The organism is Pseudaquabacterium pictum (genome assembly GCF_005403045.1).
GTDB classification, from domain to species: Bacteria; Pseudomonadota; Gammaproteobacteria; order Burkholderiales; family Burkholderiaceae_C; genus Pseudaquabacterium; species Pseudaquabacterium pictum.
The window spans coordinates 1-54,621 of the sequence record NZ_BJCL01000002.1 but is presented as its reverse complement, the minus strand read 5'-3'; the positions used below and the strand labels follow the sequence as shown (position 1 = coordinate 54,621).

The window sequence follows — 54,621 nt, the reverse complement described above, 5'->3', positions numbered from 1 at the left end:
GATCACCTTCCTGCAGCGCCGAGGCATGTCGACTCATGTCTGCATTGTCGGCCAGCCCCAGGCGCCCCCGCACGCCAGCTGGGTGCCACCCGGGTTTACGCCAGATCAAATAGTTCCAGGCTGGTTATATCTTTGCCGCTTCCGCCAGTGAATAGGCGGAAAGTCAATTCCACACTGGAGGCAACATGAAGCATCTCACCTGGCAGCTCACGGCGGGTCTCGCGGCCGTGATGCTGGCCGCCTGCGGCGGCAGCGACGACGAGGCTGACCTGCCCAGGCTGAGCGCGGCCAAACCCGGCACGCTGTCGGCCTGCGCGGCCCTGGCCACCAGCTTCAACTTCGCCAACACCGTGGTCGACAGTGCGGCCGACGTCGCCGCCGGCACGTTGAGCGTGGCCGGCACGGCGGTGCCGGCGCACTGCCGGGTGACAGGCCGCATGTACCCGCGCACTGGCAGCGACAGTCAAAGCTATGCCATCGGCTTCGAGATGCGCCTGCCGCAGGCCTGGAACGGCCGCTACTACTACCAGGCCAACGGCGGCGCCGATGGCAACGTGGTCACGGCCACCGGCGCCGGCACGGGCGGCGGCGCGCTCACCAGCGCCCTGCTGCAGGGCTTTGCCGTGATCAGCTCCGACGCCGGCCACACCGCCGCGCAGACCGCCACCTTCGGCTTCGAGCCGCAAGCCCGGCTGGACTACGGCTACCAGGCCGCCCAGAAGCTCACGCCGATGGCCAAGGCGTTGATCACCGCCGGCTACGGCCGCGGCCCGGACCGGTCGTACTTCGGCGGCTGTTCCAACGGCGGGCGCCATGCCCTGGTGGCCACTGCCCGGCTGGCGCAGGAGTACGACGGCTTCCTCGCCGGTGCGCCCGGCTACAACCTGCCCAAGGCCGCGGTGGCGCAGATCTGGGGCGCCCAGCAGTACGCCCGGTTGGCCACGCCCGGGGCCACCACCCCGGCACCGTTCGGTGGCACCGTCCCCGATCTCGGCACCGGCTTCACCGCGGCCGAGCGCCGGCTGGTGGCCGACCGTGTGCTGGCCAAGTGCGACGCGCTCGACGGCGCCACCGACGGCATCGTGGCCGACACCGCGCGCTGCCAGACCAGCTTCAGCCTGGCCACCGATGTGCCCACCTGCAGCGGCGCGCGCGATGGCACCTGCCTCACCGCCGACCAGAAGAGCGTGGTCGCCAGCATCTTTGCCGGCGCCAAGACCAGCACCGGCGCGGCCATCTACAACAGCTTCCCGTTCGATCCGGGCATGGTGGGCAACGACTGGGCCGGCTGGGAGTTCGTGATCTCGCAGGCGCTCGATCCCCTGGCTGCAGGGGTCATCTTCGGCGTGCCGCCGGGCTTCATCGCCAACCCGCTCACCGTCTCGATCGACAGCCTGAACGCCGGCATCACCGCCACCAACGCCACCTACACCGAGTCGGCCATGGCCTTCATGACGCCGCCCAACCCGGCCCAGCTGGGCGCGCTGAAGAACCGTGGCGCCAAGGTCATGGTCTACCACGGCGTGTCGGACGCGGTGTTCAGCTACGACGACTCGGTCACCTGGTACAAGAACCTGGCCACGGCCAACGGCGGCGATGCCGGCAACTTCGCGCGGCTGTACGGCGTGCCGGGCATGAACCACTGCGCCGGCGGCCCCGCCACCGACCAGTTCGACATGCTCACGCCGCTGGTGCAATGGGTGGAACAGGGCGTCGCGCCCGACCGCGTGGTCGCCAGCGCCCGCGGTGCCGGCAACGCCGGTGGTGCCAACGCCGAGCTGCCCGCCGGCTGGTCGGCCACCCGCAGCCGCCCGCTGTGCCCCTTCCCCAAGGTGGCCACCTACAACGGCTCGGGCAACCTGGAGTCGGCGGACAGCTTCCGCTGCCAGTGATGATGGCGTCCGCGTCGGTGGCCGCGGTGTCCCCGCCGTCGGGGAAGACGCCCACCCAGCGCGCCCTGTCACCCCCTCGCGCGTGGGTCAGCGGCCGGCGTCAGCACTGCAGCCAGGCCGGCCCGCCCAGGATCGGGCAGACCACGGCGCGGGTCTCGCCGGCGGTCGGCAGCCGGATGTCAGGCACCGCCATGGCGGCCGGCACGGCCCGTGCATCGGCGGCCACGCGCTCCATGCTGGCGCGCCAGTCGGTCTTCAGCCGCTGCACCACCTGCGCCACGGTGGGCAGGCGGGTGGCACAGAAATCGGCGCGCTCTTCGCCCTGGTTCAGCAGCTTCAGCAGGTCGTTGATCTCCGCCATCGTCTGGCAGGCATCGTGGATGTCCAGCGCCGTCACGCTGAGCGTGACGCCGATGCCCACATAGGGCACCGACTCGGCCGGGATCGCCGCCGTGTTGCGTGCGACGCCCTTTGCGAGCCGCCTGTTCACCGATGCGGCGATGACCTTGGCGCGTGTGGCTGGCCTGGGCATGCCGCCGGGCCAGGCCGTCATGGGCGGTCTGCAGGCGCTGGCCTCTGGCCGCGAGCTGCCGGTTGTCGTTGGCCAGCGTCAGCGCGGCCACGTTGGTGGCCAACAGGCCGGCCAGCGACTGGCCGACCAGCCAGGCCTTCATGCGCAGCCAGCGTTTCTGTCGGCTCGGCGCCCGGCATGGTGTCGCAGCTGCTGTCGACAGGGAATGGCCACGCAGGCCGGCTGAGCGGGCGTCTGGCCGGCTGGCGCAGCCGGTAGGCCGGCGTGGCCGGGTGGGGCAGCGTCTTGCGCGCCTGGTTCAGCGTGGCCAGGGTGATGCGCGCCGCGTCGGGCGCCGGGGGCTGGTTGGGCCAACCGTTCAGGTGGAGCAGGGCGGCCATGCAGGCGGCGAGTGGATGGGCCATGGTCGGGTGGGCGTTGCGCCTGGAGTCGTCGGATGACGGCATCCTCCCTGGCCGCTGGCTCAGGAACTGAGCCATCCGGACTTCTGCCGGTTTCTGGTCAACACCGAACCCGCGCCCAAAGAAAAAGGGCTTGGCGCGTGCCAAGCCCTTGAAATCAGATCAGATGTCGGTGGTGGAGATGAGGAGGATCGAACTCCTGACCTTCGCATTGCGAACGCGACGCTCTCCCAGCTGAGCTACACCCCCACACGAACCGGAGAATTCTAGCAGCAGGAAATCGCGTCAGCCGCGCGCCGCAGTCGCGGTACAACCTCGGCTTCCACGACACCCGGACCGATTCCATGGCTCTCCACGACGCGGCTTGGCACGATGCCCAATACAACAACCGCGCCCGCGTGCCCGAAGCTGCCACCGTGCTGCTGCCGCGCTGGGCCCAGGCCTCGGCGCTGTCGCGCGAGCGCATGACCTGCGTGCTCGATGAGCCCTACGGCACCGATCCCGGCGAAACGCTGGATGTGTTCCCTGCCCGCGCCGATGGCGCGCCGGTGCTGGTGTTCATCCACGGCGGCTGGTGGCGGGCGCTGGACAAGGCCGACCACAGCTTCATCGCCCCGGCCTTCGTGCAGGCCGGCGCGATGGTGGTGGTGCCCAACTACACCCTGTGCCCGGCCGCCAGCATCGAGCAGATCGCGCTGCAGACCACCCGCGCCCTGGCCTGGGCCTGGCGCCATGCTGCGCGCTATGGCGGCAACCGCAACCGCATCGTGGTGGCGGGTCACTCGGCCGGCGGCCACCTGGCGGCGATGCTGCTGGCCTGCCGCTGGAAGACCGTGGCCGAGGACCTGCCGCCGCGGCTGGTGCACGGCGCCATGGCCATCTCCGGCGTGTTCGACCTCGAGCCGATCCGCCAGACGCCGTTCCTCGCGGCCGATCTGCAGCTCACGCCGGCGGCGGTGCGCCGGCTCAGCCCGGCCTTCTTCCCGCGGCCGCGCGGCCCGCTGGCCGCCCTGGTGGGCGGCCTGGAGAGTGACGAGTTCCTGCGCCAGAACCAGCTGATCCGCGACCAGTGGGGCCCCAGCACCGTGCCGGTGTGCGAGGCGCTGCCCGGCCTGAACCACTTCACCGTGCTGCACGACCTGGTCGATCCGGTCGGCCGGGCCCACCAGCATGCGCTGCGCCTGCTGGGCCTGGCCGCCTGACAGGACGCCGGGCCCTGGTGCACACTGGCTGCCAGGCGCCGTACCGGCCTCCCATCCACCGTTGACCAGGAGCATCCCATGGGCCTCAAGGGAACCCGGACCGAGCAGAACCTGAAAGATGCCTTCGCCGTCGAGGCGCAGGCCAACCGCCGCTACCTGTACTTCGCCAACAAGGCCGACATCGAGGGCCAGAACGACGTGGCCGCGCTGTTCCGCTCTACCGCCGAGGGCGAGACCGGCCATGCCAATGGCCACCTGGAATTCCTGGAAGGCGGCTCGGGCGATCCGGCCACCGGCCTGCCCATCGGCACCAGCCGCCAGAACCTGGCCGCCGCCATGGCCAGCGAGACGCACGAGTCGTCCGACATGTACGCCGACATGGCCCGCACCGCCCGCGCCGAAGGCTTCACCGACATCGCCGACTGGTTCGAGACCCTGGCCAAGGCCGAGCGCTCGCACGCCAGCCGCTTCCGCAAGGCGCTGGATTCGCTGCAGGACTGAGCCGGCGGCTCAGGCGGCGGCCAGCCGTGCCCGCCGCAGCATCCGCCAGCTCTCGGCGCTGTAGAGCGCCAGCGCCGCCCAGATCAGCAGGAAACCGATGCCGCGGCCGGTGCTGAACGGCTCCTGGTACAGGAACACACCCAGCAGGAACTGGATCGACGGGCTGACGTACTGCAGCAGCCCCAGCGTGGCCAGCGACACCTGGCGTGCGCCCCAGGCGAACAGCAGCAGCGGCACCGCGGTGAACGGCCCGGCCAGCACCAACCAGGCGCTGTCGCCCCATGGGGGCTGGCCGAAGTGGCCCTGGCCGTGCGCGGCCAGCCACAGCAACCCGCCCACGGCCAGCGGCGCCAGCAGCAGGGTCTCCAGCGCCAGGCCTTCCACCGCCCCCAGCGTGGCGGTCTTGCGCAGCAGGCCGTACAGCCCGAAGCTGGCTGCCAGCACCAGGCTCACCCAGGGCACATGGCCCACGCCCACCGCCAGCCACACCACGCCGCCGGCCGCCAGCGCCACCGCTGCCCACTGCAGCGGCCGCGGCCGCTCCTTCAGCACCACGTACCCCAGCAGCACATTGACCAGCGGGTTGATGAAGTAGCCCAGGCTGGCATCCAGCACGCGGTCGCTGTTGACCGACCACACGTAGAGCAGCCAGTTGCCGCCCAGCAGCAGCGCGCTCAGGCCGAACAGCGCCAGCGTGCGCGGTTGCCGCAGCGCCGGCACCAGCCAGGCAAAGCGCCGCAGCACCACCAGCAGGCCCAGCACGAACACCAGCGACCAGGCCGAGCGGTGCAGCACGATCTCCAGCGCCGGGATGTGGGCGATCGGCTTGATGTAGAGCGGGAACAGGCCCCACAGGATGTAGGCAAGGGCGGCGGCAAGGGGTCCGGCAGGCATCGCGGGATTGTCGCGGCCCGGCCGCCCCGCGCCTGCGTCAGTGCCCGGCCGCCAGCGGCGCTGCGCCCAGGCGCTGCCATTCAGGCCCGGGTGGGGCCTGCAGTGGCAGCCGGGTCCCGGTGGCAGGGTGGGTGATCGCCAGCGTCTGGGCATGCAGCCACAGCCGTGCCAGGCCCAGGTGGGCGGCCACCGCCCGGTTCAGCGGCCCCTTGCCGTGGGTGGCATCGCCCACCAGCGGATGGGCCAGGGCCTTGAAGTGGCGGCGGATCTGGTGGCGGCGGCCGCTCAGCGGCTGCACATCCACCAGGGCCAGCCGGGTGTCGGCATGCTGCGGATGGGTGGCGATGGGCAGCACCAGGCGCTGCAGCACCTGCCAGCGGGTGCGGGCGGGCAGCAACGGCTGGCCGGTGGATGGCAGCTCGGGGTCGCGCGCCAGCGGCGCGTCGGTCTCGCCGGCATCGGCCGGCCAGCCGCGCACCAGGGCCAGGTAATGCTTGTCCACCCGGCCGGCGGCAAAGTCCGCACCCAAGGCGCGGGCGCTGTCCACATCGCGGGCCAGCAGCAGCACGCCCGAGGTGCCCTTGTCCAGCCGGTGCACCGGCCACACCGGCGCGCCCAGCGCGGTCTGCAGCCGGGTCACCACGTCGTCGTCGGCTTGCGCATCCAGCGCCGTGCGGTGCACCAGCAGGCCGGCGGGCTTGTGCACCGCCAGCAGCCAGGCATCGGCATGCAGCAGGTCCAGCCCGCCGGCCGTGCCTGCTGCCATCACGCTGTCATCGCTGGCCGGCACCATCGCGTCCATTGCCCCACCGCCCCGTCCAGGAACACGCCGCCATGATGCAGATCGTCCCCGTCGGATCACAGGCCCGCCGCGCTGCGGCAGTGGCCAGGCTGCTGGCGCCGCTGGCGCAGCTGCCACGGCTGGTCGGTGCCTCGCTGGTGGCCGTCAGCGAGGCCCTGGGCCTGCTGCGCCGCGCCACCCGGGCCTGATCCACCGTCTGCATCCGGCCGGTCACGGCTGGATGGTGCCGTCGAGGTAGAGCCAGCGGCCGTCCTCGCGCACGAAGCGGCTGGTCTCGGCCAGCACCTGGGCACGGCCCGCCAGCTTGCTGCGCGCCACGAAGGCGACGGTGGCACGGTCGGCATCCTGCATCTGGTGGGCCAGCACCTGCAGGCCCAGCCAGCGCTGACCGGGTTCGAAGTCCAGCGCCGGCGGCCGGGTGCGGGGATGCCAGGTGGCCAGCAGGTAGTCGGCCAGGCGCAGCACGAAGGCGCTGTAGCGCGAGCGCATCAGCGCCGCCGCATCGGGCGCCTGCAGGTGCAGCGGCCCGGCATGCCAGCGGCCGCAGCAGGCGGACAGGCGGGCGGGCAGGCCGCAGGGGCAGGGTGGATCGGCGGGCATGGCGCGCATGATGCCGCGTCCCGGGCCGGGCGGGCGTCCGCACCCCCGCCGCTACACTGCCGCGGCGCCTTGTGAGGCGCCCATGCCCCGCAGGAGACGCCCGATGCTCGACCCCCAGGCCAAGGCCCTGATCGACCTGATCGCCGAACGCGGCATTCCGCCCACCCATCTGCTGACGCCGGCCGACGCCCGCGCCTTCTACCGCGAGCGCCGCAGCTTCAGCCAGCCCGCGCCGCGCCCCATGGCCGAGGTGCGGGACCTGTCCGCCCCCGGACCGCTGGGCCCCATCCCGCTGCGGTTGTACCGGCCGGCCGGCGTGGCCAGCCCGGCGCCCACGCTGGTGTACTTTCATGGCGGCGGCTGGGTGATCGGCGATCTGGACACCCATGACGTGCTGTGCCGCCAGCTGGCCGACGAGGCCGGCTGCGTGGTGGTGGCGGTGGACTACCGCATGGGCCCGGAGCACCGCTTTCCCGCCGCGCCCGACGACTGCCTGGCCGCCACCCGCTGGCTGCAGGCCCAGGCCGGCGCGCTGGGGCTGGATGCCAGCCGCTTCGCCGTGGGCGGCGACAGCGCCGGTGGCAACCTGGCCGCGGTGGTCTGCCTGGCCTGGCGCGATGCCGGCGAAGCCGTGCCGCTGAAGTTCCAGCTGCTGATCTACCCGGCCACCGACATGCGCGCCACCGCGCCCAGCCACACCAGCAACGGCCAGGGCTATGTGCTGACCAGCGACACCATCGCCTATTTCCAGCGCCACTACCTTGGCCCTGACCAGTTGACCGACTGGCGCGCCTCGCCGCTGCTGCATGCCAGCCTGGCCGGGCTGCCGCCGGCCTTGGTGCTGACGGCCGGCTTCGACCCGCTGCGCGACGAGGGCCGGCAGTACGCTGACGCACTGTCGGCCGCCGGCAGCACGGCGCAGTATGTGTGCTTCGAGCGCCAGATCCACGGTTTCATCACCATGGGCCGGGTGATCGACGAGGCCAACACCGCCGTGGGCCTGTGCGCGCTGGCCTTGCGCCGCGCCCTGGCCTGACACGGCGTGGAACCTCTGCCGCCGCCGGTGACTCCACCCCCGCAACCGATGCTGAATCCCCGCCGCCGTTTCCTTGCCACCCTGGCTGCCAGCAGCCTGGCCACACCGATCGCCCAGGCCCAGTTCCGGGTGGAGATCGCCGGTGTCGGCGCCACCCAGCTGCCGCTGGCGCTGACCCGCTTCCGCGATGAAGACCGCAGCGGCGTCGCCCTGTCGGCGGTGCTGCGGGCCGACCTGGAGCGCAGCGGGCTGTTCCGCATCGTCGAATCCAGCGGCGCGCTGGATGAGCGCAGCCAGCCGCAGTGGAGCGACTGGCGCAGCCGTGGCGCCGACAGCCTGGTGGCCGGCTCGGTCACCCGGCTGGCCGACGGCCGCTTCGACGTGCGCTTCAAGCTGTGGGATGTGGTCAAGGCCGAGGAGCGCGCCGGCCAGAGCCTGGTGGTGGCCGCGGCCGACCTGCGCCTGGCCGCCCACCGCATCGCCGACCTGGTGCAGGAATCGCTGACCGGCGAGCGCGGTGTCAACGCCACCCGCATCGCCTACGTCACCCGCGCCGCCAACCGCTATACCCTGCGCATCACCGATGCCGACGGCGAGGGCGGCCAGGTGGCGCTGGCCAGCCCGCAACCCATCATCAGCCCGGCCTGGTCGCCCGACGGCCGCAGGCTGGCCTATGTGTCGTTCTACACCGGCAAGGCCGTGGTGATGGTGCAGGACGTGAGCAGCGGCGAGTACCGTGCGGTGGCCAGCTTCAAGGGCAGCAACAGCGCGCCGGCCTGGTCGCCCGACGGCCGCAAGCTGGCGGTGACGCTGTCGCGCGACGGGCCGTCGCAGCTGTACCTGCTGGACCTGCAGGGCGACAGCCTGCGCCGGCTGACCCAGAGCAGCGCCATCGACACCGAGGCCACCTTCGCGCCCGATGGGCAGAGCCTGTACTTCGTCAGCGACCGCGGCGGCGGCCCGCAGGTCTACCGCATGCCGGTCGACGGCGGCGGGCCGGCCACCAGCGCCGAGCGCATCACCTTCAACGGTGCCTACAACATCAGCCCGGCCATCAGCCCCGATGGCCGCCACCTGGCCTACGTGGCCCGCGGCACCGGCTTCCGGGTGATGGTGCAGCCGCTGGACGGCAGCGGCCCCGCCGTGGCCGTCACCGACACCAACGACGACGAGAGCCCCAGCTTCGCGCCCAACAGCCGGCTGCTGATCTACGCCACCCGCAGCCAGGGCCGCGATGTGCTGATGACCACCACGCTGGACGGCCGCATCCGCACCCGGCTGCTGTCGTCGGGGCTGGATGTGCGGGAACCTGCGTGGGGGCCGTTCGGTCGATGACATCGGCGATCAGCCGGCCCGCGGACATGGGCGATGATCGCGTGTGCGGCCGCCGGCCTGCGGGCTGGTGGTCGTGGTGCTTGCCGGCCGCTGGCCGGCGTTCGGGTGGCCTGGGCCACCGCTGACCTTGGAGAGATCATGATGATGCGTATGCGCGTGGGTGGCCTGGCCACCGTGGCCGCCTTGCTGCTGGCGGGCTGCGGCTCGACGGTCAAGCTCGACGAGACCCCGGTCGAATCCCGGACGCCCACGGCCGTCAGCGGCCAGGCCGGCGCCACTGGCAATGCCGCCACCGCCAGCGGCGGCACCGGCACGCCGGCGCCTCAGTCGCAGGTGGCCACCGTCAGCCTGCCGGGCGCGGTGGGCGCGGGCAATGCCGCGGCCGCGGGCGCCACGCTGGGCCGGGTGGTGTACTTCGATTTCGACAGCTTCGTCGTCCGGGATGAGTTCCGCGGCCTGATCGACGGCCACGCCAAGCAGCTGGCCGCCCAGCGCGGCAAGCGCCTGGTGATCGAAGGCCACACCGATGACCGCGGCGGCCGCGAATACAACCTGGCCCTGGGCCAGAAGCGGGCCGAGGCGGTGGCCAGGTCGCTGGCGCTGCTGGGCGTGCAGGAATCGCAGCTGGAAGCGGTGAGCTTCGGCAAGGAGCGCCCGGCCGTCGAAGGCCAGGACGAAGCTGCCTGGGCGCGCAACCGGCGTGCCGAGCTGAAGGACCGGTGACCGTGGCCCCCCCCCCCCGAAGCGCCTTCGGCGCTCCCCCCCAGGGGGGCGCCGCCAGCGGCCCGGCGAAGCCGGTTCCGCGGCGGCTGCTGGGCCGCTGGCGGCCCCAGGCCGCCGCGGTCGTGATGGCCTGCGCGGCCGCTGGCGCACACGCTGGCTTGTTCGACGACGAAGAGGCGCGCAAGGCCATCCTCGATCTGCGGGCGCGCATCCAGGCCAGTGACGAGAACGCCCAGGCCAAGCTGGCGGACCAGGCGCGGGCCCAGGCGGCGCTGCTGGAGCAGGTGGGCGCGCTGCGCCGCAGCCTGCTGGAGCTCAATGCCCAGCTGGAGGCGCAGCGCGCCGACAACGCCAGGCTGCGTGGCACGCAGGAGCAGCTGGCGCGCGACCTGGCCGATCTGCAGAAGCTGACCCGCGACATGGCCAAGAGCCTCGACGACCGGCTGCGCAACCTGGAGCCGCAGAAGGTCACGCTCGACGGCAAGGAGTTCAGCGCCGAGCCCGACGAGCGGCGTGCCCACGACGCCGCGATGGCGGCGCTGCGCGGTGGCGACTTCGACAAGGCCGCCGGCGCGCTGGGTGCCTTCGTGCAGCGCTATCCCAACAGCGGCTACAACGACTCGGTGCGCTTCTGGCTGGGCAATGCGCTGTACGGGCAGAAGAACTACAAGGAGGCGATCAGCGTCTTCCGCGCGATGGTCACGGCCGCGCCCAACCATCCGCGCACGCCCGAGGCCCTGCTGGCGGTGGCCAACTGCCAGATCGAGATGAAGGACACGCGCGGCGCCCGCAAGACGCTCGACGACCTGATCAAGGCCCACCCGGCCAGCGAGGCGGCCGCCGCGGGCAAGGAACGCCTGGGCACGCTGAAGGGCTGATGGTGCTGCTGGCCAGCACCGCCACGGCCGACATCACCGAAGACGCCGATCTCGAGCGCCGCTTCGGCGGCCTGCGTCGCCTGTACGGCGCTGCCGGCTACCAGGCGGTGCGCAGCGCGCGCATCGCGGTGGTCGGCCTGGGTGGCGTCGGCAGCTGGGCGGTGGAGGCGCTGGCGCGCAGTGGTGTGGCCCGGCTGGTGCTGGTCGACCTGGACCATGTGGCCGAGTCCAACATCAACCGCCAGGTGCAGGCCGTGGGCAGCACGCTGGGCATGGCCAAGGCCGAGGCGCTGCGCCAGCGCATCGCCGACATCCACCCCGGCTGCGCCGTGCTGTGCGTGGAGGAGTTCGCCACCGCCGACAACTGGCCGGCGCTGCTGCCGGCAGCCGTGGACCTGGTGATCGACGCCTGCGACCAGAGCGCCGCCAAGCTGGCCCTGGCCGCCTGGGCGCTGCAGACCGGCACGCCGCTGGTCTGCGTGGGTGCGGCCGGTGGCAAGCAGCTGGCCCAGGCCGTGGAAGTGGCCGACCTGGCCGAGACCACGCACGATCCGCTGCTGGCCAGCCTGCGCCAGCGGCTGCGCAAGCAGGGTGCCCCGCGCACCGGCCGCATCGGCCTGCGCTGTGTCTTCAGCCGCGAGGCCGTGGCCGCGCCGCTGCAGGACGACGAAGCCGCCTGCGCCACCGATGGCACGCTGAACTGCGCCGGCTACGGCTCCACCGTCACCGTGACCGCCACCTTCGGCCTGGTGGCCGCCGGCGAGGCGCTGCGGCTGGTGCAGGCTGCACGCCAGGCTTGATCGCAGTCAGGCGGGCGGGCCGGGATGGCCCCGATGCGCCGAAATACATTGAAGCAAATATAATTTGCGAGCCGCTTGTCGAGACATCCATCGACGCGCGGTCAGGAGCGCGACTTTGCGGGGCCCGAGCGGGCCCAGCCTTTTTTGGTGCAGGGCAGGTCTGCCGGGGTCACCGCTGCCCCTATGATTTCCGCATGCCGACCCTGACCCGTGCGCCAAAACGCCGACCCGTCGCCCCCACCCTGCCGGACGCCCAGGCCGAACCCGCCACCCGGGTGCTGCGCAAATTCCGCTCCGTGTTCAATGCCGTCAAGACGCATTTCCAGCAGGTGGAGAAGCGGGCGGGCATCGGCGGTGCCCAGCTCTGGGCGCTGAGCGTGGTGCATGCACGGCCCGACATCGGCGTGGGCGGACTGGCCAGCGCCATGGACATCCATCAGACCACAGCCAGCAACCTGGTCAAGGCCATGGTGACTGCCGGCCTGCTGGTGGCCAACCGCGATACAGCCGACCGCCGGGCGCTGTGCCTGCGGGCCACGCCCAGCGGCCTGCGCGTGCTGAAGAAGGCACCAGGCCCGGCCTCCGGGGTGCTGCCGGAGGCGCTGGCGGCGCTGGACGCGGCCACACTGGCCCGGCTGGACGCGGACCTGGGCACGCTGCTGGCGGTGCTGAAGGCCGACGAGCGTGCGGCCGGCATTCCGCTGGCGCAGATGTAGCGGCCAGGCGGCCGCGGCGGTGCACGGCCGATCCAGCGGTGGTCCGGCGGTGGTCCGGCGGTGGTCCGGCGGTGGTCCGGCGGTGGTCCGGCGGAGTGCTTGCAATTGTGCAAATACAATTGTGTTTTGGCTGTGCCTTGCGGCTGTTCCGCCCGCCGACCCCACGCCGATGTCGATGCCGAGTGATGATGCCGCCCCGCGCCCTGCAGCCTGGAGGGAACTGGTGCGCCTGGCCCGCGCCCGGCTGCATGGCGGCTGGCGCACCGCGCAGGACATCGACCCCGAGATCTGGCGCAACCTGCGGCAGGAACTCCTGGCTGGCCGGCAGTGGCTGGACCGCGCCGTGGTGCTGGCCTATGCGGCCGCCACCGGGGCCATCGTGGTGGCCTTCACGCTGCTGGCCGAGGCGGCCATCCACGGCTACCGGCTGGTCGAGGGCTGGGGCCCGCAGGGCCGCTACCTCACCCTGCTGTGGACACCGGCCCTCACCGTGGCCCTGCTGTGGTGGGCGCGGCGCTATGTGCCGGGCGCGCTGGGCTCGGGCATTCCGCAGGTGGTGCGCGCGCTCGATGACGACCTGCCGCCGGCCCAGCGTGCCTGGCTGGTGTCGCTGCGGGTGTCGCTGCACAAGATCGGGCTGGTGTCCGGCGGCCTGCTGGCCGGCCTGTCGATCGGCCGCGAGGGGCCCACGGTGCAGGTGGGCGCGGGCGTGATGGTCGGCGCGCGGCGCTGGCTGTCGCCGCAATCGGGCATCGACGCGCACGACCTGATGGTGGCTGGTGCGGCCGCCGGCATTGCCGCGGCCTTCAACACGCCGCTCGGCGGCATCGTGTTTGCGCTGGAACAGCTCACGCGGCGGCGCCACATCTCGCACAGCGCACTGGTGATCGCGGCCATCGTGCTGGCCGGCCTGGTGGCGGTGGCGGTGTTTGGCAACGCCACCTACTTTGGCCGGCTGAAGGTGCAGGCCCTGTCGTGGTCGCTGCTGTTGCCGGGGCTGGTGGTGGCGCTGGTGGCCGGATTGGCCGGCGGGCTGTTTGCCCGCCTGATCGTGGTGTCGGTGCGCGGTCTGCCCGACCGCTTCAGCCGCTGGCGCAGCAGCCATCCGCTGCGCTTTGCCGCCGGCTGCGGCCTGGCGGTGGCGGTGATCGGCCTGGTCACGCAGGGTGCCACGGCCGGGGCCGGCTACGCCCCCACCCGCGCATTGCTGGAAGGGCAGGGCGATCTGCCCGGCGTCTACACGCTGCTGAAGTTCTGCGCCACCTGGATCTCGGCCTGGTCGGGCGTGCCGGCCGGCGTGTTTGCGCCGTCACTGGCCATCGGCGCAGGCATCGGCAACGATGTGGCGCTGTTCATGGGCCTGGGCCGCGAGGCCGCCATCCCGCTGATCGCCATGGGCATGGCCAGCTTCCTGGCCGCCACCACCGGCGGGCCGATCACCGCCTTCATCATCGTGATGGAGATGGTGTCAGGCCAGGCCATGGTGCTGAGCCTGATGGCCTGCGCGCTGCTGTCCAGCGGCGTGGCGCGGCTGGTCACGCGGCCGATGTACCAGGAACTGGCCGCCATGCTGCCGGTGCCCGGCGCGGCACCGGCGCGCGACCGGCCGGATCCGCCCTGACAGCGGCGCCGGCCTTTCACCTCAGAGATGCTTGCCGAAGAAGGCGAAGCTGCGGTCCCAGGCCAGCTGGGCCCAGGCGGCGTCGTACTGGGTCATGGCGATGCGGCCGGGGCCTTGCGCGGTTTCGTTGGCGAAGCCGTGCTGGGCCAGGTAGCGGTAGCCGTGGTACGCCACGCCGGCCTCGCGCAGCTTGGCTTCCAGCGGGTCGACCGTGGCGATCGGGAAAGCGCCGTCCTGCTCGGCCCAGTGGGCGATCATCGGCGCCTTGATCTTGCTGGCGTCCACGTACTCCAGCGGCGGCAGGCCGTACCAGACCACGCCGGCATCCGCTTCGGGCGCCATGGTCAGGCTCAGCACGGTCAGCGCGCCGCCCATGCAGAAGCCGGTGACGCCCACCTTGACATGGCTCGCCTTCAGGTACTGCACCGCGCCGCGCACGTCCTGGCTGGCCGCGTCGCCGAAATTCAGGTTGCTCATCAGGTGGTGGGCTTCCTCGGCCTCCACCGTGCTCTTGCCACGGTACAGGTCAGGCACCAGGGCCGTGAAGCCGGCGGCGGCGATGCGGTCGGCCACGCCGCGGATCTGGTCGTTCAGGCCCCACCACTCCTGGATCACCACCACCGCGCCCTTGGCGCCGGGGCACTCGGCCAGGTAGCCCTGCACGGCCTGGCCGTCGGGGCGGTTGAAGCTGATCATCGATCCCATGGAATGCTCCTGTCGTGTCGGGTTGGAAGACAACCCGGCAGTGTAGGGACGGGCCGGTACCCAGCGTCAATCCGGGGCCGCCCAGAGCCTGGCCATGGCCTCGGCATGGGCGGCGCGCAGCGCGGCCTGCTGCCGGTGGCGGCCGTCGGCCACCCGGCGCTGGCCGGCCACCCACACCTCGCGGAAGGCCGGTGCATCGGTGGCGAACACCAGCGCGTCCAGCGCGTGGCTGGGCGGCACGCCGGCCAGGCCGTCGGCCTGCCCGTCCAGCACCAGCAGGTCGGCGCGGGCGCCGGCCGCCAGGCCCCAGCAGTCGAAGCCAGCCGCTGCCGCGCCGCCGGCCAGGTGGCGGTCGAACAGCCGTGCCGCCGTGGCGTCCAGCCCCAGCTGCGGTGCGGCGCCCAGGTTGCGCTGGCGCAGCGCCAGGCGCTGGCCGTACTCCAGCAGCCGCAGCTCGGCCGGCCATTGCCGGCTGACATGGCTGTCGCTGCCCAGGGACAGCAGCGCGCCGCTGTCCAGCCAGCGCGGCAGGTCGACGAGGCCATCACCCAGGTTGGCCTCGGTGCTTGGGCAGATCACCACGCCGGCACCGGCACGGCCCACCGCGTCGATCTCGGCCGGCGTGGCATGGGTGGCGTGCACCAGGTGCCAGCGGGCATCCAGGGGCAGGTGGCTGGCCAGCCAGTCGATCGGCCGCTGGCCGGTGGCGGCCAGGCAGTCGTCGACCTCGGCCGTCTGCTCGGCGATGTGGATGTGGATCGGCGTTGCGACATCGGCCAGCGCCTGCTGCAACTGCCGGATCGCTGCCGGCTGCGCAGCCCGCAGCGAGTGGATGGCCACGCCCGCACTCACCAGCGGCTGGCCGGCATCCAGCACGCCTTGCCGCAGCGCCAGCACATCGGTCGCGGTCGTGGCGAACCGGCGCTGGTCGGGCCGCAGCGCCGGCTGCTGGAAGCCGGCGCGCTCGTACAGCACCGGCAGCAGGGTCAGGCCGATGCCGGTGTCGGCCGCGGCCTGCATCAGCGCCTGGCACATCGTCAGCCGGTCGGGGTAGGGCTGGCCGTCGGGCTGGTGCTGCAGGTAGTGGAATTCGCAGACCTGGGTGTAGCCACCCTGCAGCAGCTCGGCATACAGCTGGCCGGCCACGGCGCGCAGGGCGGCGGGCGAGACCTGCAGCGCCACCGCGTACATGCGGTCGCGCCAGCTCCAGAAGTCGTCGTCCTGGCCGTTGCGGCGCTCGGCCAGGCCGGCAAAGGCGCGCTGGAAGGCATGGCTGTGGGCATTGACCAGGCCCGGCAGCACCGGGCCGGACAGCACGGTGGCGCCTTGCGGCGCGGGCATGCCGGCATGCACCTGGCTGAAGTGGCCCTGGCCGTCGATCTCCAGCAGCACCCGGGCTTGCCAGCCACCGCCGATCCAGGCCCGCGGCGCCCAGAGCGCCTGTGCAGTGCTCATGCCGCGCCGTCCTCGGCGAAGTCCAGCATCGCCTGCACCAGTTGCTTCAGCAGCGGCTGCACCTGGGCGGCGCGGCCATCGTGCCAGGCGAACGGCGGTGCTTCCTCCATGTAGCAGCGCCAGGTCATCTCCAGCTGCACCGCATGCATGCCGGCGGCCGGGCGGCCATAGAAGCGGGTGATGTGGCCACCCTTGAAGCGGCCGTCCACCGCCACGGTGTAGGTGGATTGACCGGCCAGCACGCCGGCCAAGGCTTCGCGCAGCGCCGGCGCGCAGCTGCTGCCGCTGGCGGTGCCCAGGTTCAGGTCGGGCAGCCGGCCATCGAACAGCCAGGGCAACTCGCTGCGGATGCTGTGGCCGTCGAACAGCACCACCTGGCCGTGGGCGGCGCGCAGCCGCGCCAGTTCAGCAGCCAGCGCGTCGTGGTAAGGCCGCCAGTACGCGGCCACACGCTGTGCCACCTCGGCCCCGTCCGGCGCCTGGCCAGGCTGGTACAGCGGCTCGCCGGTGAAGAAGGTGGCCGGGCACAGGCCGGTGTTGTTGACGCCGGGGTACATCGGCGCGTTCTCGGGCGGGCGGTTCAGGTCGACCAGGTAGCGGCTGTGGCGCGGCACCAGCACGCTCACATCCAGTGCTGTCGCAAAGCCGTACAGCCGCTCCAGGTGCCAGTCGGTGTCTTCCACCGCCAAAGCGCGGGGCACCAGGCGCGGCTGCAGCGCGGCGGGCAGCGCGGTGCCCACATGGGGCAGGCTCAGCAGCAGCGGCCGGCTGCCGCGGTGCAGGGTGTACACGGTGTCATGGGCATCGCTCATGGCAGATCCTTCAGGCAGGTCTCGACGCCGTTGCGCACCACGCGCCGGCAGGGGTTGCGGCCGAACCAGTAGGCCAGTTCGCGCGGATGGTCCAGGTCCCAGGCGACGAAGTCGGCGGCGCAGCCGGGCGCCAGCTGGCCATGGCTGGCGCCCAGGCCGAGCGCCGCCGCGGCGTGGCGGGTGGCGCCCAGCACCGCTTCCTCGGGCGTCAGGCGCAGCAGGGTGCAGGCCATGTTCAGCATCAGCAGCAGCGACAGGCCGGGCGACGAGCCGGGGTTGTGGTCGCTGGCGATCGCCATCGGCACGCCGGCGGCACGCAGCGCGGCCACCGGCGGCAGCCTGGACTCGCGCAGGAAGTAGAACGCGCCCGGCAACAGCACCGCCACCGTGCCGGCGGCGGCCATGGCGGCGATGCCGGCCTCGTCCAGGTGCTCCAGGTGGTCGCAGCTGAGCGCGCCGTGGCCGGCGGCGAGTGCGGCGCCGTGCTGGTTGCTCAGTTGCTCGGCATGCAGCTTGACCGGCAGGCCCAGCGCGCGGGCGGCATCGAACATGCGCCGGGTCTGCCCCGGGCTGAAGGCGATGGTCTCGCAGAAGGCGTCGACCGCATCGACCAGGCCCGCGGCCTGCAGCTGCGGCAGCCAGGCGATGGCGGCGTCGAGGTAGGCGTCGGGCTGGCCGGTGTATTCAGGTGGCAGCGCATGGGCGGCCAGGCTGGTGGTGCGCACGGTGACCGGCAGGGTCTGGCCCAGCCGGCGGGCCACACGCAGGCAGCGTGCCTCGTGCTCGGCCGACAGGCCATAGCCCGACTTGATCTCCAGCGTGGTCACGCCCTCGGCCAGCAGGGCGCGGGCGCGGGGCAGGGCGCTGGCGTAGAGCTGTTCTTCCGTGGCGGCGCGGGTGGCGGCCACGGTCGACAGGATGCCGCCGCCGGCGCGGGCGATCTGTTCATAGCTGGCGCCCTGCAGCCGCAGCTCGAACTCGGCGGCGCGGTGGCCGCCGTAGACCAGGTGGGTGTGGCAATCGACCAGGCCGGGCGTGACCATCGCGCCGCCCAGCGACTGCTCGGCCTGGATGGTCGGCGCCAGCGCAGCCGGCAGGTCGGCCAGCGGGCCGACCCAGCGGATGTGGCCGGCGTCGACCAGCAGCGCCGCATCGTCGACCGGCGCCCAGGCGCTGCCAGGTTGCAGGGTGACGAGGCGGGCATCGCGCCAGAGGGTGGTGTGGGTCATCGCGGGGCGGGGGTGAAGGCGAGCCAGCAGGCGCGCTGGCCGGCGGGCAGCGCGCCGCTCGGCGTCGAGAGCGACCAGCGCTGGCCCGCCGCGGCGCTGGCCAGCGCCAGGGTCCAGGCGCCCACCGCCTGCGCGGACCGGTCATCGATCTGCAGCTGCACCGGCGTGGTGGTGAGCAGGGCACGCAGCGGCGCCGCATCGTGCCAGGCCTGCCCAGGCACTGCCGCCAGCACGGCCGCCTGCCCGGCGCCGCGCTGCAGCATCAGGTTCAGGTCGCGCGTCGGGCCATCGGTCAGCCGGCAGTCGGGCGCTTGCTCCCCTGCAAACTGGAGGGGCGGGCTGTGCACATCCAGGCGCTGCGGCCCGCCGGGCAGGGCCAGTTGCACGCCGGCGCCTTGCAGCACCGCAAACCACCGGTCCACGCCGTCGAAGGCCGAGAACGGGCCGTCGCGTGTGATGTCGGCCACGCTGATGCGCAGCTGCCAGGGTGCGGCGCCGCCCGGCCAGGTGAACAGCTCGCGGGTGCTGCCGCCGCCGTTGCGCCAGGGCTGGGGCGGCACCCGGTCGATGGCGATGTGCTGCAGCCAGGTCATGCCGATCCACCCACCAGCAGCGGGAACAGCGCATCGTCCATCGGCGCGCCGGACGGCAGCCGATCGGCCAGGCCGGGGAACTCGGGCGACGTCGTCCACCGCCGCGGCGCATGGCGGGCATCGTCGCCCAGGTAGCGCAGGCTGAACACCCGCCGCCGCTGGCCGGGCGCCACGCCGCCGGCCGCATGCAGGGCCAGCATGTGGAAGGCCACCACATCGCCAGGTTCCAGCGCCCAGCGCAGGATGTGGAAGGCCGCGCGGTCGGCCTCGATGTCGGGCAGATCGGCCAGGCTGCCCTCGGGGAACCAGCGTGCCTGGTTCGTCATGAAGGTGCGCGGCATCAGCCAGGGCCCGCGGTGCGAGCCGGCCACGAATTCCAGCGTGCTGGGCCGCGCCACCGGATCGGCCGGGACCCAGAAGCTGACGTTCTGCGCGCCGTCGACGTTGTAGTAGGGCTGGTCCTGGTGCCAGGGCGTCTTCTGCCGGGTGCCGGGCTCCTTGGTCAGCATGTGGTCGTGGTACAGGCGCACCGTGCTGCTCTGCATCAGCCGGGCGGCCACCTGCGCCAGCGGCGATTCCAGGGCCAGCGCGCGGTAGTCAGCGTTGGTGGGCCAGTTGCAGAAGTCCTCGATGAAGAAGCCGGGGTCGTCGGGCTGGCTGGCGACGATGGCGCGCGGGCTGGGCGCGGCCAGGTTGGCGTCGATGCCGCGGCGCAGCTGGGCGAGTTCATCGGCGTTCAGCAGGCCGCGCAGGCAGACCGCGCCATCGCGCTGGTACGCGGCCACCAGATCGGGCGTGGCCGCTGCGGCGGCGCGCTGGGCGACATCGTTGGTCAAGGCTGGAACTCCCCGTGCAGGCTGTAGTGCTGGCCCGGGTGCACCAGCCGGGCCAGGGTGATGGTGGCATCGCGGGTGAAGGTGCGGCGTGTCACCACCAGGCAGGCGCTGCCGGGGGCGATGGCCAGCAGGCGCGCCTCGTCGGCGGTGGCCGGCTCGGCCTCGATGCTGTACTGCGCCCGCCACAGCGCGGTGGTGTCGAACAGCACCTGGGTGGGCGTGGTGCGGGTGAAGTCGGCCTGCAGGTAGCCGGGCGAGCAGGCGGGGTTGACGTAGCGGTCTTCCAGCTGCAGCGGCACGCCGTTCTCCAGGTGCACGATGACGGTGTGGAAGACCTGGGCGCCGGTGGCCAGGCCCAGCTGCTCGGCCAGGCGGGCGCTGGCCTTCTCGGCGCGTTGCACCAGCACCTTGGCCTGGTGGGTGTGGCCGCGGGCCTCGATCTCCTCGTGCAGGTCGTGCAGGGTCAGTGTGCTGGCCACCCGGTGCAGCCGCGCGGCGAAGGTGCCCACGCCCTGCACCCGCTCGACCAGGCCCTCGGCCTGCAGCTCGCGCAGCGCGCGGTTCACCGTCATGCGGCTGACGCCATGCCGGGCCACCAGCTCGGCCTCGCTGGGCATCAGTGCGCCGGCGGGCCACTGGCCGGCGGCCAGGCCGTCCTTCAGGGCTTGCTTGACGGCGGCGTAGGGCGCCTGGCGGGTGGAAACCATGGCGCAGATGCTACTTGCGCTTGCTTGTCTAGACAAGTACATTGCAGCCCATTCCAGTTTCACCGACGCTCCGGGAGCCCGCCATGACCGACCTGTCCGCCGTGCAATCCGCCGTTCAAAATGCGGTTCAAGCCGTGGCCCAGCCGCACCCGGTGCGCGCCCCGCGCGGCAGCACCCTCAGCTGCAAGAGCTGGCTGACCGAAGCCGCCTACCGCATGCTGCAGAACAACCTCGACCCCGAGGTGGCCGAGAACCCGGATGCGCTGGTGGTCTACGGCGGCATCGGCAAGGCCGCCCGCAACTGGGATTGCTACGAGGCCATGCTGGTGGCCCTGCGCGCGCTGGGCGACGACGAGACCCTGCTGGTGCAGAGCGGCAAACCCGTGGGCGTGTTCCGCACCCATGCCGATGCGCCGCGGGTGCTGATCGCCAACAGCAACCTGGTGCCCAAGTGGGCCACCTGGGAACACTTCTCCGAGCTCGACCGCAAGGGCCTGATGATGTACGGCCAGATGACCGCCGGCAGCTGGATCTACATCGGCAGCCAGGGCATCGTGCAGGGCACCTACGAGACCTTTGTCGAAGCCGCCCGCCAGCATTTCGGCGGCGTGGCCACCGGCCGCTGGATCCTGACGGCCGGCCTGGGCGGCATGGGTGGCGCCCAGCCGCTGGCCGCCAGCTTCGCCGGCTTCTGCTCGCTGAACATCGAATGCCAGCAGAGCCGCATCGATTTCCGCCTGCGCAGCCGCTATGTCGACGAGCAGGCCACCGACCTGGATGACGCGCTGGCCCGCATCGCCCGCTACACCGCCGAAGGCAAGGCCGTCAGCATCGCGCTGCTGGGCAATGCGGCCGACGTGCTGCCCGAGCTGGTGCGCCGTGGTGTGAAACCGGATCTGGTGACCGACCAGACCAGTGCGCACGACCTGGTCAACGGCTACCTGCCTGCCGGCTGGACGGTGGACCAGTGGCAGGCCGCCCGTGCCGATGACAGCCAGCATGCCGCCCTGCGCCAGGCGGCTGCCCAGAGCTGCGCCGCCCATGTGCAGGCCATGCTGGCCTTCCAGGCCATGGGCGTGCCCACGGTCGACTACGGCAACAACATCCGCCAGGTCGCCTTCGATGCCGGCGTCCAGAATGCCTTCGACTTCCCCGGCTTCGTGCCGGCCTATGTGCGGCCGCTGTTCTGCCGCGGCAAGGGGCCGTTCCGCTGGGTGGCGCTGTCGGGTGACCCGGAGGACATCCGCAAGACCGACGCCAAGATGAAGGAGCTGTTCCCCGAGGATGCGCATTTGCACCGCTGGCTGGACATGGCCGGTGAGCGCATCGCCTTCCAGGGCCTGCCGGCGCGCATCTGCTGGATCGGCCTGGGCGAGCGCCACCGCGCCGGCCTGGCCTTCAATGAGATGGTGAAGAACGGCGAGCTGAAGGCGCCAATCGTCATCGGCCGCGACCACCTGGATTCCGGCAGCGTGGCCAGCCCCAACCGCGAGACCGAGGCCATGCTGGACGGCAGCGATGCGGTGAGCGACTGGCCGCTGCTCAACGCGCTGCTGAACACCGCCGGCGGCGCCACCTGGGTCAGCCTGCACCATGGCGGTGGCGTGGGCATGGGCTACAGCCAGCACAGCGGCGTGGTGATCGTCTGCGACGGCACCGACGCGGCGGCCAAGCGCATCGAGCGCGTGCTGTGGAACGACCCCGCCACCGGCGTGATGCGCCATGCCGATGCCGGCTATGCCGAGGCGGTGGCCTGCGCCCGCGACCAGGGCCTGAACCTGCCGCTGCTCAGCCTGGCGGGAGCCCGCTGATGCTGCTGCGCCCCGGACACCTGTCGCTCGATGAACTGCAGGCCATCCACGCCGGAGGCCAGCCGCTGCTGATCGACCCCGCCGCGCTGCCGGCCATCCAGGCCAGCGCCGCGGTGGTGCAAGCTGCGGCCGCCGGGGATGCGCCGGTCTACGGCGTCAACACCGGCTTCGGCAAGCTGGCCGGCACCCGCATCAGCGCCGACGACCTGGCCACGCTGCAGCGCAACCTGATCCGCAGCCACAGCGTGGGCGTGGGCGAGCCGCTCGCCGCGCCGGTGGTGCGCCTGATGCTGGCCACCAAGGCAGCCAGCCTGGCCCGGGGGCACTCGGGCGTGCGGCCGGTGGTGATCGACACGCTGCTGGCGGTGCACAACGCCGGCCTGGTGCCGTGCGTGCCCAGCCAGGGCTCGGTCGGCGCCTCCGGCGACCTGGCGCCGCTCAGCCACATGGTGCTGGCCCTGCTGGGCGAGGGTGAATTCGTCGTCGACGGCCAGCGCCAGCCGGCGGCCGAGGTGCTGGCCCGCCACCGCATCCGCCCGCTCACGCTGGAAGCCAAGGAAGGCCTGGCGCTGATCAACGGCACCCAGACCAGCACCGCGCTGGCCCTGCATGCGTTGTTCGCCTTCCAGCCGGTGCTGGAGTCTGCGCTGGTGATCGGTGCGCTGACGGTCGATGCCGCCCGCGGCAGCGACGGCCCGTTCGACGCGCGCATCCATGCGCTGCGCGGCCAGCCCGGCCAGATCGACGTGGCCCGGGTCTACCGCGATCTGCTGGCCGGCAGCGCCATCCGCGCCAGCCACACCGAAGGCGACGACCGCGTGCAGGACCCGTACTGCCTGCGCTGCCAGCCGCAGGTGGTGGGCGCCTGCCTGGACCAGCTGCGCCACGCCGCCCAGGTGCTGCTGCGCGAGGCCAACGCCGTCACCGACAACCCGCTGGTGTTTGCCGAAGACGGGGCGATGATTTCCGGCGGCAACTTCCACGCCGAGCCGGTGGCCCTGGCGGCCGACGCGATGGCCTGCGCCATCGCCGAGGTGGGCGCCATCGCCGAGCGCCGCATCGCCATGCTGATCGACAGCAGCGTGTCGCGCCTGCCGCCGTTCCTGACGGCCAACGCCGGCCTGAACAGCGGCTTCATGATCGCCCATGTGACGGCCGCCAGCCTGGCCAGCGAGAACAAGAGCCTGGCCCACCCGGCCAGCGTCGACAGCCTGCCCACCAGCGCCAACCAGGAAGACCATGTCAGCATGGCCACCTTCGCCGCGCGCCGGCTGCAGCCGATGATCGACAACGTGGCCCACATCCTGGGCATCGAGTGGCTGGCCGCCGCCCAGGGCATCGAATTCCTGCGTCCGCTGCGCAGCTCGGCGCCGCTGGAGGCCGCGCATGCACTGCTGCGCCAGCACAGTGCGGCCGTGCCGGTCGACCGTTACCTGGCGCCCGAGATCCACACCGCCAGCGGCCTGGTGCACAGCGGTGCGCTGGCACACATCCTGCAAAGCCTGCCGGACCTGCCGGCACTCTGGCAGCCGGGTTGAGCGGCGCAGCCGCCAGAATGCAGCAGCCGACTCTGGCCACCACCCACCAAGAAGGACTGCCATGACCCGCCGCTGGATGTTCCCGTCTGCCTGTGTCGTCGCCGCTGCGCTGGTCACCGGTCTGGCTGGCTGCGCCCACCACCACCCCGCCACCCCAGCCGCCGGGCCGGCGGTGTCCATCGTCGAGCCGGCCGATGGCGCCACGGTCAGCAGCCCGTTCAAGCTGCGCTTCGGCGTGCAGGGGCTGGCGGTGGCGCCGGCGGGTGACGTGGTGGCCCTCAGCGGCCACCACCACCTGCTGATCAATGTCGGCCCGCTGCCGGCCGGCACCTCGGTGCCGTTCACCGAGCAGCACCTGCACTTCGGCAAGGGCCAGACCGAGACCGAGGTGACGCTGCCGCCCGGCACCTACAAGCTCACCGCCCAGTTTGCCAACGGCGCCCACCAGAGCTACGGACCCGCGCTGAGCCAGACCATCACTGTCACGGTGAAGTGACCGATTCCCCGCCCACCACCAACCCCCGAGGAGATTGCCCGTGAACCTGCTGCCCCGTCCGTTGTCGCGTCTGCTGCCCCGGTTGTCGCTGCTGGCCCTGGCCGCCACGCTGTCCGTCGCCACCCAGGCCCAGGAGACCAAGGTCGCCATCGGCATCAGCGGCTGGACGGGCTTCGCCCCGCTCACCCTGGCCAAGGAGGCCGGGCTGTTCAAGAAGCACGGGCTGGATGTGTCGATCAAGAAGATCCCGCAGAAAGACCGCCACCTGGCGATCGCCAGCGGCGACATCCAGTGCGCCGCCACCACGGTGGAGACCTGGATCGTCTGAACGCCAACGGCGTGGCCACCACCCAGATCTTCCAGCTCGACAAGAGCTTCGGCGCCGACGGCATGGTGGTCAAGCCCGGCATCACCAAGATCAGCGACCTGAAGGGCAAGACGGTGGCCGCCAGCGCCCCCGGCACCGCGCCGTACTTCGGCCTGGCCTGGATGCTGAAGAAGAACGGCTTGGGCCTGAAGGACGTGAAGATCGTCAACCTGGAGCCCCAGGCCGCGGCCAACGCGATGATCGCCGGCACCGACGGCGTCGACGCGGCCATGACCTACGAGCCCTTCCTCAGCGCGGTGCGGGCCAAGCCCGAGGCCGGCAAGATCATCGCCACCACGCTGGACTACCCGATGGTGATGGACACCTTCGGCTGCACGCCCAAGTTCCTGGCCGAAAACCCCAAGGCCGCCAAGGCCCTGGCCGACGGCTACTTCGACGCGCTGGCCATGATCAAGGCCGAGCCGAAGAAGAGCTTCGAGATCATGGGCGCGGATGTGAAGCAGACCGCCGAGGCCTTCGAGAAGAGCCAGGCCTACCTGCGCTGGCAAGACCGTGCAGCCAACCTGAAGTTCTTTGCCGGCGAGCATGCCGCCTTCAGCAAGGAAGCCGCCGACCTGCTGCTGGAGGCCGGCATCATCCGGGCCATCCCGGACCTGAGCAAGCTGGCCGACACCCGCTTCCTCCAGTGAAGCCGCTGCAGCCGGTGGCGCCGGGCACGCGGGTCGTGCTCGGCGTCGCCTTCTTCGTGCTGTTCTTCGCGGTGTGGGCGGTGGCCACGCTGGGCGGCTTCGTGCAGAAGACCTTCCTGGCCGACCCGGTCACCATGCTCAAGAGCGGCTGGGTGCTGCTCACCGAGATGGACTTTGCCGAGGACATCGGCATGACGGTGTGGCGGGTGCTGGGCGGCTTCGCCATCGCCGCCGCGCTGGCGCTGCCGCTGGGCGTGGCCATGGGCGCCTGGAAGCCGGTGGAGGCCTTCTTCGAGCCCTTCGTCTCGTTTGCCCGCTACCTGCCGGCCTCGGCCTTCATCCCGCTGCTGATCCTGTGGGCCGGCATTGGCGAGGCGCAGAAGCTGGCCGTCATCTTCATCGGCAGCTTCTTCCAGCTGGTGCTGATGGTGGCGGTGGTGGTGGGCAACACCCGGCGCGATCTGGTGGAGGCCGCCTACACCCTGGGCAGCACCGATGCCAGCCTGGTGCGGCGGGTGCTGATCCCCGGTGCCGCGCCCGAGATCGCCGAGATCCTGCGCATGGTGCTGGGCTGGGCCTGGACCTATGTGATCGTGGCCGAGCTGATCGGCGCCTCCAGCGGCATCGGCCACATGATCACCGACAGCCAGGCCCTGCTGGCCACCGACCAGATCATCTTCGGCATCCTCGTCATCGGCCTGATCGGGCTGGTCAGCGACATGGTGTTCAAGGCCGTCAACCGGCGCCTGTTCCCGTGGGCGCAGCTGCGGTGATGACGGCCTTCACGCTCGGACGGGCCTGGGGGCCGTGCCGCACTCAAGTGCGGCCGCCGCGCACCGATGGTGCTGGGATGGAGTTCCTGGCCCGGCTGTACCGTGCCCTGCGCGTGGACGACGACGCACTGGCCGACCACCGCGACCGCATTGCGCTGATCCTCAGTGCGGTGTCGGTCGTGCTGCTGCTGCCCTTCACCGTCAACCACCTGCTGGCCGACCGCCTGGCGCTGGGCGCGCTGATCTTCGCCGCCCAGGTGATGATGGGCGCCAACGCCTGGGCGCTGCGCCGCGGCCGCCAGGCACCGGTGCCGTTCTGGCTGATGACCCTGGGGTTCATGCTGGCGGTGTGCGGGTCGATCGAGCGGCTGGGCCTGAACGGCACGTTCTGGGCGTTTCCTGCCGCCTTCGTCAGCTATTTCGTGCTGCCGCGCAAGCAGGCCATGGCGCTGAGCGCAGCCATGACGGTGGTGGCCACCGCGCTGGCCTGGCGGGCGCTAGGCATGCCGGTGGGCGTGCGCTTCGGTGCCACCCTGGTGCTCACGCAGGTCATGATCAACGTGGTGCTCAACGTGGTGGGTGATCTGCAGCGCGCCCTGGTGCAGCAGACACTGACCGACCCGCTCACCGGTGCCTACAACCGCCGCCATCTGGCGCAGCAGCTGGCCCTGCTGACGCGCCCGGGCAGCGATGTGCAGGGCATGAACGCGCTGCTGGCCATCGATGTCGACCACTTCAAGGCCATCAACGACCAGCACGGCCATGCCGCCGGCGATGCGGTGCTGGTGGCGCTGGTGGCCACGGTGTCGGCCCGCAAGCGGCAGAGCGACATGCTTTTCCGCACCGGCGGCGAGGAGTTCGTGCTGCTGCTGCCGCGCACCTCGGCGCAGGACGCCCGGCAGGTGGCCGAGAGTCTGCGCGCGCGCATCGCCGCCAACCCGCCGCTGCCCGGCCACCCGATCACCGTGAGCATCGGCGTGGGGGTGCAGCGGCCGCAGCACAGCGCCGACCAGTGGCTGGATGCCGCCGACCAGGCGCTCTACCAGGCCAAGCACGATGGCCGCAACCGCGTGGAGATCTCGGCATGACCGCAACGCCCCCCGTCCTGCTGCAGGTGCGCGGCGTCGAGCGCCGCTTTGCATCGGCCAGCGGTGGCACGCTGGCCCTGCAGGCCACTGACCTGGATGTGGCCGAGAACGATTTCGTCACCATCCTCGGCCCCAGTGGCTGCGGCAAGAGCACGCTGCTGCGCATCGTCGCCGGGCTGGACACGCCCACCGCCGGCCAGGTGCTGCTGGACGGCCAGCGCATCACCGGCCCGGGCGCCGACCGCGGCATGGTGTTCCAGAGCTACACCTTGTTCCCCTGGCTGACGGTGCTGGACAACGTCTGTTTCGGCCTGCGCGAGCGCGGCGTGCCGCGGCCGCAGCAGCTGGAGGCGGCCAACGCCTTCCTGCACAAGGTGGGGCTGCGCGGCTTCGAGCAGCACTTTCCCAAGCAGCTGTCGGGCGGCATGCAGCAGCGGGTGGCCATCGCCCGCGCGCTGGCCAACCGGCCCCGCATGCTGCTGATGGACGAGCCCTTCGGCGCACTCGACCACCAGACCCGCGAGCTGATGCAGGAGCTGCTGCTGGGCATCTGGGAGGCCGAGCGCACCACGGTGCTGTTCGTCACCCACGACATCGACGAGGCGGTGTTCCTCGGCAGCCGGGTGGTGGTGATGAGCGCCCGGCCGGGCCGCATCAAGCGCGACCTGGTGGTGCCGCTGCCGCACCCGCGCCACTATGCGGTGAAGACCACACCACCGTTCGCCGCGCTGAAGGCCGAGCTGACCGAGCAGGTGCGCGACGAGGTGCGCGCCTCCCAGGCGCTGGCCTGAACGGCCACGGTGGCCGCACCGCCGGTTGCACGTGGCTGGCGCAGCGCTCCGTATGATGCTGGCGTGGGGCCCGCAGCGTGCGGGCCCACGGGCCACCGGAGCGCGTGATGAAGACCTTTTCCCTGCAGTCCCTGGCCGCCACGGCGCTGCTGCTCGGCGGCCTGGTGTCCACCGCACAGGCTGGCGGCCTCAGCGCCTCGTCGGCGGCCGGTGGGTCGTCGGCTTCGGTGGGCAGCTCGGCGTCCAGCGAGGCCTCCAGCAACAGCTCCAGCGGCCGGCAGAGGGCGGCGATGGGCCCCTACCGCATCACCGACGTGGCCGAGCTGGCCGACCAGCCCGGCCAGGTGCGCCTGCAGCTGCAGGCCCTGGCGCCGGACGCGGCCGAGCCGGCCCATGTGCTGGTGCTGCCCAAGGCGATTGCGGTGCAGCACCGGCTGGCCGCCGGCCAGACCATCACCGCCCGGCCGCAGGCCTACGGCACCGAGTTCGTGCACGACGGCAGCCGCCAGGCCTTCTTCCTGGTGCTGACCGATGGCTTCCAGCGCGAGCTGGACGCCCGGCCGGTGGTGCTGTGACGCCATCTTGACGCGGCACGCAGGGCTGCTGGCCGCCGCCGGCCTGCTGGCGGCCACCGCGGCCCAGGCCGACCTGCTGCGCCACTGCGCCGCGCCGCCGGCGCTGGATGCGGTGCAGCACGACCGCCTGTTCCGCTTTGCTGCGGTGGTGCGCGAGACGCTGGACCAGTCCGGCCAGCGCCTGGCCCTGATCGCCCGCGCCGGCACCGACTTGCGCCGCTTCGCGCAGCGCTACAGCCATGCCGGCATCAGCCTGCGGGCCAGCCCGAACACGCCCTGGTCGGTGCGCCAGCTGTACTACGACTGCGACATCGGGCAGCCGCGGCTGTTCGACCAGGGCCTGCCCGGCTTCCTGCTCGGCGGCGCCGATCCGGCGCAGGGCCACATCGTGCTGCTGCTGCTGCCCGAGGCGGCCGAGCGGCCGCTGGAGGCCGCCGCGCTGGACGTCCGCCTGGCGCAGCAGGTGCTGGGTGCCAGCTACAGCGCCAATGCCCATGCCTTCAGCACCCGCTACCAGAACTGCAACCAGTGGGTGGCCGAGCTGCTGGCCCAGGCCTGGGGCGGATTGCCTGCGCCCGCGCCCGGCGATGGTCCGGCAGCGGCCCGTGCCCAGGCCCAGCAGTGGCTGCGGCAGCGGGGCTACGTGCCCACCCGCATCACCGTGCACAACCCGCTGGTGACGCTGGCCGGCGCGGTGATGCCCTGGCTGCACACCGACGACCATCCGCCCGAGGCGGTGCGTGCCCAGCAGTTCGACGTCAGCATGCCCGCATCGATCGCCGCCTTCGTGCAGCGCCAGGTGCCGGGCGTGCAGCGTGTCGAGTTCTGCCACGACCTGCAGAAGATCGTGGTGCGCCAGGGCTGGACGCCGCTGGGCGCCGGCTGCCAACCTGCCGCTGGCGACCGGGTGATTCCGCTGCAGCCGGCACCGGTCGGCGGCATCGGTGCATGATGCGGGCCCTGCCTGTCCGACCGGAGCCCCCGATGCCGCCCACCGTCCACCGCAACACCCACCACCGTATTGTCCGTAGCGGCGGCTTGCTGGCGCTGGTCGGGCTGGTGGCGGTGCTGGCCGGCTGCGCGGTGCTGCAGGAGCCCATGGCCACGCCGGGCCAGACCGAGGCCGAGGTCCTGGCCCGGCTGGGCACGCCCACCGGCCGCTACACCCTGCCGGCCGGCGCCCAGCGCCTGGAGTACGCCACCGGCCCCTACGGCCGCACCACGCTGATGGTCGACCTGGGCGGCGACGGCCGCGTCACCGCCAGCCAGCAGGTGCTGACCGAGGCCAATTTCGCCAAGGTGCGCCACGGCATGCGCCGCGATGACGTGCTGCTGCTGCTGGGCCGTCCGGCCGACAAGGCCGGCGAGTACATGAACCGGCAGACCTGGTCCTGGCGCTATCCCACCTATGAATGCCAGTGGGTGCGCATCACCTTCGAGCCCGATGGCCGGGTGCGTGGCGGTGCCTCCTTCCTGCCCGACCCGCGCTGCGACGCCGACGAATGACCCGTTGATCTGCTGATCCGATGACCATCACCCTCTACGGCATCCCCAACTGCGACACCGTCAAGCGCGCCCGGGCCTGGCTGGCCGGGCAGGGCGCCACGGTGCAGTTCCATGACTTCAAGAAGGCCGGCGTGCCTGCCGATCGGCTGGCCGCCTGGGTGGCCAGCGCCGGCTGGGAGCGGGTGCTCAACCGCCAGGGCACCACCTGGCGCAAGCTGGACGAGGCGCAGAAGGCCGCGGTGGTGGACGCCGCCAGCGCCCAGGCGCTGATGCGAGACCAGGCCAGCGTGGTCAAGCGCCCGGTGGTGGAATGGCCCGACGGCGCCATCACGGTCGGCTTCGACGAAGCCGACTTCGCGCGCCGGGTCTAGCCGGCGCGCCGGCCGTCAGGCCTCGGCGCGCAAGGCCGCCTTGTGGATCTTGCCGGCCGGCGTCATCGGCAGGGCATCGCGCAGCACGACCTGGCGCGGCACCTTGTAGTCGGCCAGGTGCTGGGCGCACCAGTCGCGCACATCACCTTCGCGCAGGTTGCTGCCGGGCTTGGGGATCACGTAGACCCGGCCCACCTCGCCCATCACCGCATCGGGCACGCCGATGCCGGCGGCCATCACCACGCCGGGATGGCGGTGGATCAGCGCCTCCACCTCGGCCGGGTAGACGTTGAAGCCACCCTGGATGTACATGTCCTTGGCGCGGCCCTTCAGGGTGATGATGCCGCGGGCGTCGACCATGCCCAGGTCGCCGGTCTGCAGCCAGCCGTCGGCGCTGAAGCCCTGGCCCGCGGCGGCGCCGATGTAGCCCGGCACCACGCCGGCGCCCTGGAACCACAGCTCGCCCACCGTGCCGGGCTTCACCGGCTCGCCATTGGGCGCCATCACCTTCAGGCGGGCGCTGTCGAAGGGCTGGCCGATGGTGCCCATCAGGTCGGCGTCCGTCCGCTCCCAGGGCGTCATCACGATGGCGCCGGAGGTTTCGGTCAGGCCGTACAGGTTCATCAGCGTGGCCTGCGGCATGCGCCCGGCCAGGCGCTGCAGCAGCGCGGCATCGACATTGGAGCCGCCGGAGAACACCAGCCGCACCGCCGACAGGTCGACCGCGTCGATGCGGGCATGCATCAGCAGCAATGTCAGCACCGTGGGCACGCCGGCCAGCAGCGTGGGCCGGTGCTGCTGCATCAGCGCGATCATGCGGTCGGCCTTGAACTCGGGCACCAGCACCACGGTGCCGCCGCCCACCAGGTGGGTGAGCACGCCGCAGGTGATGCCGCCCACATGGTTCAGCGGGTTGGCCAGGTGCAGCACATCCTGGCCGGTCACCCGGGTGTGGCGTGCCTGGGCGGTGGCGGCGGCCAGCAGGCTGCGGTGGGTGAGGCCCGCGCCCTTGGGCCGGCCGGTGGTGCCCGAGGTGTAGATCACCATCGCCACATCGTCGGCCAGCACCCGGCGGCGCACGGCCGACAGGCGGCCGGCCTCCAGCGGCGTGGCGGCCAGCGCGGCCAGGCTGTTGAGGCCGCTGCCGTCGATGGCGATCACATGGCGCAGCGCCGGCAGCCTTGGGCCCAGCCGCTGCAGCATGGCGATGAAGTCGAAGCCCTCGTGCTCCTGCAGCGTGAACACCACCTTGGCCTGGCTGTCGCCCAGCATGGCCTCCAGCTCGGTGTCGCGGTAGCGCACGCTCAGACCCACCACCGCCACGCCGATCTTGGCGGCGGCGTAGAACAGCACCAGCCATTCGACCTGGTTCAGGCCGATGATGCCGATGCGGTCGCCACGCTGCAGCTTCAGGCCCAGCAGGCCGCAGGCCAGCTGGTCGCTGGCGGCGTCCAGCGCGCTCCAGCGGTAGTGCAGGCCGTTGTCGATGACGGCGGAGGCCTCGCACCGCTGTCGGCCGGCCAGCGTCAGGTGGTCGCCGATGGTGTCGGGCGCCGACGAAAGGGGCACGGGGGCAGACGGAGTGGTGCGCATGCCACGATTGGACCGATGCACCGTCTGCGGTCACATCGTCGCTTTCGACGATTCATGGCCACGGGGGGCCATGTGAGACTGCGTTCACCCTGCCGTCAGACCGTGATCGGAAATCGCCCGTGCCTGCCACCACCGCTGCCGCCGCCATCCCGTCCGACGCCGACGACGCCGGGTTCCGCGCCGAGGTGCGCCGGTTCCTGGATGCCGCGCTGACGCCCGAGCTGCGCCTCGCCGGCCGCCGCACTGCCGGCATCTTCACCGATGCGCCGGCCGGCCGGCCCTGGTTCCGCGCCCTGGCCAAGCAGGGCTGGAGCGTGCCGCACTGGCCGGTGGAATGGGGCGGCACCGGCTGGACGGCGCGCCAGCACGACATCTTCGCCAGCGAATGCGCCGCCGCCCATGCGCCGGCGCTGGCGCCGCAGGGCGTGCGCATGGTGGCGCCGGTGGTGCTGGCCTACGGCACCGAGGAGCAGAAGCAGCGCTGGCTGCCCGGCATCCGCAACGGCGACGACTACTGGTGCCAGGGCTACAGCGAGCCGGGCTCGGGCTCGGATCTGGCGTCGCTGCAGTGCCGCGCGGTGCGCGATGGCGACCACTACGTCGTCAACGGCACCAAGATCTGGACCACCCATGCCCAGTGGGCCAACCGCATCTTCTGCCTGGTGCGCACCAGCACCAGCGGCAAGCCGCAGCAGGGCATCAGCTTCCTGCTGTTCGACATGGACCTGCCGGGCATCACCGTGCGGCCGATCATCAGCATCTCGGGCGACCATGAGCTGAACCAGGTGTTCTTCGACGATGTGCGGGTGCCGGCTTCGGCCCTGCTGGGCCAGGAGAACCAGGGCTGGATCATCGCCAAGTACCTGCTGGTGCATGAGCGTGGCGGCACCTACACCCCGGCCCTGCGCGCCCGGCTGGTGCGGCTGCAGGCCATGGCCACCGCCGCGTTTGCCACCCGTCCGGCCGACGATGCCGAGCGCCAGGCCGTGGCCACCGGCCTGGCCGATGCGTTGTGCCGCGTCGATGCCCTGCATGCGCTGGAGCAGCAGGTGCTGGCCGACCGCATGCGCGGCGTCGACCACCCGGTGGCGCCCAACGTCGGCAAGCTGCTGGGCACCGAGCTGCGCCAGCACCTCACCGAGCTGGCCGTCACCATCGCCGGCCCGTACGCCGCGGCGCGCCTGCCGGCCGGCGAGGCCGGCGCCCATGCGCTGGCGCTGCCGGAAGACGCGCTGTGGGCCATGGGCACCTACCTGAACGACCGCGCGGCCAGCATCTACGCCGGCACGAATGAAGTGCAACGCAACCTGATCGCCCAGCACCTGCTGGCGGCGCACTGACGAGGCCGCCATGGATTCGATCTTTCCGCTGGACGACACCCAGGCGCTGCTGCAGAGCAGCCTGCAGCGCTGGCTGCAGGACAACGCGCCCTTCGAGCGCCGCGCCGCGCTGCTGGCCACGCCCGGCGCCATCCAGCCGCTGTGGACCGGCCTGGCCCAGCAGCTGGGCCTGCTGGGTGCCGCGCTGCCCGAGGCCCTGGGCGGGCAGGGCGGCAGCCTGGCCGACCACCTGGTGATCCTGCAGGCGCTGGGCCAGTCGTTGCTGGCCGAGCCCTACAGCGCCTGCCTGGTCACCGGCGCCGGCCTGCTGCAGCGTCTGCCCGGCGAAGCCGCCCAGCGCCTGCTGGCCGGCGTGGCCGATGGCGCGGTGCGCCCGGTGCTGGCCGCGCTGGAGCCCGGCGCCCGGCATGACCTGGACCAGGTGGCCAGCCGGCTGCAGGCCGACGGCAGGCTCAGCGGACGCAAGGCCCTGGTGCGCGGTGCGCCGCAGGCCACGCACTGGCTGGTCAGTGCGCGCGATGCCGCCGGCATGCTGCGCCTGGCCCTGGTGCGCCCCGGCGCGGCTGGTGTCACCCAGCGCGATGTGCGGCTGGCCGATGGCAGTTGGGCGGCCGAGCTGGCCTTCGACCGCACGCCCACCGACGCGTTGCCGGATGTGGGCAACGTGCTGCCGCTGCTGCAGCAGGTGGCCGACGAAGCCCTGCTGGCCACCGGCGCTGAAGCCGTGGGCGTGATGCAGCGCCTGCTGCGCGACACGCTGGACTACGTGCGCCAGCGCAAGCAGTTCGGCGTGGCCATCGCCAGCTTCCAGGTCACCCAGCACCGGCTGGCCGACATGCACATGGCCCTGCTGCAGGCGCGGGCGCTGGTGGCCGCCACACTGGCGGCGATGGACCAGCCCGCCGCCGACCGCAGCCGCGCCGTGGCCACCTGCCAGGTGCAGGTGGCGCGCAGCGCCCGCACCGTCGGCCAGGGCGCGGTGCAGCTGCACGGCGGCATGGGCATGACCGAGGAGCTGGCCATCGGCCACGGCTTCCAGCGCCTGACGCTGATCGAACACCACCAGGGCGGCCTGGCCGTGCACCTGCAGCGCGTGGCGCATTGGCAGATGGCACAGGCAGCGCAGCCCGCCCTGACCTGACCTGACTTTCATCCCTTTTGGAGATCCCGATGGCCCTGAGCTTCACCCGCAGCTGGATGGACGACGACCTGAACCAGTGGCGCGACACCTGCGCCCGTTTCGTCGAGGAAGAACTGGTGGCCGATGACGAGGCCGCGCGCAAGCGCGGCAACGTCGGCCGCGGCCTGTGGACCAAGGCCGGCACGCTGGGCCTGCTGTGCACCGACATCCCCGAGGCCTACGGCGGCGCCGGCGGCGATTTCCGCCATGAGGCGGTGCTGTACGAGGAGTGTTCGCGCCGCGGCATCAGCGGCTGGGGCAACTCGGTGCACACCATCGTGGCGCACTACTTCCTGAACCACGGCACGCCAGCCCAGAAAGACCGCTACCTGCCGATGATGGCCCGCGGCGAACTGGTGGGCGCCATCGCGATGACCGAGCCCGGCGCCGGCAGTGATTTGCAGGGCATCCGCACGCGGGCCGAGAAGCGGGGAGACAGCTACGTCATCAATGGCAGCAAGACCTTCATCACCAACGGCTACCTGGCCGACGTGATCCTGGTGGTCTGCAAGACCGACCCCACGCAGGGCGCGCGGGGCACGTCGATCCTGATCGTCGAGACCAAGGACTGCCCGGGCTTCCGCGTCGGCCGCGTGCTCGACAAGCTGGGCATGAAGAGCCAGGACACCTCCGAGCTGTTCTTCGATGACGTCACTGTGCCGGCCGCCAACCTGCTGGGCGGCAACGAGGGCCAGGGCTTCTACCAGCTGATGGGGGATCTGCCGTACGAGCGGCTGATCATCGGCGTGACCGCGCTGGCCACGATGGAAGGCGCCTACGAGGCCACGCTGGCCTATGTGCGCGACCGCAAGGCCTTCGGCAAGCCGATCGCCGACCTGCAGAACACCCGCTTCAAGCTGGCCGAGGTGGCCACCACCATCCAGGTGGGCCGCGCCTTCATCGACCGCTGCGTCGAGCAGTTGGTGGCCGGCAAGCTCGACACCGCCACCGCCAGCATGGCCAAGCTGTGGGGGGCCGAGCAGCAGGGCAAGGTGCTGGACGAATGCCTGCAGCTGTTCGGCGGCTACGGCTTCATGAGCGAGTACATGATCACCCGCATGTATGCCGATGCGCGGGTGCAGCGCATCTACGGCGGCACCAGCGAGATCATGAAGGAAGTGATCTCGAGGGCACTGTGATGAGCGACCAAGAGACCCCCCTGCTGATCGACGAGCGCGACGGCGTCGCCTGGCTCACGATGAACCGGCCCGAGCGGCTGAATGCGCTCAACCAGGGCCTGACGGATGCGCTGCGGACCTACTTCCAGGCGCTGCAGGACCGGCCCGGCATCCGCGTGGTGGTGCTGCAGGGCGCCGGCCGCGGCTACTGCGCCGGGCTGGACCTGAAGGACCGCACCGGCGCCGCGCCGCGCGATGTGCAGGCCGGCCTGGCCGGGCAGAAGGCCATCCGCGACATCATGATCGCGATGCGCGAATGCCCGCAGCCCATCATCAGCATCGTGCAGGGCGCGGCGGCCGGCGGTGGCCTGGGCATCGCGCTGGCCAGCGACATCCGGCTGTGCACGCCCGATGCCCGCTTCAATGCCGCCTTCATCAAGATCGGCGTCAGCGGTTGCGACATGGGCAGCAGCTACTTCCTGCCACGCATGGTGGGCGCCTCGCTGGCGGCCGAGATGCTGCTGACCGGCCGCTTCCTGCATGCCGACCGGGCCTACCACATGGGCTTCGTCAGCAAGGTGGGGCCGCTGGCCGAGATCGAGGCCGAGGCCCGCCAGCTGGTGGCCGAGATGCTGAACGCCACGCCGCTGGCGCTGCGCCTGACCAAGGACTGCATGAACCACAACATCGACGCGCCCGGCCTGCGCGCGGCCATCGCGATGGAAGACCGCAACCAGATCCTGTGCACCCGCGGCGGTGACTTCAACGAAGGCATCCGCGCCTTCCTGGAGAAGCGCAAGCCGGTCTACGGCCAGGCGGAATGAGCCGCCCGACGATGCGCCGCCAGCTGCTGGCGGCGGCTGGCGGGCTGGCCCTGGCCGCGGCCGCACCCGCCTTCGCGCAGACCGGGCCGTTTCCCAACCGTCCGGTCAAGCTGGTGGTGCCGTTCCCAGCCGGCGGGCCGGTGGACACGGTGGCCCGAACCGTCGGCCAGAAGCTGCAAGAGCTGTGGGGCCAGCCGGTGCTGGTGGAGAACCGCGCCGGCGCCGGTGGCCAGGTGGGTGCCGATGTCGTCGCCAAGGCGCCGGCCGATGGCTACACCGTGTTCGTCTGCAGCATCCACCACACGGTGCTGCCGGCGCTGCGGCCCAAGCTGCCTTACGACATCGAGAAGGACTTCGTGCCGCTGACCTTCGGCGCGCGCTTCCCCATCGTGCTGGTGCTGGCACCGGGCGTCGAGGCGAAGAACGTGGCCGAGCTCACCGCGCTGGCGAAGAAGTCGCCCGGCAAGCTGGCCTACGCCAGCAGCGGCAACGGCGGTGGCACCCACTTGGCGGGCGAACTGTTCGACCTGCAGGCGGGTACCAAGCTGCTGCACGTGCCCTACAAGGGCAGCGCGCCGGCCATGGCCGATGTGCTGGGCGGGCAGGTGCAGATGATGTTTGCCGACGCACCCACCGCGCTGCCCCAGGTGCGTGGCGGCAAGCTGCGCGCCATCGGCGTGGCCCAGGCCCAGCGCAGCGAGCTGTTTCCCGGCGTGCCCACCTTCGCCGAGGCGGGGGTGCCAGGCTATGACGCCTATTCCTGGGCCGGCTTCGTGGCACCCGCGGCCACGCCCAGGGAGGTGGCCGCGAAGCTGAGCGCCGACATCGCCCGGGTGCTGGCCCTGCCCGAGGTCAAGGCCCGCCTGCACGATGCCGGTGCCGAGCCGGCGCCCACCAGCGCCGAGGCGTTCGGCCAGTTCCTGTCGGCCGAGCTGGCCAAGTGGGGCCGGGTGGTCAAGGCCGGCAACATCCAGGCGGATTGACCGGCCGGCGGATCAGTTCACCAGGGCCGGGCGCACGCTGCCCTTGCCGGCCGGCTGCAACCGAAACGGGCCGCTGAACAGGTGGTCGAAGTGCTGGGCTTCCAGTTCAGCCACGGTCGCATCGCAATGCACCGGCAGGCTCACGAAGCAGCCACGCCACCACACCGGCACACCGGCGACGCGCCACACCCGGATGCGGAACTCCCGCGGCTGCGGGTAGGGCTGCAAATCGTTCGGCACGCTGCACACGCAGGCACGGCGGCGCAGTTCCTCGGTCCACCAGCCGGCGCCGCGGGTGCGCAGCCACGCATGCCGTGCGGCCAGGCGCTGCAGCAGCAGCGAGCGGCCGGCCAGGGCCAGCAGCCAGAGCGTGATCACGATTGCGGTTGTCATGGTGGGGCGCGTGCCTCGGGTGTGGTCGGATTCAAGCGATGTTCATGCCTGGCGTCGACCACCATCCAGGGGATAAGCAGGACCAATGCCCCGCAACTGGGGTGGGGGTGTGCGGATTTGCACGAACGGCATCCCGCCACCGGCTTGCAGCAGGCAGCACGTTGGTGACAGGTGTCACCAGGGCCCGCTGCAAGAATCGATGCAGACACCCCGAGGAGACCGCATGAACGACCGCGTCCGCATCACCATCGACGACCACGGCGTGGCCGACGTGGCCCTGGTGCGCAGCGACAAGATGAACGCGCTGGACTTCGCGATGTTCGACGCGCTGTCCGCCGCCATCACCCGCCTGAAGGCCGAGCCCGGCCTGCGCGCGGTGGTGCTGCACGGCGAGGGCAAGGCCTTTTGCGCCGGGCTGGACATGGGCCGCATGGCCAAGCTGAACAACGGTGAGCCCGGCGCCACCCGCGACCTGCGCCCCCGCACCCATGGCATCGCCAACTCGGCCCAGTACGTGGGCCTGGGCTGGCGCGAGATTCCGGTGCCGGTGATCGCCGCGGTGCATGGCGTGGCCTTCGGCGGCGGCCTGCAGGTGGCGCTGGGGGCCGACATCCGCCTGGTCACGGCCGATCTGAAGATGAGCGTGATGGAGATCAAGTGGGGCCTGGTGCCCGACATGGCCGGCGTGGTGCTGATGCGTGGCCTGGTGCGTGACGACCATGCGCGTGAACTCACCTACACCGGCCGCATCGTCAGCGGCACCGAGGCCGTGGCCCTGGGCCTGGCCACCCGGGTGTGTGCCGACCCGCTGGCCGAGGCGCGCGCCATGGCCCAGGCCCTGGCCCAGCGCAGCCCCAGCGCGCTGCGGGCCGACAAGCGGCTGATGAACGCCAGCAGCCAGGTGCTGGCCGACAGCGCCCGCGCGCTGCTGCAGGCCGAGAGCGACGAGCAGGTGGCGCTGATGGGCCAGCCCAACCAGCTGGAGGCGGTGCGCGCCAACATGGAACAACGGCCGCCGGTGTTCTCCACCGCGCAGGCCTGAGCGCGGCGCGCCGATGCAGCGCGATGACGCCCTGCGCGCCTTGGTCAGCAGCCGGCTGTCGGCCTGGCCCCTGCTGGCGCCCGACACCACCGGCCTGAAGCTGGCGGCGGTGGCGCTGACGCTGGCCGACGAAGGCACCGGTGCCAAGCTGCGCGGCCTGCGCCAGGCCAGGGGCTGGAGTACCGACCCCGCGCTGATACTCACCCGCCGCGCCAAGACGCTGAGCGGCCATGCTGGCCAGTGGGCGCTGCCCGGCGGGCGCATCGATGCCGGCGAGACGCCGGAAGAAACCGCGCTGCGCGAGCTGGAAGAGGAGGTCGGCCTGGCGCTGCCGCCCGAGGCGGTGCTGGGCCGGCTCGATCCCTTCGTCACCCGCTCGGGCTATGCCATCCAGCCGGTGGTGGTGTGGGCCGGCGAGGCGCGGGCGCTCAAGCCCAACCCGGCCGAGGTGGCCAGCATCCACCGCATTCCGGTGCGCGAGTTCCTGCGCGACGACGCGCCCATCCTCGAGCCTTTGGAAGGCAGCGAGCACCCGGTGCTGAAGATGCCGGTGGGCGACAACTGGATCGCCGCGCCCACCGCGGCCATGATCTACCAGTTCCGCGAGGTCTGCGTGCTGGGCCGGCCCACCCGGGTGGCCCACTACGAGCAGCCCAAGTTCGCCTGGAAGTAAGCTGCTGCGGATGCACGACACCCGCACCAACCCCACGGCCGACCAGATCGCCACCCACCTGCGTGCGGCCAATGCCGTGGCCGCGCAGGCGCTGGCCGCCGGCCACCACCCGTTTGGCGCGGTGCTGGTGGCGGCCGACCATGCCACCGTGCTGCTGCGCCAGGGCAATGTGGATGCGGTCAACCATGCCGAGGCGGTGCTGGCCCGCGAGGCCGCCCGCCTGTACACGCCCGAGGTGTTGTGGGGCTGCACCCTCTACACCACGGTGGAGCCTTGCGCCATGTGCGCCGGCACCCAGTACTGGGCCCACATCGGCCGGGTGGTCTACGGCATGTCGGAAGCGCGCCTGCTGGCGATGACCGGCAACCATGCCGAGAACCCGACGCTGGACCTGCCCTGCCGCGACCTGTTCGCCCGCGGCCAGAAAGCCGTCGACGTGATCGGCCCGGTGGCCGCCGTCGAAACAGAGATCGCCGCGCTGCACCAGGATTTCTGGCGCCGCAGCCGTGGCGCAGCCCACCCAGGAGACAGCCCGTGATCGAGCACCACATCGACATCCCCACCGCCGACGGCGCGATGAACACCTTCGTCGTGCACCCCGACGAAGGCGGCCCGCACCCGGTGATCCTGTTCTACATGGATGCCCCCGGCAAGCGGGAAGAGCTGCACGACATGGCCCGCCGTCTGGCCACCGTGGGCTACTGCGTGGTGCTGCCCAACCTGTACCACCGCCGCACGCGGGACTACTGGCTGAAGGAGCGCACCGAGGCGGCGATGGCCGAGATGTTCGGCCACATGCATGCGCTCAGCGCCCAGACCACACGGGTCGACACCCAGGCCATGCTGGACTTCGTCGACGGCTTCGCGGCGGCCGATGCCACGCGCATCGGCGCGGTGGGCTACTGCATGAGCGGGCCGTTCGTGGTGTGGGCGGCGGCGGCCTTCCCGGACCGGCTGCGCTGCATCGCCAGCATCTACGGCGCCAACATGGTGACCGATGCGGCCGATTCACCGCACCAGGTGGTGGGCCAGGTGCGCTGCGACAGCTACTTCGCCTGCGCCGAACATGACAAGTGGGCCTCGCCCGAGCAGGTGGCCACGCTGCAGGCGGCGCTGCAGGCCGGCGGCGTGCCGCACCGGCTGGAGTGGTACCCCGGCGCGCACCATGGCTTCGCCTTCCCGCTGCGTGCCGGCATCTACGACAAGCCCTCGGCAGAGCGCCACTGGGCGCGGCTGTTCACGCTGTTTGGCAAGCATCTGACACCGGCCTGAGCGGCCGGCGTCAGGTCATCACGCCCAGCTTGCGGGCGATGGCGACCGCCTGGGTGCGGCTGCGCGCGCCCAGCTTGAGGTTGATGTTGCGCAGGTGGGTGCGCACCGTGCTGTCGCTGACGAACAGCTTCTCGGCCATCACGCTGTTGCTGTAGCCCTCGGCCAGCAGCTGCAGCACGCGGATCTCCTTGCGGGTCAGCGGCTCGTCCAGCGGTGCGCCGGGTGCGGCCGGTTCCGCAGCGGCGGCGGGTTCGTCGGGCAGGGGCTCGTCACCGGCCAGGGCGATCAGCCGCTGCAGGCAGTCGTCGACCAGCGGGTCGACCCGCTCGCCGGGCGCGGCATGCAGGGCGGCCTGGGTGCGGCGCAGCAGCGTGCCCACCGCCGGGCCTTCGTCGAGCAGCAGGCGCACATAGCCCTCGGCCTGGGCCACCTGCAGCAGCCGGCCGGTCAGCTGCAGCGCGGCGTCCAGGTCGGCCGGGCTGCCGGCGCGCTGCAGCGCCAGGGCCTGCAGCAACTGCAGCTTCAGCGCCCGGCGCTGGCGCTGCGCTGCCTGGGCCTGGGCGGCGGCGGCCGCCGCGGCGCGCGCCGCCGCGGCCGGATCACCGAACAGCACCTGCCAGCGCAGCCGACCGATCGGCATGTCTTCCACGTCATGGGCGCTGAACTGGTGGCGAGCCACCCGCTGCCACACCGCGGCATCGTCGGCGCGGTCCAATGCCAGTGCGGCGGCCTCGGCCTGGCCCTGCAGCATCAGCACCCGGGCCCGCTCCAGCCGGGCGCTGGCCACCACCCGCGGCAGCTGGCGGTGGTGGCCCAGGTGCTCCAGCTCGGTGACGAACTGCAGGGCCGCGTCGATGTCGCCGCGGTCGAAGGCGATGCGGGCCACCATCACATGGCTCAGGATCATGTGGTCAGGCAGCCCCACATCGCGCGCCAGCGGCAGGTAGACGTTGAGCAGGTGCTCGGCCTGGGCCAGCTGGTGGGCCTCGTAGACCACGCCGGCATACAGCACGCCGGCCCAGGCATTGCCGTGGGTGGGCTGCCAGGGCGCGGTGTTGAGCGTGGCACTGGGCACCGCGGCCATGCCCAGGGCCAGGCGGAAGCGGGCGGTGGCCTGGCGCAGCCGGCCCTGCTGCAGGTCGAGCAGGCCTTCCACCGATTCGGTGTACATGCGGTTGAAACCGTCGCCCTGCTGGCCGCGGCGGGCGGCGTCCAGCAGGCGCTGGGCCTGTTCCCGCTCGCCCAGCACGCCCATCACATGGGCCATCACATTGCACAGCACGCTGTCGGCAAAGGGCTGGCCGGTGGGCACGCGGGCCAGGGCCTCGCGGCCCAGGTCGGCGGCGTCTTCCACCCGGTCCATCATCGCCAGCAGCATCGGCTGCAGGGCGTTGACATGGGCACGCACCGCGGCGTCGGCGCTGGTGGCGCAGCCGGACTGCTGCAGCTGCTCCATCGCCGCCCAGGGCCCGCGGGTGAGGTTGCTGGCCCACAGCGAGACCACCTGCAGCATCGGCTGGTCGGCCAGCGCGTCGCCGCCTTCCACGTTCTGCAGCGCGGCGAACCAGCGCGCCAGCAGGCGCATGCGGCCCTGCTGCAGGAAATCCATCGCCTGGCCGGCCAGCAGGTGCACCGCATGCGGCGCATCGCCGCCCTCGATGGCATGGTCGATGGCCGGCACCGGCCGGCCCTGGCTCTCGTACCAGCCCGAGGCGGCCAGGTGCAGGCGGGCCAGCGCATCGGGTTGCTCGCGCGCCAGCTGGGCGCGCAGGAAGTCGGCGAACAGGCTGTGGTAGCGCCATTCCCGCTCTGGCGGGGCACTGCCGGCGCCGGGTGCGCTGACCGGCGTGCTGATCGGCGTGATGAACAGGTTGGCCGCATCCAGCTGGGCCAGGATGCGGGCAGCGTCGCTGCGCGGCGTCAGCGCCTGGCACAGCGGCGCATTGAACTGCCGCAGGATGCTGGTGCGCAGCAGGAAGTCGCGCACCTCGGGCGTCTGGCGGGCCAGCACATCCTCGGCCAGGAAATCGGCCACCGCCCGGTTGCTGCCGGAGAACTGGGCGATGAAGCCGGCCACGCTGCCCTGGCGGGCCATCACCGAGTCGAGTGCCATCGAGGCCAGCCACAGCGCGGCCACCCAGCCTTCGGTCTTGGCATGCAGCGGGTCGACCTGGGCGGCCAGGTCGCCGGGCGCGCCGCTGCCATCGCCCGGCCAGCGCAGGGCCAGGAACTGGCGGGTCTCGTCGCGCGAGAAGCGCAGCAACTCGGTGTCGATCTCCAGCAACTGGCCGGCCATGCGCAGCCGGCCCAGGCCCAGCTCGGGCAGGCTGCGGCTGCCCAGCACCAGCTGGCCGCGGCGGGGCAGGTGGTCGATGATCTCGCGCACCAGGCCCAGCACGGCCGGCTCGGTGATCAGCTCGAAGTCGTCGAGGAACAGCGCAAACGGCGCGCCGTGGCGGGCCAGCGCATCGACCAACGGTGTGGCCGGCCCGCCCAGGCCGGCGCCGGGCTGGGCACCCGGCAGGCTGGTGCGGCCGACGATCTGCGCCACCGCCTGCTGCAGGCAGGCCAGGAAGCGTGGCACGTCGTTGTCGGTGCGCTCCAGCGTCAGCCAGGCGGTGGCCACGCCGCTGGCGGCCAGCTGCTCGCGGGCCTGCACCATGGCGGTGGTCTTGCCGAAGCCGGCCGGCGCCCGCACCAGCAGCAGCTTGACGCCGCCGGCCTCGGCCATGCGGCGCACCACCGCCTGGCGCAGCACCTGGCGGGCCTGCGACAGCGGCGGGTTGAGCTTGGACGACAGCGGCCCGGCGGGCAGGCCGCCCAGCGTCAGGGTGGGGGGCGGGGGAGGCATCAGCCTGCCATTCTGGACCAGGCATGGCACCGCGGGCCTGCACAATCGGGACACCATGTCCGACGATTCCACGCCCGCTGCCACCCCGATCGCCGATGGCGATTTCGACACCGACACCCAGCGTGCGCTGCACGACCTGGTCGACCTGCTGCGCCTGGAGCCGCTGGAGCACAACCTGTTCCGCGGCCAGAGCCGCGACAACGGCGGCCAGGCCGTGTTCGGCGGCCAGGTGCTGGGCCAGGCGCTGATGGCTGCCGGCCGCACGGTCGACCCGGCCCACCAGGTGCATTCGCTGCACGGCTACTTCCTGCGTGCCGGCGACAAGACGCAGCCCATCGTCTACGACGTGGACCGCATCCGCGATGGCGCCAGCTTCACCACCCGGCGGGTGGTGGCCATCCAGCACGGCCAGGCGATCTTCCACATGTCGGCCTCGTTCCAGAAGCGGGAAGACGGCCCGACCCACCAGGACACCATGCCGGCCGCGCCGCCGCCCGAGGGCTTCGAGGACGACCACCTGCGCGACCGCCGCCTGATCGACCGCATGCCGGCCTGGCGCCAGCAGTACCTGCGCCAGGCCCAGCCGGTGCACATGCGGGCGGTGAACCCGATCAATGCCTTCGCGCCGCAGCCGCTGCCGGCCCAGGCGCTGCACTGGATGCGCGCCGCCCACCCGCTGCCCGACGACCCGCTGATCCACCAGGCCCTGCTGGCCTATGCCAGCGACTGGAGCCTGATGAGCGTGGCCATGCGCCCGCATGCGCTGAGCTGGCAGCAAGGCAATGTGCAGGGCGTCAGCCTGGACCACGCGATGTGGTTCCACCGCGATTTCCGCTTCGACGAGTGGCTGCTGTACCAGAGCGATTCACCCAGCCTCAGCGGTGCCCGCGGCTTCTGCCGCGGCAGCCTGTGGCGGCGCGACGGCACCCTGGTGGCCAGCGTGGCGCAGGAGGGCTTGATCCGCATCCGCCGGCCCAAGCCGGCGGATTGACCCAGGCCCGCAAGCCCAAGCCTGGGGCCTGATCAGAGCTGCACCCGCGTGCCCAGCTCCACCACCGCGTTGTCGGGCAGGTGGAAGTAGCGCGCCGCACTGCCGGCGCTGCGCGCCATGCCGGCAAACAGCCGCTGCCGCCAGGCCGCCATGCCGGCGCCGGGGCCGGGCACCACCGTCTCGCGGCTGAGGAACCAGCTGGTCTGCATCGCATCGCCCAGCAGGTGGGCCCAGGGGCCGGCGGACAGGGCGCGCGGCACGTCGGGCACGTCCATGAAGCCGAAGTGCAGATGCACCCGCCAGAAGCCGGCGGCCAGCGGCTCCACCGTCACCCGGTCGGCCGCCGGCACCCAGGGCCGCTGCTCGAACACCACCGTCAGCACCAGGTTGCGGGCGTGCAGCACCTGGTTGTGCTTGAGGTTGTGCAGCAGGGCCTGCGGCACCAGGCTGCCGTCGGCCACCGGGTAGACGGCGGTGCGCTCGCTGCGCGGCATGTTGCTGCCGTCCAGGCTGGCGATGAAGGGTTCCAGCGCCAGGCCGTCCTGCCGCAGCGCGCCCAGCAGGCGTCCGCGGCCGCGGGCCCAGGTGGTCATGAGCAGCAGCAGCGCGGCGCCCAGCACCAGCGTGACCCAGCCGCCGTCGAGGAACTTCACCGCACACCCGGCCACCAGCAGCACATCCACCGCCAGGAAGAAGGCCGTCACCGGCCCCACCACCGCCGCCGGCAGGCCCCAGCCGTGGCGCACCACGAACCAGGTCAGCACGGTGGTGATCAGCATGGTCAGCGTCACCGCCAGGCCGTAGGCGCCGGCCAGCGCCGACGAGCTGCCGAAACCCAGCACCACCGCCACCACGCCCACCAGCAGCGCGGCATTGACGCCGGGCATGTAGATCTGGCCGAAGGCGCTGGCCGAGGTGTGGTGCACCGTCAGCCGCGGCAGGAAGCCCAGCTGCATGGCTTGGCGGGTCATCGAATAGGCGCCCGAGATCACCGCCTGCGAGGCGATGATGGCCGCCATGGTGGCCAGCAGCAGCGCCGGGATCAGCAGCGGTGCGGGGAACAGGCGGTAGAACGGGTTGTCGATGGCCGCCGGGTCGGCCATCAGCAGCGCGCCCTGGCCCAGGTAGTTCAAGGCGAGGGCCGGCAGCACCAGGCCGCACCAGGCCCACTGGATCGGCTTGCGGCCGAAGTGCCCCAGGTCGGCATACAGCGCCTCGGCGCCGGTCAGCGCCAGCACGATGGCGCCCAGCGCCGGCAGCAGGTAGGCGCCGCGGCCGGTGAGGAAGTGCCAGGCCTCCAGCGGGTTCAGCGCCGCCAGGATGGCCGGCGTCTGCGCGATCTGCACCACGCCGGCCACCGCCAGCGTGGCGAACCACAGCACGATCACCGGCCCGAACCAGCGGCCCACCACCGCGGTGCCGAAGCGCTGCACCAGGAACAGCCCCACCAGCACCACCAGCGCCGCGGGCAGCACCCAAGGCGTGAGGTCGGGCGTGATCACGCTCAGCCCTTCCATCGCGCCCAGCACCGAGATGGCCGGCGTGATGATGCTGTCGCCGTAGAACAGCGTGGCACCGGCCACGCCCAGCAGCAGCAGCCCATGGCGCAGGCGGGCGCGCTTGGCCACGGCCTGGGCGGCCAGGGCGGTGAGTGCCAGGCCGCCGCCTTCGCCATGGTGGTCGGCACGCAGCACCAGCACCACGTACTTCAGCGTCACCACCAGCATCAGCGCCCAGACGATGGCCGAGACGGCGCCGATCAGGTGCGGCGCATCCAGCGGCACGCCGGTGGCGGGCAGGAAGATCTCCTTGACGGTGTAGAGCGGGCTGGTGCCGATGTCGCCGTAGACCACGCCGATGGCGGCCAGGGTCAGGGCGGCCATGCCTTGCGGCGCCGCATTGGTGGCGCCGGCGCCGGCTGGCGTGGCGGGGGAGGGTGTGGACATGCAGGCAGGCCGTGGTGACGATGGCCGCAGCGTGCGCCGTGGCGCATCAGGAACGCATAAGCGTCCGCGTCAGGCCGCGGGTTCGGCGTCGCCTTCGACCAGCCGGTAGCCCACGCCCGGCTCGGTGAGCAGGCGCTGCGGCTCGGCCGGGTCGGCCTCCAGCTTGGCGCGCAGCTGGCCCAGGTACAGCCGCAGGTAGTGGGTGTGGGCGGTGAACTCGGCCCCCCACACATCGGCCAGCAGCTGGCGGTGGGTGACCACCTGGCCGGCGCTGCGCACCAGCCGGGCCAGCAGCTTGAACTCGGTGGGCGTCAGGTGCACCGGTGTGTCGTCCAGCGCCACCCGGTGCGCCGCCAGGTCCACCTCCAGGCCACCGCTGCGGTAGCGGGTGACGGCCGGCGCCAGCCGCAGGCCGCGGTGGCGCAGCGCCACCCGCATGCGGGCCAGCAGCTCGCCGACGCTGAAGGGCTTGACCAGGTAGTCGTCGGCGCCGGCATCCAGCAGGGCGATTTTCTGCTGCTCGCCATGGCGCGCCGAGATCAGCAGCACCGGCGTGCTGCCGCGCTGGCGCAGGCTGGCCAGCAGTGTCTCGCCGTCGCCGTCGGGCAGGCCCAGGTCCAGCAGCACCAGATCGGGCGCGGCATGGGCGGCCAGGGCGCGGCCCTCGGACAGGCTGGCGGCGGTGTGCACCTGGAAGCCCTCGACCGCCAGTGCATCGCGCAGCGTGCTGCGCAGCGCCGGGTCGTCCTCGACCAGCAGCACCCGCAATGTCATGCAGTGCCCTCGGCCGGCGCCGGCTGGGCGGTGCCGGGCAGGTGGCACTCGAAGCTGCTGCCGCCATGGTTGCGGGCGCGCAGCCTCAGCTCGCCGCCATGGGCGCGGGCGATGGCGCGGCACACTGCCAGGCCCACGCCGGTGCCGCTGCGCGGCGGCGCGGCGCCGGCGGCCGGCTCGCCACGCTGGAACACCTCGAAGATGCGCTCCCGCCAGGCCGGCGCCACGCCGGGGCCGCGGTCGCGCACCGCCAGCACCACGCCGGGCGGCGCGTCGGCCGGGCCACCGCTGGCGCGGCGCACCAGCAGCTCCACCGGCGTGTCGGCCGGTGTGTGGCGCAGGGCGTTGTCGACCAGGTTGTCCAGCAGCTGGGTCAGCAGCATGGCATCGCAGTGCAGGAGCGGCAGGCCCGGCTCCAGCCGGGCGCGCAGCGGCCGGTCGGGCGCGCGCTGGCGGGCGCGGCGCATCACCGTGCCCACCAGGTCCTCGGCCGATTCCCAGTCGCGCCGCAGCACCACGCCGGGGGCGTCCAGCCGGGCCAGCTGCAGGGTGTTGTCGGCCAGCCGGGCCAGGTGTTCGGCCTCCTGCACGATGCGGCCGGCCAGCGCGGCGCGCTGCGTCGGATCCAGCCGCTGGCCCTGGTCGTGCAGCGACGAGGCCGCGCCCAGGATGGTGGCCAGCGGCGTGCGGTAGTCGTGCGAGATGGCGGTGAGCATGGCATTGCGCACCGCCTGCAGCTGGGCCTGGGCGGTGGCGGCCTCGGCGGCCTGGCGGCTGAAGCCGCGCTGCAGGGCGGTGCCCAGCTGGTCGCACAGGGCCTGGGCATGGGCGCGCAGGGCGTCGTCGTGGTGCTGGCCGCCGGGCAGGCGCAGCAGGGCGGCGCCCAGCGCGGCACTGCCGTCACCGCCGGCGGCGCCGCGCAGCGGCAGGATCCAGTGCGCCAGGTCGCCATGGCGGCCAGTGCCCGGGCCCATGGCCCGGCCCTGGCGCAGGCAGTGCCACAGGCCGGTGGTCTCGTCGTCGTCGGCCTGGCCGATGGTGGCCACGCTGTCGTCGGCCAGCGGCCAGCGGCGGCACACCAGCAGGGCCGCGGGTGCGCCAGTCAGCGCAGCCAGGCTGTGCTGCAGCGCGCCGGCATGGGCCATTGGCTCGCCGGCATCGCGCAGCGCATCACCCAGCTGGCGCAACTGCTCGGCGCGGGCCTGGTGCAGGCGGGCCCGGCCGGCCTGGCGGCGCAGCCGCATGATCAGGCCCACCACCGCGGCCAGCGTGCCGGCCATCAGGGCCAGCAGCAGGCCGTCCTGCCAGCGCGCCACCGCCAGGCTGCCGCGCGGTGGCACCAACAGCGCATTGAAGGCCAGCACGGCCACGGCGCCGGCAGCCAGTGCCGCGGTGGCCGGCCACCACAGCGCCGCCACCGCGCCGCCCAGCACCAGCAGCAGGGCCTGGTGGGCCAGGTCGATCGGGCCGTCCAGTCCCAGCATCAGCGCCCAGGCCACCGCCCAGGCCAGCGCACCGCCGGCCCAGCCTGCGGCACGGGTGCCATGGTCAGCGGGCAGCGGGTGCGAAGAAGGCATGGCCGCCACGGTAGCAGGCACCGCATCAGGATGGCATCAGGACCGGGGCCACTGGCCCTGCAGCCAACTTCGTCGATTCGGACGATGGCCGCCCGCCGGTCGGCTGGATAGCGTGCTGGCCTGTCCCAACCACCGGCAAGGCAACGCCATGAAACTCGATTCCACCATCTCCGCCGTCATCACCGGGGGCGCGTCCGGCCTGGGCGCGGCCACCGCCCGCCGCCTGGCCGCCCACGGCGTCAAGGTTGCGCTGTTCGACCTGAACGAAGCCGCCGGCGAGGCCCTGGCCAAGGAACTGGGTGGCGTGTTCTGCCTGGTCGACGTGACCAAGGAAGACTCGGTGGATGCGGGCTTCGCCAAGAGCCGCGCCGCCATCGGCCAGGAGCGCATCCTGGTCAACTGCGCCGGCACCGGCAATGCCATCAAGACGGCCAGCCGCGACAAGACCACCGGCGAGATCAAGTCCTTCCCCACCGCCAACTTCGAACGCATCATCCAGATCAACCTGATCGGCACCTTCCGCTGCACCGCCAAGAGCGCGGCCGGCATGCTGAGCCTGCCCCCGCTGGACGACGGCGAGCGGGGCGCCATCGTCAACACCGCCAGCGTGGCGGCCGAGGACGGCCAGATGGGCCAGGCCGCGTATTCCGCCAGCAAGGCCGGCGTGGTGGGCATGACCCTGCCGATCGCCCGCGACCTGATGGGCGAGGGCATCCGCGTCAACACCATCCTGCCGGGCATCTTCAACACGCCGCTGCTGCAGGGCGCGCCCGACAACGTCAAGGCCGCGCTGGCCGCGAGCGTGCCGTTCCCCAAGCGGCTGGGCCAGCCCGACGAGTACGCTGCCCTGGCCGAGTTCATGATCACCACCGGCTATTTCAACGGCGAGGATGTGCGCCTGGACGGCGCCATCCGCATGGCACCACGCTGAGCCTGCTGCCAACGCGGTGCGATGATCTTGGGGTGCAATCCCCCGTTGTCATTCCCGCATGCTCGACCGCCCGGCGCAGGCGCTGATCGCCCCGGCGCTGCAGGCCGCCGGCCGCTGGCTGGTGGGGCGGGGCGTGACGGCCGATGCCGTCAGCTGGGCCGGCTTCGGCCTGGGCCTGGCGGCGGCGGCCTGCATCGCGCTGCAGCAGCCGCTGGCCGGCCTGGCACTGCTGCTGGCCAGCCGCCTGGCCGACGGTCTGGACGGCACCGTGGCCCGGCTGACGAAGCCCACCGACCGCGGCGCCTTCCTCGACATCACGCTCGACTTCCTGTTCTACGCCAGCATCCCGCTGGCGTTTGCGCTGGCCGATCCGGCCGCCAATGCGCTGGCCGCAGCGGTGCTGCTGGCGGCCTTCATCGGCACCGGCAGCAGCTTCCTGGCGTTTGCCGTGCTGGCCGAGCGGCGCGGGCTGAAGAGCCTGGCCTACCCGGGCAAGGGGCTGTTCTACCTGGGCGGCCTGACCGAGGCCACCGAGACGTTGGTCTGCTTCGTGGCCATGTGCCTGTGGCCGGCGTCGTTCGCACCGCTGGCGCTGGGCTTTGCCGCGCTGTGCGGGCTGACGCTGCTGGCGCGCCTGCGGGCCGGCTGGCTGGCCTTCGGCACCCCGCGCTGAACGCGGCCGCGCTGGCCGGTCACTCGCGCCTGGCGCCGCGGAAGTCGTCGTGGCAGGACTTGCAGCTGCGGCCCAGTGTGCTGACGGCGGCCTTCAGCGCCTCGAAGTCGCCGCTCTTGGCAGCGGCTTCCAGCTTGCTGGCATCGGCCACCATCTTGTCGGAGGCGGCCTTGAACTTGGCCGATTCCTTCCAGACCTCGTCCTTGGCGCGGTGCGACGTGCCCTTGTCGGTGCCCGGCCCGAACGCGGTGAACGGCAGCCGCGACAGGTTGCCCACGAGTTCGGCATTCTCGGAGGCGGCCTTGGCGTCATAGGGCTGGATGCCCTGCGCCATCATCGCCACGCGGCTGAAGTGCGCCGCCATCACGCTGAACGCGCCCTGGCGGTACTTGATCGCGGCTTCGGGGGTCGAGAACTGCGCCAGCGCTGGCAGGCAGAGGCTGCCCAGCAGCACGGCGGTGGCGAGACGAGGCTTCATGGAAGCTCCTCAGTGGGGAGGTTGGCCGCGCAGCCGGTCGTCGGCAGGCGCTGGTGCAGGCATATCGGCCCGCCCCGTCAACAGCTTGAGCCCGGTCCCCCGCCCCGTCGACGGCTTGACATCGGTCAATTCCTGCTGGACTTGAGCATCTGAAAGAACTGAACGGTCTAGGGCTCCCGACAACAGGCCGATGCAGTGCGGGCCGAAAAGCCCTGCAAGGCGGGTCATCCCGACCCGCCTACCGCGGGCCCCTGAGGCCCGGTTTCCTGGCTGACGGAGCCCATCCGATGTCCATCGCTGAACGACGCCCCCGCCTCGACTTCCTGCTGGCGCCCTTGCTGAACCTGCGCATCCGCACCCGGCTGACGCTGGCCTTCAGCGGGGTCTTCGTGCTGATGCTGGTGCTGGCGGCCTATTCCGGCCTGCGCATGGTCGAGATGAAGGACCGGCTGGCCCATGTCACCCAGAGCAACAACCAGCAGATCGCCCAGGTCAACAAGATGATCTATTCGGTCAGCCAGCGCGCCATCGCGCTGCGCAACCTGGCGCTGCTGAAGGACCCGGACCTGAAGAAGCAGGAGCTGGAGGCCATCGACAAGGCCGGCAAGGACTACGCCGAGGCCCACGCCAAGCTGCTGGCGCTGATCAAGCAGTACGACGCCTCCGAGGCCGAGAAGGCGCTGCTGGAGGCGATGGAGCGTGCCGACAACACCACCTCGCCGCTGATGGCCAAGGCCGCCGAACTGGGCAAGGCCGATGACGAGGCGGCGGCCGTGGCCTTCCTGATGGAGCGGGTGCGGCCGCGCCAGGCGCGCTGGATCATCGTGCTGCAGACCATGTCGGGCCTGCAGGACAAGACCAGCCGCGAGTACGTGCAGGACGCCGAAGCCGACTTCGCCCGCGCCCGGATGTGGATGATCGGCCTGGTGGGCGCCGCCCTGGCCGGCGGCATGCTGGTGGCCTGGCTGGTGACGGTGTCCATCACCCGGCCGCTCGGCGCCGCGGTGCATGTGGCACGCACGGTGGCCTCGGGCGACCTGAGCCGTGAGACCCGTGTGCAACGCCGCGACGAGCTGGGCGACCTGCTGCGGGTGCTGGACGAGATGCGGCAACGCCTGGCCACGGTGGTGTCGTCGGTGCGCACCGGCAGCGAGAGCATCGCCACCGGCACTGGCGAGATCGCCGCCGGCAACGCCGACCTGAGCCAGCGCACCGAGCGCCAGGCCGCCAGCCTGCAGGAGACGGCCGCATCGATGGAGCAGATCCGCGTGACCGCCCGCAACAATGCCGACACCGCGGTGCAGGCCCGCTCGCTGGCCGACGGCGCCAGCGCCGCCGCCACCAAGGGCGGCGAGGTGGTGGGCGAGGTGGTGCGCACCATGCAGGACATCGCCGATAGCAGCAAGCGCATCGTCGACATCATCGGCACCATCGATGGCATCGCCTTCCAGACCAACATCCTGGCGCTGAATGCCGCCGTGGAGGCCGCCCGCGCCGGCGAGCAGGGCCGCGGTTTTGCCGTGGTGGCCAGCGAGGTGCGCAGCCTGGCCAAGCGCAGTGCCGATGCCGCCCGCGAGATCAAGGCCCTGATCCATGCCAGCGTCGAGCGGGTGGAAGCCGGCTCGCGCCTGGTGCAGGGTGCCGGCAGCACCATGGACGACATCGTCGGCCAGGTGCAGCGGGTGACGTCGATGATCGGCGAGATCAGCCAGTCCAGCCACCAGGAGACCTCGGGCATCGACCAGATCGGCAATGCGGTGACCGAGCTCGACCATGTGACCCAGCAGAACGCCGCGCTGGTGGAGCAGAGTGCGGCCGCGGCCGAGAGCCTGCGCCAGCAGGCCGACCGGCTGCTGGAGACGGTGGGCGCCTTCAAGCTGCATCCGCAGGCGGCCTGACCGGGCCGACCGGCCTCCCCTCAAGACAGGCGCTGCGGCGCCTGTCGTCGTGTTGGCGACAGCCTGACTGGACTTGAGTGAGTGTCACGTTAAGATGACACACATTCGAACACCGGATCGGGGTGGTCGACGCGGATCAGGCGGGCTGTCGGGGCATTGGTCTGGAGTCGTGCGTGGCCACCACGCGATCCGTCAGCCTGACGGAAGAGCCGCAGCATGCGCAAGATGGACAGGGCAGCCTGGATCGGCCTCCTGGCGCTGGTCATGGCGATGGCCGGTTGTGAGCGGCCCTCGGTGGCCACCGCGCAGAAGGGCTACCGCGGCACCGGCATGGCCCAGGTGGACAACCTGCACACGCTGGAGGCCGACGCCGCCCTGCATGCCGCGCCCGAGATCGCCCGCCCCGCCCGGGTGCGCGAGAACGCGCCGCTGGCCGGCGCCACCTACAAGAACGTGCAGGTGCTGGGCGAGCTCACCATCGGCGAGTTCGGCCGCACGATGAATGCCATCACCGCCTGGGTGGCGCCCAAGCAGAGCTGCGCGCACTGCCATGTGGAAGGCGACTTCGCCAGCGATGCCAAGTACACCAAGGTGGTGGCCCGCCGCATGATCCAGATGGTGCGGCACCTGAACACCGACTGGCAGTCGCACATCGCCAACACCGGCGTCACCTGCTACACCTGCCACCGCGGCAACCCGATTCCCAGCAAGGTGTGGTTCCGACCGGCACCGCCGGACCATGCCGGCAACCTGCTGTTCAACCGCAGCGGCCAGAACGCGCCGGCGGCCCCGGCCGGCCTGGCATCGCTGCCGGCCGATCCGTTCTCGGATTTCCTGTGGCAGACCGGCACGCAGAACAAGGTCCGGGTGATCGGCACCGCGGCCCTGCCGCAGCCGGGCGCCCGTGCCACGCTGCTGCAGACCGAGCACACCTACGGCCTGATGATGCACATCTCCAAGTCGCTGGGGGTGAACTGCACCTTCTGCCACAACAGCCGGGCCTTCGCCAACTGGCCGCAGAGCCCGATCCAGCGCACCACCGCCTGGCACGGCATCCGCATGGTGCGCGACCTGAACACCGCCTACCTCGACCCGCTGACGCCCACCTTCCCGGCGGTGCCGGTGGGCCGGCTCGGGCCCAGCGGCGATGCCGCCAAGATCCACTGCGCCACCTGCCACCAGGGCGCCAACAAGCCGCTGTACGGCGCGCAGACGGCACGCTACTACCCGGCGCTGTGGCTGGGCACGACGCCGGCCGCCGCGCCGGCTGCCGCCGCCTCGGCCGCGCCCGCGGAGGTTCCGGCCTCGGCGCCGCCGCCGAGCCTGCCGGCATCGGCAGTGGAACTGCTGGCCAAGGCGTCGGCACCGGTGGCGCAGCCGGCGCCGGCTGCATCGGTGGCCGCGCCGGTGGCGGCCCCGGTGGTGGTGGCCGCGGCGCCGTTTGTGCCACCCGCCGCACCGGCGGGCAGCGAGGCCAACTGCGTGCACCTGGCCGCCAGCAACACCCGGCTGGCGACACGCATTCCCGACGCTGCCGCCAACCGCCAGGTCAATGCCGGCGGCCGCCTGCAGTTCCATTCGGCGCCGAATGCCGACTGCGTGATGCAGGGCGTGTTCGTGCTCACCGGCGAACCGGTGGAGGCCGACCGCGAGATCGGTGGCTTCACCCTGGTGTGGTATCGCAACGTCCGCACCGGCGGCGAAGCCATCGGCTGGGTGAAGTCGAACCGCCTGCAGCCCATCACCGCCGACGCGGCCAAGGCGCTGGCCGCCGCCGCCGTACCACCAGCGACCAGGCCGGCGGCACCCGCGCCCGCACCGGCACCCGCGCCGGCCGTGGCCGGCGCG

Annotated in this window: 54 protein-coding genes, 1 tRNA gene and 1 pseudogene (1 of these 56 only partly in view); 36 read left to right on the top strand and 20 right to left on the bottom strand. The window is 72.0% G+C overall.

Annotated features, from left to right (window positions below; all coding sequences use genetic code 11):
* A protein-coding gene (locus FFT10_RS04290; RefSeq protein WP_137731550.1) for a MarR family winged helix-turn-helix transcriptional regulator crosses the window boundary here: on the bottom strand, nucleotides 1–37 show its start. It extends 425 nt beyond the left edge of the window; only the first 37 of its 462 coding nucleotides appear in the window; it begins with the start codon at nucleotides 35–37; the stop codon falls past the left edge of the window.
* Between the two features lie 148 nt (nucleotides 38–185).
* Here FFT10_RS04290 and FFT10_RS04285 point away from each other — a divergent pair, with 148 nt between their 5' ends.
* Nucleotides 186–1,892, top strand: coding sequence for a tannase/feruloyl esterase family alpha/beta hydrolase (locus tag FFT10_RS04285; protein WP_137731549.1), 1,707 nt, complete (start codon nucleotides 186–188; stop codon nucleotides 1,890–1,892).
* A gap of 100 nt (nucleotides 1,893–1,992) precedes the next feature.
* Here the strand turns inward: FFT10_RS04285 and FFT10_RS04280 are convergent, their stop codons facing one another.
* Both FFT10_RS04280 and FFT10_RS04275 read right to left on the bottom strand, forming a co-directional pair.
* Nucleotides 1,993–2,445 carry a hypothetical protein gene (locus FFT10_RS04280; RefSeq protein WP_137731548.1) on the bottom strand — a complete coding sequence of 151 codons (453 nt, stop codon included), beginning with the start codon at nucleotides 2,443–2,445 and terminating at the stop codon, nucleotides 1,993–1,995.
* A gap of 553 nt (nucleotides 2,446–2,998) precedes the next feature.
* A tRNA-Ala gene (locus FFT10_RS04275) sits at nucleotides 2,999–3,074 on the bottom strand.
* Between the two features lie 95 nt (nucleotides 3,075–3,169).
* On the opposite strand from FFT10_RS04275, the gene FFT10_RS04270 reads away from it, so the two are divergent.
* On the top strand, nucleotides 3,170–4,027 hold the full coding sequence (locus tag FFT10_RS04270) for an alpha/beta hydrolase (protein ID WP_137731547.1): 858 nt from the start codon (nucleotides 3,170–3,172) through the stop codon (nucleotides 4,025–4,027).
* 78 nt (nucleotides 4,028–4,105) lie between these two features.
* Complete coding sequence (locus FFT10_RS04265) at nucleotides 4,106–4,528, top strand: rubrerythrin family protein (RefSeq protein WP_137731546.1); 423 nt, start codon at nucleotides 4,106–4,108, stop codon at nucleotides 4,526–4,528.
* Nucleotides 4,529–4,537: 9 nt separating this feature from the next.
* On the opposite strand, the gene rarD is transcribed toward FFT10_RS04265, so the two are convergent.
* Together rarD and FFT10_RS04255 are read right to left on the bottom strand one after the other, a co-directional pair.
* On the bottom strand, nucleotides 4,538–5,422 hold the full coding sequence (gene rarD, locus FFT10_RS04260; protein WP_137731545.1) for an EamA family transporter RarD: 885 nt from the start codon (nucleotides 5,420–5,422) through the stop codon (nucleotides 4,538–4,540).
* A gap of 37 nt (nucleotides 5,423–5,459) precedes the next feature.
* Complete coding sequence (locus FFT10_RS04255; protein ID WP_137731544.1) at nucleotides 5,460–6,188, bottom strand: pseudouridine synthase; 729 nt, start codon at nucleotides 6,186–6,188, stop codon at nucleotides 5,460–5,462.
* A gap of 68 nt (nucleotides 6,189–6,256) precedes the next feature.
* Here FFT10_RS04255 and FFT10_RS27620 point away from each other — a divergent pair, with 68 nt between their 5' ends.
* Nucleotides 6,257–6,412, top strand: a complete 156-nt coding sequence (locus FFT10_RS27620; protein WP_154694077.1) for a hypothetical protein — start codon at nucleotides 6,257–6,259, stop codon at nucleotides 6,410–6,412.
* Nucleotides 6,413–6,434: 22 nt separating this feature from the next.
* On the opposite strand, the gene FFT10_RS04250 is transcribed toward FFT10_RS27620, so the two are convergent.
* Entirely contained in the window at nucleotides 6,435–6,833 is a 399-nt protein-coding gene (locus tag FFT10_RS04250) for a YchJ family protein (RefSeq protein WP_137731543.1), read from the bottom strand.
* 94 nt (nucleotides 6,834–6,927) lie between these two features.
* Here FFT10_RS04250 and lipP1 point away from each other — a divergent pair, with 94 nt between their 5' ends.
* The 7 genes from lipP1 (at nucleotide 6,928) to FFT10_RS04215 (ending at nucleotide 13,933) form a co-directional block, all read left to right on the top strand.
* On the top strand, nucleotides 6,928–7,860 hold the full coding sequence (gene lipP1, locus FFT10_RS04245) for a LipP1 family hormone-sensitive lipase (protein ID WP_137731542.1): 933 nt from the start codon (nucleotides 6,928–6,930) through the stop codon (nucleotides 7,858–7,860).
* Nucleotides 7,861–7,908: 48 nt separating this feature from the next.
* On the top strand, nucleotides 7,909–9,195 hold the full coding sequence (gene tolB, locus FFT10_RS04240) for a Tol-Pal system beta propeller repeat protein TolB (protein ID WP_137731541.1): 1,287 nt from the start codon (nucleotides 7,909–7,911) through the stop codon (nucleotides 9,193–9,195).
* A gap of 138 nt (nucleotides 9,196–9,333) precedes the next feature.
* On the top strand, nucleotides 9,334–9,918 hold the full coding sequence (gene pal / locus FFT10_RS04235) for a peptidoglycan-associated lipoprotein Pal (protein ID WP_137731540.1): 585 nt from the start codon (nucleotides 9,334–9,336) through the stop codon (nucleotides 9,916–9,918).
* A gap of 125 nt (nucleotides 9,919–10,043) precedes the next feature.
* On the top strand, nucleotides 10,044–10,796 hold the full coding sequence (gene ybgF, locus FFT10_RS04230; protein ID WP_137732050.1) for a tol-pal system protein YbgF: 753 nt from the start codon (nucleotides 10,044–10,046) through the stop codon (nucleotides 10,794–10,796).
* Nucleotides 10,796–11,596 carry a tRNA threonylcarbamoyladenosine dehydratase gene (locus FFT10_RS04225; protein WP_174246075.1) on the top strand — a complete coding sequence of 267 codons (801 nt, stop codon included), beginning with the start codon at nucleotides 10,796–10,798 and terminating at the stop codon, nucleotides 11,594–11,596. Before ybgF ends, FFT10_RS04225 begins: the two co-directional genes overlap by 1 nt.
* Nucleotides 11,597–11,790: 194 nt before the next feature.
* Nucleotides 11,791–12,312 (top strand): MarR family winged helix-turn-helix transcriptional regulator, encoded by a 522-nt coding sequence (locus FFT10_RS04220; protein WP_137731539.1) that lies wholly within the window; start codon nucleotides 11,791–11,793, stop codon nucleotides 12,310–12,312.
* A gap of 223 nt (nucleotides 12,313–12,535) precedes the next feature.
* Complete coding sequence (locus tag FFT10_RS04215) at nucleotides 12,536–13,933, top strand: chloride channel protein (RefSeq protein WP_228026950.1); 1,398 nt, start codon at nucleotides 12,536–12,538, stop codon at nucleotides 13,931–13,933.
* A 21-nt stretch (nucleotides 13,934–13,954) separates the two neighbouring features.
* On the opposite strand, the gene FFT10_RS04210 is transcribed toward FFT10_RS04215, so the two are convergent.
* The 7 genes from FFT10_RS04210 to hutC all read right to left on the bottom strand — a co-directional run bounded on the left by FFT10_RS04210 (nucleotide 13,955) and on the right by hutC (nucleotide 20,270).
* The gene (locus FFT10_RS04210; RefSeq protein ID WP_137732047.1) at nucleotides 13,955–14,629 is read right to left on the bottom strand and encodes a dienelactone hydrolase family protein; all 675 of its coding nucleotides are present in this window, start codon (nucleotides 14,627–14,629) and stop codon (nucleotides 13,955–13,957) included.
* 75 nt (nucleotides 14,630–14,704) lie between these two features.
* Complete coding sequence (locus FFT10_RS04205; protein ID WP_137731538.1) at nucleotides 14,705–16,093, bottom strand: formimidoylglutamate deiminase; 1,389 nt, start codon at nucleotides 16,091–16,093, stop codon at nucleotides 14,705–14,707.
* A complete protein-coding gene (gene hutG, locus FFT10_RS04200) occupies nucleotides 16,090–16,905 on the bottom strand; it encodes an N-formylglutamate deformylase (protein ID WP_137731537.1) in 816 nt (271 codons plus the stop codon). The genes FFT10_RS04205 and hutG overlap by 4 nt, the downstream gene beginning before the upstream one ends.
* Complete coding sequence (hutI, locus tag FFT10_RS04195) at nucleotides 16,902–18,134, bottom strand: imidazolonepropionase (RefSeq protein ID WP_137731536.1); 1,233 nt, start codon at nucleotides 18,132–18,134, stop codon at nucleotides 16,902–16,904. Before hutI ends, hutG begins: the two co-directional genes overlap by 4 nt.
* Nucleotides 18,131–18,727, bottom strand: coding sequence for a HutD/Ves family protein (locus FFT10_RS04190; RefSeq protein ID WP_137731535.1), 597 nt, complete (start codon nucleotides 18,725–18,727; stop codon nucleotides 18,131–18,133). Before FFT10_RS04190 ends, hutI begins: the two co-directional genes overlap by 4 nt.
* On the bottom strand, nucleotides 18,724–19,563 hold the full coding sequence (locus tag FFT10_RS04185; RefSeq protein WP_137731534.1) for a phytanoyl-CoA dioxygenase family protein: 840 nt from the start codon (nucleotides 19,561–19,563) through the stop codon (nucleotides 18,724–18,726). Before FFT10_RS04185 ends, FFT10_RS04190 begins: the two co-directional genes overlap by 4 nt.
* Nucleotides 19,560–20,270: a histidine utilization transcriptional repressor HutC gene (hutC, locus tag FFT10_RS04180; protein WP_137731533.1), complete on the bottom strand. Its 711-nt coding sequence runs from the start codon at nucleotides 20,268–20,270 to the stop codon at nucleotides 19,560–19,562. Before hutC ends, FFT10_RS04185 begins: the two co-directional genes overlap by 4 nt.
* A gap of 83 nt (nucleotides 20,271–20,353) precedes the next feature.
* Between hutC and hutU the strand changes: the two genes are divergently transcribed.
* From hutU to FFT10_RS04125, 11 genes and pseudogenes are all read left to right on the top strand, one after another.
* Entirely contained in the window at nucleotides 20,354–22,081 is a 1,728-nt protein-coding gene (gene hutU, locus FFT10_RS04175; protein WP_137731532.1) for a urocanate hydratase, read from the top strand.
* Complete coding sequence (gene hutH / locus FFT10_RS04170; RefSeq protein WP_137731531.1) at nucleotides 22,081–23,619, top strand: histidine ammonia-lyase; 1,539 nt, start codon at nucleotides 22,081–22,083, stop codon at nucleotides 23,617–23,619. Before hutU ends, hutH begins: the two co-directional genes overlap by 1 nt.
* A 61-nt stretch (nucleotides 23,620–23,680) precedes the next feature.
* On the top strand, nucleotides 23,681–24,115 hold the full coding sequence (locus FFT10_RS04165; RefSeq protein ID WP_137731530.1) for a DUF4399 domain-containing protein: 435 nt from the start codon (nucleotides 23,681–23,683) through the stop codon (nucleotides 24,113–24,115).
* 70 nt (nucleotides 24,116–24,185) lie between these two features.
* A pseudogene (locus FFT10_RS04160) lies at nucleotides 24,186–25,132 on the top strand (ABC transporter substrate-binding protein).
* Nucleotides 25,129–25,905 (top strand): ABC transporter permease, encoded by a 777-nt coding sequence (locus FFT10_RS04155; RefSeq protein ID WP_137731529.1) that lies wholly within the window; start codon nucleotides 25,129–25,131, stop codon nucleotides 25,903–25,905. Before FFT10_RS04160 ends, FFT10_RS04155 begins: the two are co-directional and overlap by 4 nt.
* A 77-nt stretch (nucleotides 25,906–25,982) precedes the next feature.
* Nucleotides 25,983–26,993 (top strand): GGDEF domain-containing protein, encoded by a 1,011-nt coding sequence (locus tag FFT10_RS04150; protein ID WP_162520688.1) that lies wholly within the window; start codon nucleotides 25,983–25,985, stop codon nucleotides 26,991–26,993.
* A complete protein-coding gene (locus FFT10_RS04145) occupies nucleotides 26,990–27,784 on the top strand; it encodes an ABC transporter ATP-binding protein (RefSeq protein WP_137731527.1) in 795 nt (264 codons plus the stop codon). Before FFT10_RS04150 ends, FFT10_RS04145 begins: the two co-directional genes overlap by 4 nt.
* 107 nt (nucleotides 27,785–27,891) lie before the next feature.
* Entirely contained in the window at nucleotides 27,892–28,359 is a 468-nt protein-coding gene (locus tag FFT10_RS04140; RefSeq protein ID WP_137731526.1) for a hypothetical protein, read from the top strand.
* A gap of 7 nt (nucleotides 28,360–28,366) precedes the next feature.
* A complete protein-coding gene (locus tag FFT10_RS04135) occupies nucleotides 28,367–29,311 on the top strand; it encodes a DUF2145 domain-containing protein (protein WP_228026949.1) in 945 nt (314 codons plus the stop codon).
* A gap of 32 nt (nucleotides 29,312–29,343) precedes the next feature.
* Nucleotides 29,344–29,865, top strand: coding sequence for an outer membrane protein assembly factor BamE (locus FFT10_RS04130; protein WP_137731524.1), 522 nt, complete (start codon nucleotides 29,344–29,346; stop codon nucleotides 29,863–29,865).
* A gap of 20 nt (nucleotides 29,866–29,885) precedes the next feature.
* Nucleotides 29,886–30,236, top strand: a complete 351-nt coding sequence (locus FFT10_RS04125) for an ArsC family reductase (RefSeq protein ID WP_137731523.1) — start codon at nucleotides 29,886–29,888, stop codon at nucleotides 30,234–30,236.
* A gap of 15 nt (nucleotides 30,237–30,251) precedes the next feature.
* Here the strand turns inward: FFT10_RS04125 and FFT10_RS04120 are convergent, their stop codons facing one another.
* Nucleotides 30,252–31,805, bottom strand: coding sequence for a class I adenylate-forming enzyme family protein (locus tag FFT10_RS04120; protein WP_228026948.1), 1,554 nt, complete (start codon nucleotides 31,803–31,805; stop codon nucleotides 30,252–30,254).
* A gap of 143 nt (nucleotides 31,806–31,948) precedes the next feature.
* Between FFT10_RS04120 and FFT10_RS04115 the strand changes: the two genes are divergently transcribed.
* Genes FFT10_RS04115 through FFT10_RS04095 form a run of 5 tightly spaced genes read left to right on the top strand, consistent with a single transcriptional unit; the run spans nucleotide 31,949 to nucleotide 37,274 of the window.
* Complete coding sequence (locus tag FFT10_RS04115) at nucleotides 31,949–33,169, top strand: acyl-CoA dehydrogenase family protein (protein WP_228026947.1); 1,221 nt, start codon at nucleotides 31,949–31,951, stop codon at nucleotides 33,167–33,169.
* 10 nt (nucleotides 33,170–33,179) lie between these two features.
* Nucleotides 33,180–34,310: an acyl-CoA dehydrogenase family protein gene (locus tag FFT10_RS04110; RefSeq protein WP_137731521.1), complete on the top strand. Its 1,131-nt coding sequence runs from the start codon at nucleotides 33,180–33,182 to the stop codon at nucleotides 34,308–34,310.
* 29 nt (nucleotides 34,311–34,339) lie between these two features.
* A complete protein-coding gene (locus tag FFT10_RS04105; protein ID WP_137731520.1) occupies nucleotides 34,340–35,488 on the top strand; it encodes an acyl-CoA dehydrogenase family protein in 1,149 nt (382 codons plus the stop codon).
* Nucleotides 35,488–36,291: an enoyl-CoA hydratase/isomerase family protein gene (locus FFT10_RS04100; protein ID WP_137731519.1), complete on the top strand. Its 804-nt coding sequence runs from the start codon at nucleotides 35,488–35,490 to the stop codon at nucleotides 36,289–36,291. Before FFT10_RS04105 ends, FFT10_RS04100 begins: the two co-directional genes overlap by 1 nt.
* Nucleotides 36,288–37,274 carry a tripartite tricarboxylate transporter substrate binding protein gene (locus tag FFT10_RS04095; RefSeq protein ID WP_137731518.1) on the top strand — a complete coding sequence of 329 codons (987 nt, stop codon included), beginning with the start codon at nucleotides 36,288–36,290 and terminating at the stop codon, nucleotides 37,272–37,274. Before FFT10_RS04100 ends, FFT10_RS04095 begins: the two co-directional genes overlap by 4 nt.
* A 12-nt stretch (nucleotides 37,275–37,286) precedes the next feature.
* On the opposite strand, the gene FFT10_RS04090 is transcribed toward FFT10_RS04095, so the two are convergent.
* Nucleotides 37,287–37,667, bottom strand: coding sequence for a hypothetical protein (locus tag FFT10_RS04090; protein WP_137731517.1), 381 nt, complete (start codon nucleotides 37,665–37,667; stop codon nucleotides 37,287–37,289).
* Between the two features lie 223 nt (nucleotides 37,668–37,890).
* Here FFT10_RS04090 and FFT10_RS04085 point away from each other — a divergent pair, with 223 nt between their 5' ends.
* Genes FFT10_RS04085 through FFT10_RS04070 form a run of 4 tightly spaced genes read left to right on the top strand, consistent with a single transcriptional unit; the run spans nucleotide 37,891 to nucleotide 40,654 of the window.
* Nucleotides 37,891–38,709: a crotonase/enoyl-CoA hydratase family protein gene (locus tag FFT10_RS04085; RefSeq protein ID WP_137731516.1), complete on the top strand. Its 819-nt coding sequence runs from the start codon at nucleotides 37,891–37,893 to the stop codon at nucleotides 38,707–38,709.
* Between the two features lie 13 nt (nucleotides 38,710–38,722).
* Nucleotides 38,723–39,382: an NUDIX hydrolase gene (locus tag FFT10_RS04080; protein WP_137731515.1), complete on the top strand. Its 660-nt coding sequence runs from the start codon at nucleotides 38,723–38,725 to the stop codon at nucleotides 39,380–39,382.
* A 10-nt stretch (nucleotides 39,383–39,392) separates the two neighbouring features.
* Nucleotides 39,393–39,920, top strand: coding sequence for a nucleoside deaminase (locus FFT10_RS04075; RefSeq protein WP_137731514.1), 528 nt, complete (start codon nucleotides 39,393–39,395; stop codon nucleotides 39,918–39,920).
* Nucleotides 39,917–40,654 (top strand): dienelactone hydrolase family protein, encoded by a 738-nt coding sequence (locus FFT10_RS04070; protein WP_137731513.1) that lies wholly within the window; start codon nucleotides 39,917–39,919, stop codon nucleotides 40,652–40,654. The genes FFT10_RS04075 and FFT10_RS04070 overlap by 4 nt, the downstream gene beginning before the upstream one ends.
* 10 nt (nucleotides 40,655–40,664) lie before the next feature.
* On the opposite strand, the gene FFT10_RS04065 is transcribed toward FFT10_RS04070, so the two are convergent.
* Complete coding sequence (locus FFT10_RS04065; protein ID WP_137731512.1) at nucleotides 40,665–43,505, bottom strand: winged helix-turn-helix domain-containing protein; 2,841 nt, start codon at nucleotides 43,503–43,505, stop codon at nucleotides 40,665–40,667.
* Nucleotides 43,506–43,560: 55 nt separating this feature from the next.
* Here FFT10_RS04065 and tesB point away from each other — a divergent pair, with 55 nt between their 5' ends.
* A complete protein-coding gene (gene tesB / locus FFT10_RS04060) occupies nucleotides 43,561–44,496 on the top strand; it encodes an acyl-CoA thioesterase II (protein ID WP_137731511.1) in 936 nt (311 codons plus the stop codon).
* Between the two features lie 32 nt (nucleotides 44,497–44,528).
* Here the strand turns inward: tesB and FFT10_RS04055 are convergent, their stop codons facing one another.
* The 3 genes from FFT10_RS04055 to FFT10_RS04045 form a co-directional block, all read right to left on the bottom strand.
* Nucleotides 44,529–46,442, bottom strand: coding sequence for a potassium transporter Kup (locus tag FFT10_RS04055; RefSeq protein ID WP_137731510.1), 1,914 nt, complete (start codon nucleotides 46,440–46,442; stop codon nucleotides 44,529–44,531).
* 69 nt (nucleotides 46,443–46,511) lie between these two features.
* Nucleotides 46,512–47,216 carry a response regulator gene (locus tag FFT10_RS04050; RefSeq protein ID WP_137731509.1) on the bottom strand — a complete coding sequence of 235 codons (705 nt, stop codon included), beginning with the start codon at nucleotides 47,214–47,216 and terminating at the stop codon, nucleotides 46,512–46,514.
* The gene (locus FFT10_RS04045) at nucleotides 47,213–48,793 is read right to left on the bottom strand and encodes a sensor histidine kinase (protein WP_137731508.1); all 1,581 of its coding nucleotides are present in this window, start codon (nucleotides 48,791–48,793) and stop codon (nucleotides 47,213–47,215) included. Before FFT10_RS04045 ends, FFT10_RS04050 begins: the two co-directional genes overlap by 4 nt.
* Before the next feature lie 148 nt (nucleotides 48,794–48,941).
* On the opposite strand from FFT10_RS04045, the gene FFT10_RS04040 reads away from it, so the two are divergent.
* Nucleotides 48,942–49,724, top strand: coding sequence for an SDR family NAD(P)-dependent oxidoreductase (locus tag FFT10_RS04040; RefSeq protein ID WP_137731507.1), 783 nt, complete (start codon nucleotides 48,942–48,944; stop codon nucleotides 49,722–49,724).
* Between the two features lie 58 nt (nucleotides 49,725–49,782).
* Nucleotides 49,783–50,397, top strand: coding sequence for a CDP-alcohol phosphatidyltransferase family protein (locus FFT10_RS04035; RefSeq protein WP_137731506.1), 615 nt, complete (start codon nucleotides 49,783–49,785; stop codon nucleotides 50,395–50,397).
* A gap of 19 nt (nucleotides 50,398–50,416) precedes the next feature.
* On the opposite strand, the gene FFT10_RS04030 is transcribed toward FFT10_RS04035, so the two are convergent.
* On the bottom strand, nucleotides 50,417–50,875 hold the full coding sequence (locus tag FFT10_RS04030) for a c-type cytochrome (RefSeq protein WP_137731505.1): 459 nt from the start codon (nucleotides 50,873–50,875) through the stop codon (nucleotides 50,417–50,419).
* Nucleotides 50,876–51,162: 287 nt separating this feature from the next.
* On the opposite strand from FFT10_RS04030, the gene FFT10_RS28725 reads away from it, so the two are divergent.
* Together FFT10_RS28725 and pufC are read left to right on the top strand one after the other, a co-directional pair.
* Entirely contained in the window at nucleotides 51,163–52,773 is a 1,611-nt protein-coding gene (locus FFT10_RS28725) for a methyl-accepting chemotaxis protein (RefSeq protein ID WP_137731504.1), read from the top strand.
* 216 nt (nucleotides 52,774–52,989) lie between these two features.
* Nucleotides 52,990–54,621, top strand: a 1,632-nt coding sequence (pufC, locus tag FFT10_RS04020) for a photosynthetic reaction center cytochrome PufC (protein ID WP_228026946.1), incomplete at its 3' end; no start/stop codon positions are given.

Coding starts and splice junctions, on each gene's coding strand:
- FFT10_RS04285 (WP_137731549.1), top strand. CDS start 186: ATGAAGCATCTCACCTGGCAGCTCACGGCGGGTCTCGCGGCCGTGATG.
- FFT10_RS04280 (WP_137731548.1), bottom strand. CDS start 2,445: ATGACGGCCTGGCCCGGCGGCATGCCCAGGCCAGCCACACGCGCCAAG.
- FFT10_RS04270 (WP_137731547.1), top strand. CDS start 3,170: ATGGCTCTCCACGACGCGGCTTGGCACGATGCCCAATACAACAACCGC.
- FFT10_RS04265 (WP_137731546.1), top strand. CDS start 4,106: ATGGGCCTCAAGGGAACCCGGACCGAGCAGAACCTGAAAGATGCCTTC.
- rarD (WP_137731545.1), bottom strand. CDS start 5,422: ATGCCTGCCGGACCCCTTGCCGCCGCCCTTGCCTACATCCTGTGGGGC.
- FFT10_RS04255 (WP_137731544.1), bottom strand. CDS start 6,188: ATGGCAGCAGGCACGGCCGGCGGGCTGGACCTGCTGCATGCCGATGCC.
- FFT10_RS27620 (WP_154694077.1), top strand. CDS start 6,257: ATGATGCAGATCGTCCCCGTCGGATCACAGGCCCGCCGCGCTGCGGCA.
- FFT10_RS04250 (WP_137731543.1), bottom strand. CDS start 6,833: ATGCGCGCCATGCCCGCCGATCCACCCTGCCCCTGCGGCCTGCCCGCC.
- lipP1 (WP_137731542.1), top strand. CDS start 6,928: ATGCTCGACCCCCAGGCCAAGGCCCTGATCGACCTGATCGCCGAACGC.
- tolB (WP_137731541.1), top strand. CDS start 7,909: ATGCTGAATCCCCGCCGCCGTTTCCTTGCCACCCTGGCTGCCAGCAGC.
- pal (WP_137731540.1), top strand. CDS start 9,334: ATGATGATGCGTATGCGCGTGGGTGGCCTGGCCACCGTGGCCGCCTTG.
- ybgF (WP_137732050.1), top strand. CDS start 10,044: ATGGCCTGCGCGGCCGCTGGCGCACACGCTGGCTTGTTCGACGACGAA.
- FFT10_RS04225 (WP_174246075.1), top strand. CDS start 10,796: ATGGTGCTGCTGGCCAGCACCGCCACGGCCGACATCACCGAAGACGCC.
- FFT10_RS04220 (WP_137731539.1), top strand. CDS start 11,791: ATGCCGACCCTGACCCGTGCGCCAAAACGCCGACCCGTCGCCCCCACC.
- FFT10_RS04210 (WP_137732047.1), bottom strand. CDS start 14,629: ATGATCAGCTTCAACCGCCCCGACGGCCAGGCCGTGCAGGGCTACCTG.
- FFT10_RS04205 (WP_137731538.1), bottom strand. CDS start 16,093: ATGAGCACTGCACAGGCGCTCTGGGCGCCGCGGGCCTGGATCGGCGGT.
- hutG (WP_137731537.1), bottom strand. CDS start 16,905: ATGAGCGATGCCCATGACACCGTGTACACCCTGCACCGCGGCAGCCGG.
- hutI (WP_137731536.1), bottom strand. CDS start 18,134: ATGACCCACACCACCCTCTGGCGCGATGCCCGCCTCGTCACCCTGCAA.
- FFT10_RS04190 (WP_137731535.1), bottom strand. CDS start 18,727: ATGACCTGGCTGCAGCACATCGCCATCGACCGGGTGCCGCCCCAGCCC.
- hutC (WP_137731533.1), bottom strand. CDS start 20,270: ATGGTTTCCACCCGCCAGGCGCCCTACGCCGCCGTCAAGCAAGCCCTG.
- hutU (WP_137731532.1), top strand. CDS start 20,354: ATGACCGACCTGTCCGCCGTGCAATCCGCCGTTCAAAATGCGGTTCAA.
- hutH (WP_137731531.1), top strand. CDS start 22,081: ATGCTGCTGCGCCCCGGACACCTGTCGCTCGATGAACTGCAGGCCATC.
- FFT10_RS04165 (WP_137731530.1), top strand. CDS start 23,681: ATGACCCGCCGCTGGATGTTCCCGTCTGCCTGTGTCGTCGCCGCTGCG.
- FFT10_RS04150 (WP_162520688.1), top strand. CDS start 25,983: ATGGAGTTCCTGGCCCGGCTGTACCGTGCCCTGCGCGTGGACGACGAC.
- FFT10_RS04145 (WP_137731527.1), top strand. CDS start 26,990: ATGACCGCAACGCCCCCCGTCCTGCTGCAGGTGCGCGGCGTCGAGCGC.
- FFT10_RS04140 (WP_137731526.1), top strand. CDS start 27,892: ATGAAGACCTTTTCCCTGCAGTCCCTGGCCGCCACGGCGCTGCTGCTC.
- FFT10_RS04130 (WP_137731524.1), top strand. CDS start 29,344: ATGCCGCCCACCGTCCACCGCAACACCCACCACCGTATTGTCCGTAGC.
- FFT10_RS04125 (WP_137731523.1), top strand. CDS start 29,886: ATGACCATCACCCTCTACGGCATCCCCAACTGCGACACCGTCAAGCGC.
- FFT10_RS04110 (WP_137731521.1), top strand. CDS start 33,180: ATGGATTCGATCTTTCCGCTGGACGACACCCAGGCGCTGCTGCAGAGC.
- FFT10_RS04105 (WP_137731520.1), top strand. CDS start 34,340: ATGGCCCTGAGCTTCACCCGCAGCTGGATGGACGACGACCTGAACCAG.
- FFT10_RS04100 (WP_137731519.1), top strand. CDS start 35,488: ATGAGCGACCAAGAGACCCCCCTGCTGATCGACGAGCGCGACGGCGTC.
- FFT10_RS04095 (WP_137731518.1), top strand. CDS start 36,288: ATGAGCCGCCCGACGATGCGCCGCCAGCTGCTGGCGGCGGCTGGCGGG.
- FFT10_RS04090 (WP_137731517.1), bottom strand. CDS start 37,667: ATGACAACCGCAATCGTGATCACGCTCTGGCTGCTGGCCCTGGCCGGC.
- FFT10_RS04085 (WP_137731516.1), top strand. CDS start 37,891: ATGAACGACCGCGTCCGCATCACCATCGACGACCACGGCGTGGCCGAC.
- FFT10_RS04080 (WP_137731515.1), top strand. CDS start 38,723: ATGCAGCGCGATGACGCCCTGCGCGCCTTGGTCAGCAGCCGGCTGTCG.
- FFT10_RS04075 (WP_137731514.1), top strand. CDS start 39,393: ATGCACGACACCCGCACCAACCCCACGGCCGACCAGATCGCCACCCAC.
- FFT10_RS04065 (WP_137731512.1), bottom strand. CDS start 43,505: ATGCCTCCCCCGCCCCCCACCCTGACGCTGGGCGGCCTGCCCGCCGGG.
- tesB (WP_137731511.1), top strand. CDS start 43,561: ATGTCCGACGATTCCACGCCCGCTGCCACCCCGATCGCCGATGGCGAT.
- FFT10_RS04055 (WP_137731510.1), bottom strand. CDS start 46,442: ATGTCCACACCCTCCCCCGCCACGCCAGCCGGCGCCGGCGCCACCAAT.
- FFT10_RS04050 (WP_137731509.1), bottom strand. CDS start 47,216: ATGACATTGCGGGTGCTGCTGGTCGAGGACGACCCGGCGCTGCGCAGC.
- FFT10_RS04045 (WP_137731508.1), bottom strand. CDS start 48,793: ATGCCTTCTTCGCACCCGCTGCCCGCTGACCATGGCACCCGTGCCGCA.
- FFT10_RS04040 (WP_137731507.1), top strand. CDS start 48,942: ATGAAACTCGATTCCACCATCTCCGCCGTCATCACCGGGGGCGCGTCC.
- FFT10_RS04035 (WP_137731506.1), top strand. CDS start 49,783: ATGCTCGACCGCCCGGCGCAGGCGCTGATCGCCCCGGCGCTGCAGGCC.
- FFT10_RS04030 (WP_137731505.1), bottom strand. CDS start 50,875: ATGAAGCCTCGTCTCGCCACCGCCGTGCTGCTGGGCAGCCTCTGCCTG.
- FFT10_RS28725 (WP_137731504.1), top strand. CDS start 51,163: ATGTCCATCGCTGAACGACGCCCCCGCCTCGACTTCCTGCTGGCGCCC.